This is a genomic window from Micromonospora sp. NPDC049301, assembly GCF_040678715.1.
In the GTDB taxonomy this organism is placed as follows: domain Bacteria; phylum Actinomycetota; class Actinomycetes; order Mycobacteriales; family Micromonosporaceae; genus Micromonospora.
In genome coordinates, this window is sequence record NZ_JBFAQO010000002.1 from 114,256 (window position 1) to 171,217 (window position 56,962).

The 56,962-nt window shown below is 72.6% G+C and carries 51 protein-coding genes (2 of these 51 running past the window's edge); 30 read left to right on the forward strand and 21 right to left on the reverse strand.

Going from position 1 to position 56,962, the window contains the following annotated elements:
• The 5 genes from AB0K07_RS06695 to rny form a co-directional block, all read left to right on the forward strand.
• A protein-coding gene (locus AB0K07_RS06695) for an MFS transporter (protein ID WP_363751570.1) crosses the window boundary here: on the forward strand, positions 1–555 show its end. Its footprint begins 831 nt before the window's first position; only the last 555 of its 1,386 coding nucleotides appear in the window; its start codon lies beyond the left edge, outside the window; it ends in the stop codon at positions 553–555.
• Positions 556–559: 4 nt separating this feature from the next.
• Positions 560–760 carry a DUF3046 domain-containing protein gene (locus tag AB0K07_RS06700; protein ID WP_074318010.1) on the forward strand — a complete coding sequence of 67 codons (201 nt, stop codon included), beginning with the start codon at positions 560–562 and terminating at the stop codon, positions 758–760.
• Between the two features lie 184 nt (positions 761–944).
• Positions 945–1,991: a recombinase RecA gene (recA, locus tag AB0K07_RS06705; RefSeq protein WP_139583061.1), complete on the forward strand. Its 1,047-nt coding sequence runs from the start codon at positions 945–947 to the stop codon at positions 1,989–1,991.
• A gap of 14 nt (positions 1,992–2,005) precedes the next feature.
• Positions 2,006–2,704 carry a regulatory protein RecX gene (locus tag AB0K07_RS06710; protein ID WP_363751571.1) on the forward strand — a complete coding sequence of 233 codons (699 nt, stop codon included), beginning with the start codon at positions 2,006–2,008 and terminating at the stop codon, positions 2,702–2,704.
• A gap of 727 nt (positions 2,705–3,431) precedes the next feature.
• Complete coding sequence (gene rny, locus AB0K07_RS06715; protein ID WP_363751572.1) at positions 3,432–5,198, forward strand: ribonuclease Y; 1,767 nt, start codon at positions 3,432–3,434, stop codon at positions 5,196–5,198.
• 244 nt (positions 5,199–5,442) lie between these two features.
• Here rny and AB0K07_RS06720 read toward each other — a convergent pair whose 3' ends face one another.
• The 4 genes from AB0K07_RS06720 to AB0K07_RS06735 are packed head-to-tail and all read right to left on the reverse strand — an operon-like array spanning position 5,443 to position 8,852.
• Positions 5,443–6,414, reverse strand: a complete 972-nt coding sequence (locus tag AB0K07_RS06720; protein ID WP_363751573.1) for an amino acid ABC transporter permease — start codon at positions 6,412–6,414, stop codon at positions 5,443–5,445.
• Positions 6,411–7,118 carry an amino acid ABC transporter permease gene (locus AB0K07_RS06725; protein ID WP_363751574.1) on the reverse strand — a complete coding sequence of 236 codons (708 nt, stop codon included), beginning with the start codon at positions 7,116–7,118 and terminating at the stop codon, positions 6,411–6,413. Before AB0K07_RS06725 ends, AB0K07_RS06720 begins: the two co-directional genes overlap by 4 nt.
• A gap of 42 nt (positions 7,119–7,160) precedes the next feature.
• Positions 7,161–8,039, reverse strand: coding sequence for a glutamate ABC transporter substrate-binding protein (locus tag AB0K07_RS06730; protein ID WP_363751575.1), 879 nt, complete (start codon positions 8,037–8,039; stop codon positions 7,161–7,163).
• A gap of 57 nt (positions 8,040–8,096) precedes the next feature.
• Complete coding sequence (locus AB0K07_RS06735) at positions 8,097–8,852, reverse strand: amino acid ABC transporter ATP-binding protein (protein ID WP_363751576.1); 756 nt, start codon at positions 8,850–8,852, stop codon at positions 8,097–8,099.
• A gap of 194 nt (positions 8,853–9,046) precedes the next feature.
• Here AB0K07_RS06735 and selD point away from each other — a divergent pair, with 194 nt between their 5' ends.
• On the forward strand, positions 9,047–10,036 hold the full coding sequence (gene selD / locus AB0K07_RS06740; protein ID WP_363751578.1) for a selenide, water dikinase SelD: 990 nt from the start codon (positions 9,047–9,049) through the stop codon (positions 10,034–10,036).
• Between the two features lie 234 nt (positions 10,037–10,270).
• Positions 10,271–10,750 carry a hypothetical protein gene (locus AB0K07_RS06745; protein ID WP_363751580.1) on the forward strand — a complete coding sequence of 160 codons (480 nt, stop codon included), beginning with the start codon at positions 10,271–10,273 and terminating at the stop codon, positions 10,748–10,750.
• 46 nt (positions 10,751–10,796) lie between these two features.
• On the opposite strand, the gene AB0K07_RS06750 is transcribed toward AB0K07_RS06745, so the two are convergent.
• The gene (locus AB0K07_RS06750) at positions 10,797–11,039 is read right to left on the reverse strand and encodes a DUF2277 family protein (RefSeq protein ID WP_363751582.1); all 243 of its coding nucleotides are present in this window, start codon (positions 11,037–11,039) and stop codon (positions 10,797–10,799) included.
• A gap of 169 nt (positions 11,040–11,208) precedes the next feature.
• On the opposite strand from AB0K07_RS06750, the gene AB0K07_RS06755 reads away from it, so the two are divergent.
• The 6 genes from AB0K07_RS06755 to fxsT all read left to right on the forward strand — a co-directional run bounded on the left by AB0K07_RS06755 (position 11,209) and on the right by fxsT (position 20,403).
• On the forward strand, positions 11,209–11,397 hold the full coding sequence (locus tag AB0K07_RS06755) for a hypothetical protein (protein WP_363751584.1): 189 nt from the start codon (positions 11,209–11,211) through the stop codon (positions 11,395–11,397).
• A gap of 63 nt (positions 11,398–11,460) precedes the next feature.
• The gene (locus AB0K07_RS06760; protein ID WP_363751586.1) at positions 11,461–13,755 is read left to right on the forward strand and encodes an FxsB family cyclophane-forming radical SAM/SPASM peptide maturase; all 2,295 of its coding nucleotides are present in this window, start codon (positions 11,461–11,463) and stop codon (positions 13,753–13,755) included.
• Positions 13,739–14,566, forward strand: coding sequence for an AAC(3) family N-acetyltransferase (locus AB0K07_RS06765; RefSeq protein ID WP_363751588.1), 828 nt, complete (start codon positions 13,739–13,741; stop codon positions 14,564–14,566). The genes AB0K07_RS06760 and AB0K07_RS06765 overlap by 17 nt, the downstream gene beginning before the upstream one ends.
• A gap of 52 nt (positions 14,567–14,618) precedes the next feature.
• The gene (locus tag AB0K07_RS06770) at positions 14,619–15,278 is read left to right on the forward strand and encodes a TIR-like protein FxsC (protein WP_363751590.1); all 660 of its coding nucleotides are present in this window, start codon (positions 14,619–14,621) and stop codon (positions 15,276–15,278) included.
• On the forward strand, positions 15,275–16,537 hold the full coding sequence (locus AB0K07_RS06775) for a TIR-like protein FxsC (RefSeq protein WP_363751592.1): 1,263 nt from the start codon (positions 15,275–15,277) through the stop codon (positions 16,535–16,537). The genes AB0K07_RS06770 and AB0K07_RS06775 overlap by 4 nt, the downstream gene beginning before the upstream one ends.
• Entirely contained in the window at positions 16,534–20,403 is a 3,870-nt protein-coding gene (fxsT, locus tag AB0K07_RS06780; protein WP_363751594.1) for an FxSxx-COOH system tetratricopeptide repeat protein, read from the forward strand. Before AB0K07_RS06775 ends, fxsT begins: the two co-directional genes overlap by 4 nt.
• Before the next feature lie 69 nt (positions 20,404–20,472).
• On the opposite strand, the gene AB0K07_RS06785 is transcribed toward fxsT, so the two are convergent.
• A complete protein-coding gene (locus AB0K07_RS06785) occupies positions 20,473–21,381 on the reverse strand; it encodes an alpha/beta hydrolase (protein WP_363751596.1) in 909 nt (302 codons plus the stop codon).
• Between the two features lie 219 nt (positions 21,382–21,600).
• Here AB0K07_RS06785 and miaB point away from each other — a divergent pair, with 219 nt between their 5' ends.
• A complete protein-coding gene (miaB, locus tag AB0K07_RS06790; protein ID WP_363751598.1) occupies positions 21,601–23,079 on the forward strand; it encodes a tRNA (N6-isopentenyl adenosine(37)-C2)-methylthiotransferase MiaB in 1,479 nt (492 codons plus the stop codon).
• 121 nt (positions 23,080–23,200) lie between these two features.
• Here the strand turns inward: miaB and AB0K07_RS06795 are convergent, their stop codons facing one another.
• Positions 23,201–23,458: a hypothetical protein gene (locus AB0K07_RS06795; protein WP_363751600.1), complete on the reverse strand. Its 258-nt coding sequence runs from the start codon at positions 23,456–23,458 to the stop codon at positions 23,201–23,203.
• Between the two features lie 273 nt (positions 23,459–23,731).
• On the reverse strand, positions 23,732–24,940 hold the full coding sequence (locus AB0K07_RS06800) for a DUF349 domain-containing protein (protein ID WP_363751601.1): 1,209 nt from the start codon (positions 24,938–24,940) through the stop codon (positions 23,732–23,734).
• 201 nt (positions 24,941–25,141) lie between these two features.
• On the opposite strand from AB0K07_RS06800, the gene AB0K07_RS06805 reads away from it, so the two are divergent.
• The 5 genes from AB0K07_RS06805 (at position 25,142) to AB0K07_RS06825 (ending at position 30,916) form a co-directional block, all read left to right on the forward strand.
• Complete coding sequence (locus AB0K07_RS06805) at positions 25,142–25,858, forward strand: class III extradiol dioxygenase subunit B-like domain-containing protein (RefSeq protein ID WP_363751602.1); 717 nt, start codon at positions 25,142–25,144, stop codon at positions 25,856–25,858.
• 11 nt (positions 25,859–25,869) lie between these two features.
• On the forward strand, positions 25,870–26,829 hold the full coding sequence (gene miaA / locus AB0K07_RS06810) for a tRNA (adenosine(37)-N6)-dimethylallyltransferase MiaA (RefSeq protein WP_363752738.1): 960 nt from the start codon (positions 25,870–25,872) through the stop codon (positions 26,827–26,829).
• Between the two features lie 7 nt (positions 26,830–26,836).
• A complete protein-coding gene (gene dapF / locus AB0K07_RS06815; RefSeq protein WP_363751603.1) occupies positions 26,837–27,682 on the forward strand; it encodes a diaminopimelate epimerase in 846 nt (281 codons plus the stop codon).
• A gap of 292 nt (positions 27,683–27,974) precedes the next feature.
• The gene (locus AB0K07_RS06820) at positions 27,975–29,567 is read left to right on the forward strand and encodes an ATP-binding protein (RefSeq protein ID WP_363751604.1); all 1,593 of its coding nucleotides are present in this window, start codon (positions 27,975–27,977) and stop codon (positions 29,565–29,567) included.
• Entirely contained in the window at positions 29,564–30,916 is a 1,353-nt protein-coding gene (locus AB0K07_RS06825; protein ID WP_363751606.1) for a hypothetical protein, read from the forward strand. Before AB0K07_RS06820 ends, AB0K07_RS06825 begins: the two co-directional genes overlap by 4 nt.
• Before the next feature lie 75 nt (positions 30,917–30,991).
• Here AB0K07_RS06825 and AB0K07_RS06830 read toward each other — a convergent pair whose 3' ends face one another.
• A complete protein-coding gene (locus AB0K07_RS06830) occupies positions 30,992–32,506 on the reverse strand; it encodes an NAD-dependent malic enzyme (RefSeq protein ID WP_363751607.1) in 1,515 nt (504 codons plus the stop codon).
• Positions 32,507–32,642: 136 nt separating this feature from the next.
• On the opposite strand from AB0K07_RS06830, the gene hflX reads away from it, so the two are divergent.
• Entirely contained in the window at positions 32,643–34,097 is a 1,455-nt protein-coding gene (gene hflX, locus AB0K07_RS06835; protein ID WP_363751609.1) for a GTPase HflX, read from the forward strand.
• Positions 34,098–34,147: 50 nt separating this feature from the next.
• Positions 34,148–35,803: a hypothetical protein gene (locus AB0K07_RS06840; protein WP_363751610.1), complete on the forward strand. Its 1,656-nt coding sequence runs from the start codon at positions 34,148–34,150 to the stop codon at positions 35,801–35,803.
• Between the two features lie 93 nt (positions 35,804–35,896).
• On the opposite strand, the gene lexA is transcribed toward AB0K07_RS06840, so the two are convergent.
• Positions 35,897–36,682, reverse strand: a complete 786-nt coding sequence (gene lexA, locus AB0K07_RS06845) for a transcriptional repressor LexA (protein WP_121654997.1) — start codon at positions 36,680–36,682, stop codon at positions 35,897–35,899.
• A 591-nt stretch (positions 36,683–37,273) separates the two neighbouring features.
• On the opposite strand from lexA, the gene nrdR reads away from it, so the two are divergent.
• The 3 genes from nrdR (at position 37,274) to AB0K07_RS06860 (ending at position 41,920) form a co-directional block, all read left to right on the forward strand.
• Positions 37,274–37,777, forward strand: coding sequence for a transcriptional regulator NrdR (gene nrdR / locus AB0K07_RS06850; protein ID WP_363751613.1), 504 nt, complete (start codon positions 37,274–37,276; stop codon positions 37,775–37,777).
• 62 nt (positions 37,778–37,839) lie between these two features.
• Complete coding sequence (locus tag AB0K07_RS06855; RefSeq protein WP_363752742.1) at positions 37,840–40,722, forward strand: vitamin B12-dependent ribonucleotide reductase; 2,883 nt, start codon at positions 37,840–37,842, stop codon at positions 40,720–40,722.
• A gap of 262 nt (positions 40,723–40,984) precedes the next feature.
• Complete coding sequence (locus AB0K07_RS06860) at positions 40,985–41,920, forward strand: DUF2332 domain-containing protein (protein WP_363751615.1); 936 nt, start codon at positions 40,985–40,987, stop codon at positions 41,918–41,920.
• Here AB0K07_RS06860 and AB0K07_RS06865 read toward each other — a convergent pair.
• The 4 genes from AB0K07_RS06865 to AB0K07_RS06880 are packed head-to-tail and all read right to left on the reverse strand — an operon-like array spanning position 41,904 to position 45,695.
• Positions 41,904–42,836, reverse strand: a complete 933-nt coding sequence (locus AB0K07_RS06865) for a MerR family transcriptional regulator (protein ID WP_363751617.1) — start codon at positions 42,834–42,836, stop codon at positions 41,904–41,906. The two genes, AB0K07_RS06860 and AB0K07_RS06865, sit on opposite strands and share 17 nt — an antisense overlap.
• A gap of 33 nt (positions 42,837–42,869) precedes the next feature.
• Positions 42,870–43,730, reverse strand: coding sequence for an alpha/beta hydrolase (locus AB0K07_RS06870; RefSeq protein ID WP_363751618.1), 861 nt, complete (start codon positions 43,728–43,730; stop codon positions 42,870–42,872).
• 54 nt (positions 43,731–43,784) lie between these two features.
• Positions 43,785–44,348, reverse strand: coding sequence for a dihydrofolate reductase family protein (locus AB0K07_RS06875; protein ID WP_363751619.1), 564 nt, complete (start codon positions 44,346–44,348; stop codon positions 43,785–43,787).
• Between the two features lie 51 nt (positions 44,349–44,399).
• Entirely contained in the window at positions 44,400–45,695 is a 1,296-nt protein-coding gene (locus AB0K07_RS06880) for an MFS transporter (RefSeq protein WP_363751620.1), read from the reverse strand.
• A 173-nt stretch (positions 45,696–45,868) separates the two neighbouring features.
• Here AB0K07_RS06880 and AB0K07_RS06885 point away from each other — a divergent pair, with 173 nt between their 5' ends.
• Both AB0K07_RS06885 and AB0K07_RS06890 read left to right on the forward strand, forming a co-directional pair.
• Positions 45,869–46,123, forward strand: a complete 255-nt coding sequence (locus AB0K07_RS06885) for a DUF5522 domain-containing protein (protein WP_363751621.1) — start codon at positions 45,869–45,871, stop codon at positions 46,121–46,123.
• Positions 46,124–46,245: 122 nt separating this feature from the next.
• Complete coding sequence (locus AB0K07_RS06890; protein ID WP_363751622.1) at positions 46,246–46,794, forward strand: hypothetical protein; 549 nt, start codon at positions 46,246–46,248, stop codon at positions 46,792–46,794.
• 33 nt (positions 46,795–46,827) lie between these two features.
• Here the strand turns inward: AB0K07_RS06890 and AB0K07_RS06895 are convergent, their stop codons facing one another.
• Positions 46,828–47,517 (reverse strand): metal-dependent transcriptional regulator, encoded by a 690-nt coding sequence (locus AB0K07_RS06895; RefSeq protein ID WP_363751623.1) that lies wholly within the window; start codon positions 47,515–47,517, stop codon positions 46,828–46,830.
• A gap of 101 nt (positions 47,518–47,618) precedes the next feature.
• On the opposite strand from AB0K07_RS06895, the gene AB0K07_RS06900 reads away from it, so the two are divergent.
• The 3 genes from AB0K07_RS06900 to AB0K07_RS06910 are packed head-to-tail and all read left to right on the forward strand — an operon-like array spanning position 47,619 to position 52,280.
• Positions 47,619–48,479 carry a sulfurtransferase gene (locus tag AB0K07_RS06900; RefSeq protein WP_363751624.1) on the forward strand — a complete coding sequence of 287 codons (861 nt, stop codon included), beginning with the start codon at positions 47,619–47,621 and terminating at the stop codon, positions 48,477–48,479.
• Positions 48,480–48,517: 38 nt separating this feature from the next.
• On the forward strand, positions 48,518–49,699 hold the full coding sequence (locus AB0K07_RS06905; protein ID WP_363751626.1) for an acetoin utilization protein AcuC: 1,182 nt from the start codon (positions 48,518–48,520) through the stop codon (positions 49,697–49,699).
• 25 nt (positions 49,700–49,724) lie between these two features.
• Complete coding sequence (locus AB0K07_RS06910; protein WP_363751627.1) at positions 49,725–52,280, forward strand: GNAT family N-acetyltransferase; 2,556 nt, start codon at positions 49,725–49,727, stop codon at positions 52,278–52,280.
• A 23-nt stretch (positions 52,281–52,303) separates the two neighbouring features.
• Here AB0K07_RS06910 and AB0K07_RS06915 read toward each other — a convergent pair whose 3' ends face one another.
• The 4 genes from AB0K07_RS06915 to sigB form a co-directional block, all read right to left on the reverse strand.
• On the reverse strand, positions 52,304–52,711 hold the full coding sequence (locus AB0K07_RS06915) for a VOC family protein (RefSeq protein ID WP_363751629.1): 408 nt from the start codon (positions 52,709–52,711) through the stop codon (positions 52,304–52,306).
• Positions 52,708–53,214, reverse strand: coding sequence for an SRPBCC family protein (locus tag AB0K07_RS06920; protein WP_363751631.1), 507 nt, complete (start codon positions 53,212–53,214; stop codon positions 52,708–52,710). Before AB0K07_RS06920 ends, AB0K07_RS06915 begins: the two co-directional genes overlap by 4 nt.
• Positions 53,211–53,588, reverse strand: a complete 378-nt coding sequence (locus tag AB0K07_RS06925; RefSeq protein ID WP_363751633.1) for a metalloregulator ArsR/SmtB family transcription factor — start codon at positions 53,586–53,588, stop codon at positions 53,211–53,213. Before AB0K07_RS06925 ends, AB0K07_RS06920 begins: the two co-directional genes overlap by 4 nt.
• A 124-nt stretch (positions 53,589–53,712) precedes the next feature.
• Positions 53,713–54,717 (reverse strand): RNA polymerase sigma factor SigB, encoded by a 1,005-nt coding sequence (gene sigB / locus AB0K07_RS06930; protein WP_363751635.1) that lies wholly within the window; start codon positions 54,715–54,717, stop codon positions 53,713–53,715.
• Between the two features lie 244 nt (positions 54,718–54,961).
• Between sigB and AB0K07_RS06935 the strand changes: the two genes are divergently transcribed.
• Positions 54,962–55,750: a sporulation protein gene (locus AB0K07_RS06935; protein ID WP_363751636.1), complete on the forward strand. Its 789-nt coding sequence runs from the start codon at positions 54,962–54,964 to the stop codon at positions 55,748–55,750.
• Between the two features lie 44 nt (positions 55,751–55,794).
• Here AB0K07_RS06935 and dtd read toward each other — a convergent pair whose 3' ends face one another.
• A complete protein-coding gene (gene dtd, locus AB0K07_RS06940) occupies positions 55,795–56,217 on the reverse strand; it encodes a D-aminoacyl-tRNA deacylase (protein WP_363751637.1) in 423 nt (140 codons plus the stop codon).
• Positions 56,217–56,962, reverse strand: partial view of a methyltransferase gene (locus tag AB0K07_RS06945; protein WP_363751638.1) — the 3' portion only. 739 nt of this gene lie beyond the right edge of the window; the window shows 746 of its 1,485 coding nt (coding positions 740–1,485); its start codon lies off the right edge, out of view; its stop codon occupies positions 56,217–56,219. Before AB0K07_RS06945 ends, dtd begins: the two co-directional genes overlap by 1 nt.

The following is a 56,962-nucleotide window of genomic DNA, read 5'->3' on the forward strand; positions in this document are numbered from 1 at the left end:
GGCATCGCGGCGGTGGCGGTCGGCCACCTGGTGATGGTGGCGGTGATGTCGATGACCCCGGTCCGGCTCGGGGAGTCACACGCCGACGCGGACGTGCTGCGGCTGGTCGGCATCGTGCTGAGCCTGCACATCGCGGGCATGTACGCGTTCTCGCCGCTGGTCGGCTGGCTCACCGACCGGCTCGGCCGGCGTGCGGTGATCCTCGGTGGGGTCGGCTTGCTGCTGGCCGCCTGCGCGGTCGCCGGCACCGCCGGGCACCACACGCCCCGGCTCTCGGTGGGTCTGGTCCTGCTCGGGCTGGGCTGGTCGGGGACGATGGTGGCCGGTTCGACGCTGCTCTCCGAGTCGGTGTCGGCCGGCGTGCGGCCGAGCGTCCAGGGGCTGTCCGACCTGACCATGGGGCTGGCCGGGGCCGGTGCCGCCGTGGTCAGCGGGTTTGTCATGGAGTTCGCCGGTTATCCGGTGCTCACCCTGCTCGCGGCGGTCGCGACGGTGCCCCTGGTGGCGCTAGCGTTGCGCCCGGTGCCGACCGGGGCACCGGACGAGGAGGGCTGAACACGTGCGGCTGACCGACTTCTGGGCGCGGCTGGAGGAGGCGTTCGGGCCCGGCTACGCGGCCAGCATCGCCCGCGACCAGGTGCTGTCGCAGCTCGATGGACGGACCATCGAGCAGGCACTGGCGTCGGGGGAGCAGACGCACGTGGTCTGGCGGGCGGTCTGCGCCGCGTATCCCGACCGCGTGCCCGCTCGACTACGCTGAGCAGCCTTTTCGCCGCTTCCGCGTGTCGCTTGTCGAGTCGTACACCTGTTCGGCTATTGTCCACAGCGGGGTGCTCGTCCACAGCTCGCGGCCCGTCGGCTGGTTTTCTGTCGGACCCAGCGCCTAGCGTGTCCGCGTGACGCGAAGCTCAGCAAAGACGCCGGCGAAGGCAGGGGTGGCAACCATGGCAGCAGGGCCTGACCGGGAGAAGGCACTCGACCTTGCTCTCGCTCAGATCGACAAGCAATTCGGCAAGGGCTCGGTGATGCGGCTGGGGGAGCGGCCGGTCATCCAGACCGCCGTGATCCCGACCGGGTCCATCGCGCTCGACGTCGCGCTCGGCGTGGGCGGCCTGCCGCGCGGCCGGGTGGTCGAGGTCTACGGTCCCGAGTCCAGCGGTAAGACCACGGTGGCGCTGCACGCGGTGGCCAACGCCCAGCGGGCCGGTGGCATCGCCGCCTTCATCGACGCCGAGCACGCGCTCGACCCGGAGTACGCGAAGGCCCTCGGCGTCGACACCGACGCGATGCTGGTCTCCCAGCCGGACACCGGCGAGCAGGCGCTGGAGATCGCGGACATGCTGATCCGCTCCGGCGCACTCGACATCATCGTGATCGACTCGGTGGCGGCCCTGGTGCCGCGTGCCGAGATCGAGGGTGAGATGGGCGACAGCCACGTGGGTCTCCAGGCCCGGCTGATGAGCCAGGCGCTGCGGAAGATCACCGGTGTGCTCAGCAACACCGGCACCACGGCGATCTTCATCAACCAGCTCCGGGAAAAGATCGGCGTGATGTTCGGCAGCCCGGAGACCACCACCGGTGGTCGGGCGCTGAAGTTCTACGCGTCGGTCCGGCTCGACGTGCGACGCATCGAGAGCCTCAAGGACGGCACCGACGTGGTCGGTAACCGCACCCGGGTCAAGGTCGTGAAGAACAAGGTCGCGGCGCCGTTCAAGCAGGCCGAGTTCGACATCATGTACGGCAAGGGCATCTCGCGCGAGGGCTCGCTGATCGACGTCGGCGTGGAGCAGGCGATCATCCGCAAGTCCGGCGCCTGGTACACCTACGACGGTGACCAGCTCGGCCAGGGCAAGGAGAAGGCCCGGGAGTTCCTGAAGGAGAACCCGGACGTGGCGGCCGAGATCGAGAAGAAGATCCTGGAGAAGCTCGGCGTCGGGGTCGGCGCGAGTGACGCCGCCGGTGGCCCGGAGCTGCCGCCGGTCGACTTCTGACCGGTCGCTGACCCATGGCAGGACGACGCGCCCGTACGGGGCGGGGCTGGGATGCCAGCCCGCCCCGTACGGGCGACGCCAGCGATCCGCCCCGTCCCCGGCGGGGGCGCCGTGGCCGGTCCGAGGAGGCCGACGCGGCCGAGTCCCCGGCGCCACCTCGTGACGAGTCCGAGGTGGCCCGCGAGATCTGCCTGCGGCAGCTCGCCGTTCGGCCACGCACCCGTGCCGAGCTGGCCGGGGCGTTGGCCAAGCGGGGCATCTCCGAGCAGGTCTCGGCCGAGGTGCTCGACCGGTACGACGAGGTCGGCATCATCGACGACGCCGCGTTCGCCCGGGCCTGGGTCTCCAGTCGGCACGCCGGGCGTGGCCTGGCTCGCCGTGCGCTCGCCAACGAGCTGCGCCAGAAGGGCGTGGACGGCGAGGTGGCCACCGAGGCGCTGGGCGAGTTGGACGAGGAGACCGAGGCGGAGACCGCCCGTGCCCTCGTGGAGCGAAAGCTGCGCACCGCCCGGGGTGAGCCCGACGCGGTCTTCCGCCGGCTGGTGGGCGTGCTGGCCCGCAAGGGCTACCCACCCGGCGTGGCGATCCGGGCGGTGAAGGACGCGATCGCCGCGCAGAGCGCCGAGGCGGCCGAGTTCGCGGAGCAGATCGACGCCGACGCGCTCGCCGACGCCGAGGGCGAGCTGGACCGCGACAACCGCACGGCCGAGTGAGCGGCCCGGTGGGTGGTCCGGGGCGGATCGGTCCGGGAGCGCGAGCCCGCTGCTGAAGGCGTGCCTGAACGGTGGACGCGACCCGGCCGCCCACCCAGCTGTGCCGGTCACCCCGGCGGAGTTGGCAGCCGACGCGGCCCGCTGCGCGGCGCGGTGAGCCTGCGGGTGTCCGCAACTGGACGGATGCGTCACACCCGGCTCAGCGGCCGATCGTCGCCCCCGTCACCGACGGTGGCGGGCTGAGCAGGCCCGACACGCCCGGCGAGCCCGGCACCTCGCGGAGTTTGTCCGCTGCTGTCCGGCGCGACATCAGCGTTCGGTGATGTCACCGCTTCTCTCCGTTCGGGGGGTTTGATCATGAGTTCTTGACCAGACCGCCCCCGGCGACCTAGCCTCGCCATACAGGCTCACATTGCCCGACCAAGCGCAGGCTAAGCGCACAACATAGATCGCGTAACAAGACAGCATCACTTTGGCCAGCGCAACCGGCCATTCATCGCAGCTCCGGGCAGGCCGGTCCGGAGCCGGCGCGACAACTGCACCCGGCCGCCGACGATGCCCGCGGGCACCGCCGGCGGAGAGAGCTATCCACGGCCAGTCGCTCCGGTCGGGCGTCCAGAGCCGCAGGAGCGTGCCCTTGGCACGGTCGCTGCGGCGCAGACGTATCAGGGGAGGCGGCCATGGCGGGGCGGCACAGGTTCACCGGCGGTCCGCACGAGGTCCCGGCATGAGCACCTTCGACGTGGTGCTCCTCGCCGCCGTCCTGATCCTGACCGTGGTGGTGGTCGGCGCGGTGCTCTTCGGCGTCCGGACGCTGCGCCAGGTCGGCGCGGCCCCCGCGCCGGAGGATCCGGCCTTCATCGCCGAGAAGGACCGTCAGGAGCAGTCCCTCGCCGCCCTGCGCAGCGCGGCCGACCAGGCGAACAGCACGATCGACGTGGCGAAGTCCGCGGCGTCCGCGGCCCGCGCCGAGGCCGCGGCGGCGAAGGCGGAGGCGAAGGCCGCCCGGGCCGAGGCCCGCCGGGTGCTCGACGACGCCCGCGCCGAGGCCGACACGGTGCTGGAGCGGGCCCACAAGCAGGCCGAGGCGGACGCCGAGCAGTTGCGCACCACGGCCCGGCGCAGCGGCGAGCGGGAGGTCGCGGTGCTGGCCGCCACCACCCGGGAGCAGGCGGCCGAGGTGGAGCGCCGGGCGGCCCGGATGGACGAGCGCGAGCGGCTGCACACCGAGGAGGTGGAGCGGTTCGCCGAGCGGGAGCGGCAGCTCACCGCCGCCCGCGCCGCACTCGCGGCCCGGGAGGCCGAGCTCACCCGGCGGGAGGCCGAGCTGGCCGAGGCGGAGGAGCTGCGTCGCCGGGAGTTGGAGCGGGTGGCCGGGCTCACCGCCGAGACGGCCCGGCTGGAGCTGATCGAGGCGATCGAGACGCAGGCCAAGCGGGAGGCGGCGCTGCTGGTGCGGGACATCGAGTCCGACGCGCGCAACACCGCCGAGCAGCGGGCCCGGCACATCGTGGTGGACGCGATCCAGCGGGTGGCCAGCGAGCAGACCGCGGAGAGCGTGGTCAGCGTCCTGCACCTGCCCGGCGACGAGATGAAGGGGCGCATCATCGGCCGGGAGGGCCGCAACATCCGCGCCTTCGAGTCGGTGACCGGGGTCAACCTGATCATCGACGACACCCCGGAGGCGGTGCTGCTCTCCTGCTTCGACCCGGTACGCCGGGAGGTCGGCCGCCTCACCCTGGAGAAGCTGGTGCTGGACGGGCGGATCCACCCGCACCGGATCGAGGAGGTCTACGACCTGGCCCGGCACGAGGTGGAGGAGCTCTGCCACCGGGCCGCCGAGGACGCCCTGGTCGAGGTCGGCATCACCGAGATCCACCCGGAGTTGGTCGACCTGCTGGGCCGGCTGCGTTACCGCACCTCGTACGGGCAGAACGTGCTCAAGCACCTGGTCGAGACCGCGCACATCGCCGGCATCATGGCCGCCGAGCTGCGCCTGGACGTGCCCACCATCAAGCGGTCGGCGTTCCTGCACGACATCGGCAAGGCGCTCACCCACGAGGTGGAGGGCAGCCACGCCATCATCGGCGCCGACCTGGCCCGCAAGTACGGCGAGCACGAGGACGTGGTGCACGCCATCGAGGCGCACCACAACGAGGTGCCGCCGCAGACCATCGAGGCCGTGCTCACCCAGGCGTCCGACGCCTGCTCCGGCGGCCGGCCGGGCGCGCGCCGGGAGAGCCTGGAGGCGTACGTCAAGCGACTGGAGCGGATCGAGGAGATCGCGGCCAGCAAGCTCGGCGTGGACAAGGTCTTCGCCATGCAGGCCGGTCGGGAGATCCGGGTGATGGTCAAGCCGGACGACGTGGACGACATCGGGGCGGCCGTGCTGGCCCGGGACGTGGCCAAGCAGATCGAGGAGGAGCTGACCTACCCGGGTCAGATCAGGGTCACCGTGGTCCGCGAGTCCCGGGTCACCGAGATCGCCCGCTAGTCCGGCACACCCGCCTGGTCGACGGCGTGGGCCTGACGATCTGATGCCGTCGGGTCTGTTCTGCCGGGGCTGCGGGCGGCTCGTACGGCCAGTGCCGTGCACGCCACTCCGGCGGCCCGGCAGAGGAGCACAGCCGGGTTGACGTACGCCCGCACGAGATCGCTGGTGGTGCCGTCGGCGTAGCGTGTTCAGCGGAAAGGGCCAGCCCGGACACCGGGCTGGCCCTTTCCTTGCGAGCTGATTCTCAGACGCCGACTCCGCCGGCACCCTCGGACTGCGACATGAGCGCGGCCGGGGGTGCGGTCTGCCCCGCAGTGCCGGCGGTCTTGCGGCCCCGGGAGAGCCGGCGCTGGACGTACTGGGCCAGCTTCGACAGCGAGTAGTTGACCGCGATGAACAGGACGGCGATCACCACGTAAACCTGGATCGGGTTGCCCAGCGCGCCGATGATCTGCTTGCCGATGTTCAGGGTTTCCTCGTAGCTGATGATGAAGCCGAGCGAGGTGTCCTTGAGCACCACCACGAGCTGGCTGATCAGCGCCGGCAGCATGATCCGGAACGCCTGCGGCAGCAGGATCATCCGGGTGGTCTGTGCGGGGGAGAGGCCGATCGCGGCCGCCGCCTCGCCCTGCCCGCCGGGCAGGCCCTCCATGCCGGAGCGGAGGATCTCGGCGATCACGACCGAGTTGTAGATGGTGAGGCCGATGACCAGGTACCAGAGCGTGTCGAAGGTGACGCCGAACTCGGGAAAGCCGCGGGCCACGAAGAAGATCGTGATGACCACGGGCAGGCCGCGGAACACCTCGACGCAGACCCGGGTGACCGCCGACAGCAGGACGCTCAGCCCGCGCAGCAGGTACGACACCGGGGTGGCAAGGCCGGTGAACCGGCGCCGGGTCAGGCTCTTGAGCTGGATCCGCAGCACCGCCAGCGCGGTGCCGATCACCAGCGAGGAGATGATCGCCAGCACCGCCGCGGTGAGGGTGTTCTTGAGGCCGAGCCCGATCCGGTCCCAGACCTGTGAGAAGTTCTCGTTGGAGGGGTCGATCAGCGGCCCCCACAGCTCCATCGAGAACTGGCCCTTGGCATCGAGCGGCCGGTAGATCAGGAAGTACGCGCCGATCAGCAGCAGCACGGTGGCCACGAGGCTGCTGACGAGGGTGATCCGGCGCTGCCGGGGCCCGGGTACGTCGTAGAGGACGGTCTGCTGGCTCATCGGGCCACCGCCTGTCGCTTCTCGATCCGGTCCAGGAGGGCGCCGAGCGGCACGGTCATGATCAGGTAGCCGATCGAGATGCCGATGGCGACCGGGATGAAGGCGTAGCCCTCGGCCCCGGTGAGCTGGTCGGCCGTGGCCGACAAATCGCCGACCACCCCGAAGAAGCCGATCAGCGCCGAGTTCTTGATCATGGCGATGATCACCGACCCGAGCGGCACGATCGAGGCCTTCCAGGACTGCGGCAGCACCACGTACCGCAGGTTCTGGCCGAAGGTCAGCCCCAGCGACCGGGCTGCCTCGGCCTGCCCGGCCGGCACCGCGTTGACGCCCGAGCGCAGCGCCTCGCAGACGAACGCCGCGGTGTAGAGCACCAGGGCGATGAGCGCGAAGCGGAAGTACGGCAGGTCGGTGTCGAGCCGGCTGAAGACCGCCTCGAGGCCGGGGACGCGGAGGAAGTCCGCGTTCGAACCGAGCGCCGGCAGGCCGAACGCGGCGAAGAACATCACCACGGTCAGCGGCATGTTCCGGAAGACGTTCACGTAGCCGGTGCCGACCGCCCGTAGCGGCGGGATCGGCGAGATCCGGAGCACCGCCACGACGGCGCCCAGGATCAGGGCGCCGATCGCGGCGAGCACGCAGATCTGGAGGGTGAGCCAGAAACCACCCGCGAAGACGTCGAACTTGTCGATGAGAACATTCACGGGCCGGTCTTCCTCCCCACCCTCCAGATTGACGCGATCAGATCAGTAGCGGTTGACGGCCGGGGCGCTGCCCAGCTCGGCACCGAACTTGCCGGCGGTGTCGTCCCAGGCCTTCTTCCAGCTGCCGTCGGAGAAGGCCTTGTCCAGCGTGTCGTTGATGAAGGTGCGGAAGGCCGCGTCCTCCTTCTTCACGCCGATGCCGTACGGCTCCTTGGTGAAGTTGTCGCCGGCGAGCTTGAAGGACGCCTCGTCCTTGGCGATGTAACCGAGCAGGATCACGTTGTCCGTGGTGACCGCGTCAACCTGGCCGCCCTTGAGGGCGTCGCGGCACTTGTCGTACGTGTCGAAGAGCACCAGCTGGGTGCCGACGTCCTTGACGTACTGCTTGATCGTCTCGGCGGGCGTCGAGCCGGTCACCGAGCAGACCTTCTTGGTGCCGTCCTTGAAGGAGTCCGGACCGGTGATGGTCGCGTCGTCCTTCTTGACCATGATGTTCTGGCCGGCCTCGTAGTACGGCCCGGCGAAGGCGATCCGCTCCTTGCGCTTGTCGTTGATCGTGTAGGTCGCGGCGACGAAGTCCACCGTGCCGTTGACGATCACGTCCTCGCGGACCTTCGAGGGGGCCTCGACCCACTCGATCTTGTCCTCGGGGATGCCGAGCTCCTTGACGATGATCTTCGCGACCTCGACGTCGAAGCCCTCGGGCTTGCCCGACAGGCCCTTCTGGCCGAAGCCGGGCTGGTCGAACTTCGTGCCGATCTTGATCTTCTGGGCCTTGTTCAGCTTCTCCATGGTGCTGCCGGCGGCGAAGGACTTGCTGCCGGAGCCGGTGCCCTCCCCGCCGTCGTCGCCACCACAGGCGGTGAGGCCGAGCGCCAGAGCGGCGACCGCGGCGACCGCGGCAACGCGCTTGATACGCATACTCTTCTCCTTCTTCAACGGGGCCCGCCGGTGGCCGGCGCGCTCCACTACGGACGCCTAGTGCGTGAGGATCTTGGAGAGGAAGTCCCGGGCCCGCTCGCTGCGCGGGTTGGCGAAGAACTCCGCCGGCGGGGCGTCCTCGACCAGTTGGCCGTCGGCCATGAAGATGACCCGGTTCGCGGCGTGCCGCGCGAAGCCCATCTCGTGGGTGACCACAACCATCGTCATGCCGTCGCGGGCCAGCGAGGTCATCACGTCCAGCACCTCGCCGACCATCTCCGGGTCCAGCGCGCTGGTCGGCTCGTCGAAGAGCATCGCCTTGGGCTGCATGGCCAGGGCCCGGGCGATGGCCGCCCGCTGCTGCTGGCCGCCGGAGAGCTGGGCCGGGAACTTGTCCGCCTGGTTGGCGATGCCGACCCGGTCGAGCAGGGCCAGGCCGCGCTCGCGGGCAGCGGCCGGCTTCTCCTTGCGGACCTTGATCGGGCCGAGGGTGACGTTCTCGAGGATGGTCTTGTGGGCGAAGAGGTTGAAGGACTGGAAGACCATCCCGACCTCGCTGCGCAGCTTGGCGAGCGACTTGCCCTCGGCCGGCAGCGGCTGGCCGTCGAAGGTGATGGTGCCGGAGTTGATCGGTTCCAGTCGGTTGATGGCGCGGCACAGCGTCGACTTGCCGGAGCCAGACGGGCCGATGACCACGACCACCTCGCCCCGGCCCACCGACAGCGAGACGTCGTCCAGCACGTGCAGCGGCCCGAACCACTTGTTGACCGCGTCCAGCACGATGAGCGGTTCGCCCGTCGTCACGTCGTCCACCGTCCCTGTCGTCTCCCGGATAGGGGTCGGTTGACCCCCGGTGCGGCCACTGTAGGCGGCGTGATGTGGCGGAACGCAACTCGGCGGGTCACGGAGCGGTAACACCGGTCACGATCGTTGCGGCGAGTCCGATTCCGGTCACCACGCGGGCCGCAGCGGTGGCGTCGGCGGCGCGTTGCCGAGATCATAGGGGGATGACCGAACCGGTACGCCTGACCCGGTACGCGCGCGGCGGCGGCTGTGCCTGCAAGATCCCTCCGGGCGAGTTGGAGATCATGGTGGCCGGTCTCGGCCCGGCCACCGGCACCGCGGAGTTGCTGGTCGGGTTGGACCACGGCGACGACGCGGCGGTGGTCCGTCTGGATGAGCGGACCGGTCTGGTGAGCACCGCCGACTTCTTCACCCCGGTGGTCGACGACGCGTACGACTGGGGGCGGATCGCCGCGGCCAACGCGCTCTCCGACGTGTACGCGATGGGCGGCGTCCCGCTGGTCGCGCTCAACCTGCTCTGCTGGCCGCGCGACGTGCTGCCGCTGGAGCTGGCCCGCGAGGTGCTGCGGGGAGGCCAGGACGTGGCCCGGGAGGCCGGCTGCCATCTGGCCGGCGGGCACAGCGTGGACGACGACGGCCCGAAGTACGGCCTCGCGGTCACCGGCACCGTCCGGCCGGAGGAGCTGATCACCCTCGACGCGGGCCGGGCCGGGATGCCGCTGTCGTTGACCAAGCCGCTCGGGGTGGGTGTCCTGAACACCCGGCACAAGGCCACCGGCGAGGTCTTCCCGGAGGCGGTCGCCACGATGAGCGCGCTCAACCGGGACGCCGCCCGGGCGGCGGTCGCGGCCGGCGTCCGTTGCGGCACCGACGTGACCGGGTTCGGCCTGCTCGGGCACGCCTCGAAGCTGGCTCGGGCCAGCCGGCTGACGGTGGCCATCGACACGGCGCGGGTGCCCTACCTGACCGGTGCGCGGGAGGCGCTGCGCGACGGGTACGTCAGCGGCGGCAGCCGGCGCAACCTGGACTGGGTCACCCCGTGGACCGACTTCGGCGCCGCGGACGAGGGCGAGCGGCTGCTGCTGGCCGACGCGCAGACCTCCGGCGGCCTGCTCGTCGCCGGTGAGGTGCCGGGAGCGCCCGTGGTGGGTGAGCTGCTGCCGCGCGGCGAGCACCTGGTCGTTCTGCGCTGACCGGCTCTCGACCCGCGCCGCCGCCGCCGGAACACGCGTCGCCGAACGTGCGGACGGCGCACCATACCCGATAAACTGTCACCTTCCCGCTACTCCGAGCATTGGTGCTCAGGAAATTTTGCCCGGAATGGTCACAGACCGGTAACTTGCCCCCGGCTGAGGTCATATGCCCCCCACCATCGTCAGTAAGGCCCGATCCGGAGGCCGGTGGGACGAACGCAGCGAGGAGGCGGAATGACCGAGCTGTGGAACTGGAGAATCGAACGGGTGCGACCCGTGGAGGTCTACCCGGCGCTGGCCGAGGCGCTCGGCCGGGTGGTGATGCCGCTGGCGGTGGCCGACCCGGCCCGGCTGCCGGCGTACGCGGTGGTCTGCGACGTCTGGCAGGCGCCGGGGGAGTTCGCGACGATCGTGGACTGTTACGGGGTGCCGGAGCGGCTCTCCGAGCACGCCAGCATCGCCGCGTTGGCCCGGCTGCTGGACCGCAACTGCCTGCTGCGCGACGACACGCTCGACGCCGGCCGGCACCTGCTGGTCACCCCGGACGGCACGGTCCGCCCGGTGCACTTCGACATCCGGGACACCGACGACGGCGAGGTGCTCAGCAGGCAGCGGCTCTGCACCCTGGCCGACCCGGGCTGCCGGGGCTGGTCGCAGTGCCACCGCTCGCGCTGGGCGCCCGACACGGTCGCTCCGGCGCTGGCCGCGGCCTGACCCCGGTCAGGCCCGGCCGGCCCGGTCTGCGGTGGCCCGCCGCCGGTCAGTTGGCGGCGGTGGCGGCCCGGTCCGCGGCCCCGGCGCCCCGGACCACGAGCTGGTCGAGCAGGGTGCGGGTGGCCTCGGTCACGGCGGCCACCGCGGCGTCGAACGCGGCGGCGTTGTGCGCGGCGGGCGCCCGGAAGCCCGAGATCTTCCGGACGTACTGCAACGCCGCCGCCTCGATGTCCGCGTCGGTCACCTGAGGGGTGAACGGCTCACGCAACGTCTTGATGCTCCGGCACATGTGGCACTCCTCGTCTTCTCTGTCGACGCCCCGGCTGCCACCGCAGGTGCCGGCGGCTGTACCGACGGTGACACTTGGTCGATATTTGTCTATCCTGGTCACGGACCAGAGCCTTTCGAGCCATTGTCGCCGCTCGCGCTCCCGCGCCCCGGGCCCCCGGAGACTCATTGTGGACCACGCCCCCACCCGCCCATCCCGTCCCGCGCTCGACGATCTGACGCGTAGCCTGCACACCCCGCTGGAGCGGATCTCCGTCGAGCACGCCGACCTGGTCGCGACGGTTCGGCAGCGCGTCCTCGCCGGTGAGTCGACGCCCTCCGGCGCCGTTCCCGTCGCAGCGTTCAACTCGTCCATCTGATCGATGGTCTGCCGGTGCGGTTCGTCCGGTTCGGGCGGATCCTGCCGGCGGATCAGCCAGTTCGTGCTGAAGGTGCACAGCAGGTGTGACCTCAGCTGCGACCACTGCTACGTCTACCAGCACGCCGACCAGACCTGGCGTGGCCGCCCGGTCCGGATGTCACCGGCCACCGTCCGGGCCGCGGGAAAGCGGATCGCCGAGCACGCCCGCGAGCACGAGCTGCCGGTCGTGCACGTGGTGCTGCACGGCGGCGAGCCGCTGCTGCTCGGTGCTGCCGGGCTGCGCGAGGTGGTGGCCGCGTTGCGGGCCGAGATCGCGCCCTGGACGCAGCTCGACCTGCGGATGCAGACCAACGGCGTGCTGCTCGACGAGGAGCTGTGCGGCGTGCTGGTCGACCACGACGTGAAGGTGGGCGTGTCGTTCGACGGCGACCGCGCCGCCAACGACCGGCACCGGGTGTTCGCCCACGGCGGCAGCAGTCACGACCACGTCCGGCGGGCTCTGGCCCTGCTCCGTCACCCGGCTCATCGCGCCAGCTACGCCGGCATCCTCTGCACGGTCGACGTCCGCAACGATCCCGACCGGGTCTACGAGGCGCTGCTGGCCGAACACCCGCCCCGGGTCGACCTGTTGCTGCCGCACGCCACCTGGGACCGCCCCCCGGACCGCCCCGGCGACACGGCCACCCCGTACGCGGACTGGCTGGGGCGGATCCACCGCCGGTGGGTGGACGACGGGCGGCCGGTGTCGATCCGGCTGTTCGAGGCCCTGCGCCCGGGTGGGGGCGGCACCGAGGCGTTCGGCCTCGCCCCGGCCGACGTGCTCGTGGTCGAGGCCGACGGCACCTGGGAACAGGTCGATTCGCTGAAGACCGCGTACCACGGCGCGGCCGGCACCGGATTCGACGTGTTCGGTCACTCGGTGGATGAGGCCGCCCGGCATCCGGGGGTCGCCGTCCGGCAGGCCGGCGTGGCTGGGCTCAGTGCCATCTGCCAGGCCTGCCCGGTCGTCGACCGGTGCGGCGGCGGCCTGTACGCCCATCGTTGGCGGACCGGCTCCGGTTTCGACAACCCCTCGGTGTACTGCGCCGATCTGCGCCGCCTGATCGACACGGTGGCCGCGTACCCGCCATCGGGCCACGCCACCCACCGCGCACCACCCGAGCGGGACGACTCGCCGGTCGACGAGCTGCTGGACGAGCTGGCGGCCGGGCACGAGTCGGAGCAGGTCCTCTCTCTGCTCGCCGCCACCCAGCTCTCCATCACCCGGGCGCTGCTGGCGGCCTGGCGGGAGAGGACCGGGCCGACCGCCGCCTGGGAGCTGCTCGCTCACCTCGACGGCACGGCACCGGACGCGGTACGGGCGGTCCTGACGCACTCCTTCGTCCGCCCGTGGCTGGTGCACTGCCTGGGCCCGTCCACCCGGTCCGGGCCGGCCCGGGCGGTCGACCCGCTACCGGCCCTCGCCACCGTCGCCGCCCTCCGGGCCGGCGTTGCGACAGCGCTGAGCGTCCCGGTGCGGGCCGGCACGATCACGCTGCCCACGCTCGGCAGCCTGGTGGTGCCGAGCGGCAGCGGCGAGAGTGCCGACGTGACCGTCCTCCCGGGAGGGTTCCGGGTCGGTGGCGGGCCGGCGGAGCAGGTGGTGGCCCTCGATCCGGCCGGGCCGGCACCGACCGGCTGGCGGCCCACGCGCCGTGTGCCGGTGCCCGATCGCCACCTGCTCGTCGAGGACGGCGACCCGTACCGGGACTGCTACGGCCAACCGGTCGCCTCCCGCCTGGACGAAGCGGCGACGGGGGCGTTGGGCCGTGTCCTGGCCGACGCCTGGCGCGTCGTGCACCGTGACGTGCCGGCCCACGCGGCGGCGCTCGACGCCGGTCTGCGTACCGTCGTGCCGCTGGCCCCCGACCCGGCGAGACCGCTGCGGAGCGCCACCGCCCGGGGCGCCTTCGGTGCGGTCGCCGTCACCCCCATCCCGGACCCGGAGACGATGGCGGTGCTGCTCGTGCACGAGTGGCAGCACGCGAAGCTCGGTGCGGTGCTCGACCTGTACGACCTCGTCGAGTCGAGCGCGGCCCCCCGGATCCGGGTGCCCTGGCGCCCCGACCCCCGGCCGCCGGAGGGAGTGCTCCAGGGCGTGTACGCGCACCTGGCGGTCACCCGGGTGTGGCGGTCCCGGGCGGACGCCGACCGGCCCGAGCACCGGGACGCGTCGGCGCACGCGGCCCGTTACCTGTCCTGGACCCGGGACGGCGCCGACGCTCTGCTGGCGAGCCGCACGCTCACCCCGGCCGGGGAACGGTTCGTCGGCCGGATGCGGCACGCCCTGGAGGAGATCCGTGTCGGGCCCGGATGAGACGCCCCGCCTGCCCGCGCTGGGTCGGTCCCGCCTCGCCGCGGACCTGCGCGCGTTGGGCGTCCGCGCGGGGGCGTGCCTCCTCGTGCACTGTGGCCTACGCCGGCTGGGCCCGCTGGAGCACGGTCCCGCGACGCTCGCCGGCGCGCTGCGCGACGTCCTCGGCCCGGCCGGCACACTGCTGGTGCCCACCCAGACCGACGGCAACTCGACCACCTCCCGCACCTACCTGGCGGCCACCGCCGGCCTGGACGCGGCGCAGCTCGCCCGGTACGAGGCGGCCCTGCCGGGCTGGGACCGCCGGACCACCCCGTCGCAACGGATGGGCGCGCTCGCCGAGTTCGTCCGGTGTGCCCCCGGCGCCGAGCGCAGCGATCATCCGCAGACCTCGTTCGCCGCGCTCGGTCCCCGGGCGCGGCAGCTCACCGACGGCCACGACCTCGACTGCCACCTGGGCGAACGCTCACCGGTGGGCGCCCTGTACGCGGCGGACGGGCAGATCCTGCTGCTCGGCCTCGGCTACGAGGCGTGCAGCGCGCTGCACCTGGCCGAGTACCGCCTGCCGGTGCCGCCGCCGGAACGGGACTACCACTGTTTCCGGCTCGTCGACGGCCGTCGGGTCCGCCTCGACTTCCGCGCCCTCGATCTCGACGACAGCGACTTCCCGAACGTCGGGGCCGCGCTCGACGGCGAGCCGTTCGTCCGGCAGGGCCGCGTCGGCGGGGCGCCAGCACGACTGCTGCCGCTGCGCGCCACTGTGGACTTCGCGGTCGGTTGGTTCGCCGCGAACCGCCTGACGGTCGGACGTTGACGTGGGGTCTACGCTGATGGTCCGGCCGCGTGGGGAGGGCGGAGGGCCTGCGGTGACCACAGTGGACCTGCCCTCCGGCACGCGTGCCCCGCTGTTCTTCGTTAGCTACTCCCGGGCGCCGGTCCGCCGGGCCACCGGAAACCCCGCCGAGTACGTCTCCCGTTTCTACGAGGACCTGTCGGTTCACGTCAGCGAACTGGTCGGCCCGGTGACCGGGGTGGACCCCGGCTTCCTGGACAGCTCCATCGCGGGCGGGGAACGCTGGAGCCCGGAGCTGCTCCAGGCCGCCGGCACCTGCCAGGTCTTCGTTCCGCTCGTGTCCAGCGCGCTGCTCGGCAGCGACTGGTGTGGCCGGGAGTGGGATGCCTTCTCCCGCCGCCGGATCGTCCCGCGACCCGGTGCCGCCTCGGCGCACGAGACGGCGATCGTGCCGGTCACCTGGTCGCCGACGAACGGCACGCCACTGCCACGGGTGCTCCGCGACATCCAACGGTTCTCCCCGACCGCGATGCCGGATCCGGACATCGCGGCGCACTACCAGCGGGATGGGGTCTACGGATTGCTGACCATGCAGTGGGAGAACGCCTATCGGGCGGTGGTCTGGCGGCTCGCGCAGCGGATCGTGGCCATCCACCGGTCGTACCTGGTGGAGCCGTGGGTGCCGTCGAGCGTGGACGAGCTGTGCAACCGGTTCGCCGAGGAACCGGGATGAGCCCGCCGGCCGGCCGACGCCGGGCGGCGGCCCGGGGGACGTACTTCTTCCTCAGCTACGCCCACTCGGCGCCGCGGCAGGGCGCGCGGGCCGACTCCGACGTCTGGGTCGGCCAGTTCTTCGCCGACCTCGCCGCGGAGGTGACCCGCCAGGCGCGGCCGGTGGCCGGGATGCGGATCGGGTTCTTCGACCAGCACATCCCGTTGGGCGCCGACTGGAAGGCGGCCCTCGCGGAGGCGCTCGGTGACGCGGAGGTCTTCGTCCCGCTCTACTCGCCCGGCTACTTCAGCCGGCCGTGGGCGCTGGGGGAGCAGGAGTCCTTCCGGGCGCGGCTGGCCGCCGCCGGGCCGGCCAGGGCCGCCGCCGGCCACCTCACCCCGGTGCTGTGGATCCCCTTCCCTCCGTGGGAGACCCATCCGGAGCTGGACGGCGCCCTGGACCTGGGCCGGGACGTCCCGGAGTACGCCGAGAACGGCCTGCGCGCGCTCTGCATGCTGGCCTCCTACCGGGCACAGTACGAACTCCTGCTGAGTCGGTTGGCCGGCCGGATCGTGCACACCGCCGAGCGGCGGCCGCTCGGCCCGTCCCGGGCACCCGGCCTGGACGAGGTCACCCGCCCGGCGCCGACCGACCCGGACTTCGTCGTCGCCGTCCTGGCCCCCACCCGGGACCGCCTGCCGGTCGACCGTGATCCCGCCGGCTACGACGCCAGCGGCCGGCTCTGGCGGCCGTACGGCAGCCGGCAGGAGCTGCCCGCCGCCGAGTACGCGGCCAGCACGGCCGAGCGGCTCGGGCTGTCGGCCCGCACGGCGGATCTCGCGCAGGCCGCCGGGCTCCTCGATCGCCGACCGGCCGTGCTGCTCGTCGACCCGTGGATCATGGCGGCGCCGGATGCGCTCGGCACCCTCGAAGGCCTGCTGCACGGCCTGCGGGAGTGGGTCGTCCCGCTCGTGGTCACCGACGACGAAGCGCCCGACGGCGCCCGGTGGGCCACCGAGGTGACCGAGCTGCTCCACGACGCCGGCCTGCCCCAGGTGAAGCGGGCGTGCACCATGCGGGAGTTCGTCGACCTGATGCCGGCGCTGGTGACCGAGGCCCGCCGCCAGTTCCTCAAGCACGCCCCGGTCGTCGCCTTCCCTCCGCCGCCGGAGCCGGTGCCCAGCCTGCGCGACGTGCCGCCCGGCCCGGCGAACCCGGCCGACCCCGCGTCCCCGACCGATGATCCGGTGACACCGCGTCCCCACGGAGAGAACCAATGAGCAACGATCGTGAAGGTCAGGTCGTCACCTTCTACTCGTTCAAGGGTGGAACGGGCCGGACGATGGCTCTGGCCAACGTGGCCTGGATCCTGGCGGCCAGCGGACGGCGGGTACTGGTCGCCGACTGGGACCTCGAGTCACCCGGCCTGCACCGCTTCTTCCACCCCTTTCTCGACGCCGAGGCGATCCAGGGCACCAGCGGCGTCATCGACCTGATCCGCGACTACGAGTGGGAGACCACCCGGGCCGACGACCGCCCGGAGCGGTGGATGGAGCAGTACGCCCGCGTCGGCCGCCACGCGTTCTCGCTGCGGTGGACCTTCCCGGACGGCGGCGGTCTCGACTTCCTCTCCGCCGGCCGGCAGAACAGCGACTACGCCGTCTCGGTGAGCGGGCTGGACTGGGACAACTTCTACAACCGGCTGGGCGGGGCGCAGTTCTTCGAGGCGCTGCGGGCGGACATGAAGCGGCAGTACGACTTCACCCTGATCGACAGCCGGACGGGGCTGAGCGACGTCGCCGACATCTGCACCCTGCACCTGCCGGACACCCTGGTCGACTGCTTCACCCTCAGCGACCAGGGCATCGACGGCGCGGCCCGGGTCGCCCACTCGGTGCGGGACCGCTACCGGCGGCGGGACATCCGGGTCCTGCCGGTGCCGATGCGGGTGGATCAGGCGGAGAAGGAGCGGGCCGAGGCGGGCCGCCTGCTGGCCATGCGCCGGTTCGCCGGGCTGCCGACCGGCATGACCGAGGCGGAGCGACGCCGGTACTGGGCGGCCGTGGAGGTCCCGTACCGGCCGTTCTACGCGTACGAGGAGACGTTGGCGACGTTCGGCGACCCGCCCGGCTCCCCGACGTCGCTGCTGTCCGCGTTCGAGACGCTGACCGGGATCCTCACCGACGGTGCGGTGACCGCGCTGCCGGTGATGGACGAGTCGGTGCGGGAACGGGGCAAGGCCCGCTTCCGCCGGCGCACCGAGGCGATCGACGACCAGATCGTGCTCCGCTGCGCCCCGGAGGACGCCATCTGGGCCGAGTGGCTGGAGCGGGTGCTCAGCTCGGCCGGGATGCGGGTGGTGGATCCGGCGTCCGCCGTCGGGTCCGCCGGTACGCCCGCCCCGCGCACGCTGACGGTGGTCTCGCCGGCCTACGTGGCGACGCCGTCCGGCGGCCTGCCGGCCCGCGACACCAGCACCGGCTCCACGGCCCTCGCCGTGTACGTCGCCGATCTGCGCCCGCTGGCGGAGTTCCCGGCCCAGAGCTCGACCAACCTGGTCAACGTGAGCGCCGCGACGGCGGTGGAGCGGGTGTTGCGGCTGGTCGGCCGGCCGGTGCCGTCGCCCGCGGACGGCCCGGCGGGCGGGGGTGCCCGTTACCCCGGCGCCGAGCCGCTGATCTTCAACGCGCCCAACCGGAACGCCCGGTTCACCGGCCGCGAGGACGACCTGGCGCAACTGCGCGCCCAGTTGCAGAGCGGGGGCAGCGCGGTGGTCCTGCCGGTCGCGCTGCAGGGCATGGGCGGCGTGGGCAAGACGCAGGTCGCCCTGGAGTACGTGCACCGGTTCAAGGCCGCCTACGACGTGGTCTGGTGGATCGTCGCGGACCCGCCGCAGTTCGTCGACACCGCCCTGGCCGACCTGGCCACCCGGCTCGGCATCGCCACCGGGCCGACCCTGCCCGACACCGTCCGGTCGGTGCTCCAGGTGCTCGGCCGGGGCGAGCCGTACGAGCGGTGGCTCGTGGTGCTCGACAACGCCGAGGAACTCGACCAGATCGAGCCGTTCCTGCCCCAGGGGCCCGGGCACGTCCTGCTGACCTCCCGCAACCGCGCCTGGGGTGACCGGGCGAACCCGATCCAGGTCGACGTCTTCGACCGGACGGAGAGCGTCGCCCACCTCGCTCAGCGGGTGCCCACGATCAGCGCCGAGGAGGCCGACCGGGTGGCCGAGGCGCTCGGCGACCTGCCGATCGCGGTGGCCGCCGCGGGCGCCTGGCTCGCCGACACCGGCACGTCGGTCGCCGACTACCTGCGGCAGATCGAGCGGCACGGCCCCAGCGCGCTCTCCGTGGAGGCCACCTGGGACCTGTCGTTGAACCGGCTGCACGACCAGGCGCCCGCCGCGTACCGCCTGTTGCAGCTCTGCTCGGTGCTGGCTCCGGAGATCGCCCTCGACCTGATCTACAGCGACGAGATGGCGTCCGCCCTCGTGCCGTTCGACCCGTCGGTGTCGGAACGGCTCGTGCGCGGCGCCCTGATCCAGCAGATCAACCGGCTGGCGCTGCTCAAACTGGACGTGCAGGGTGGTCGGGTCCAGGTGCACCGGCTGTTGCAGGCGGTGGTCCGGGACCGGATGACCGACGACGAGATCGTCACCGCTCGGCACCAGGTGCACCTGGTGCTGGCCGCGTCCCGACCGCGCGGCGACGTGGACGATCCGACCACCTGGCCCCGCCTGCGCATGCTCTGGCCGCACCTGGAGGTCTCCGAGGCGGTGACCTGCCCCGACGAGTCGGTGTGCCAGCTGCTGATCGACCGCGTCCGCTACCTGTGGCAGCGCGGCGGCCTTGAGCAGGCCGACGCGTTCAGCCAGCAGGTGGACGACACCTGGTCGGCGCGGCTGCGGGATCTCGACGACGAGGGTGAGGCCACGGCGCTGGGCCGACAACTGCTGCACCTGCGGTTCAACCGGGCGAACATCCTGCGCAGCCTGGGCCGGTTCGACGAGTCCCGCGACCTGGACGAGGCGGTGCTGGCCGAGCAGCGCCGGCTGCTGGGCCAGTTGCACCCGCACAGTCTGATGACCGCCGGCAGTCTCGCCGGTGACCTGCGCGCCCTCGGCCGGTACGCCGAGGCGCTGGAGCGGGACCGGTCCACCTACGCCTCCTGGCTGCAGGTGTTCGGCGAGGACCACCCCCGGACGTTGAGCGCGGCCAACAACCTCGCCGTCTCGTACCGGCTGGTCGGTGACTACCGGTCGGCCCGCCGGTGGGACGACGAGGTGCACCAGCGGCGGCGACTGGTGCTCGGCCCCACCAACCCGTACACCCTGGTCTCCGCTGTCCGCCTGGGCAGCGACCTGCGCGAGGCCGGCGAGTACGAGCGGTCGGCCAGCCTGCTGCGCACCATCTACGACGCGTACTGCGAGGTGCTGGGGCCCGACGACGGACTCTCCCTCAATGCCCAGGTCAACCTGGCGGTGTCGCTGCGCAGCGCCGGTCGGGCGGGTGAGGCCGCGCCGATGTTCGAGGCCGCCTACCGGAAGCTCGACGAACGCTTTGGGCCGGACAACCCGGACACGGTGGCGTGCCGGTCGAGCCGGGCGGCGAACCTGCTGGCCGTCGGCGACGCGGCTCGGGCGCTGACCGAGATGACCGCGGTCGTCCAGGCGTACGAGGAGGATCTGCGCCTCGGCGCCACGCACCCGCACACCCTGGCGACGTTGAGCAACATCTCCGCCGCCGAACGTGCGGTCGGTCGCCGGTCGGCGGCGCGCGCGTCGGCCGGGCGGGCGGCCGGCGAGCTGCGTAAGGTGCTCGGCCCCGATCACCCGCACACCCTGGCGGCGGAGGTGAACCAGGCGGTGTGCCTCGCCGAGGAGGGCGAGTGGGTGCCGGCGCGGGACCGGCTGCGGGAGACCGCCGACCGGCTGTCCCAGGTGATCGGCGCGGATCATCCCGACACGCTGCGCTGCCTCGGTGATCTCGCCCTGGTGTCCAGGCGCGTCGACGACGGCACTCCCGCGGAGGCCGTCGCCGCGGTGGCCGACCGGCTGGCCGAGGTGATCGGCCAGGAGCATCCGACCGTGCAGACCCTGCGCGAGCGGCGGTTCGTCGTCCGGGTGATCGACCCGCACTCGTTCTGACCGGGGGCGGGAGGCGGCTCGGTGGGCGGTCCGGCCGTCCGGGCCGCCGCCGTGGCCGTCGGCTCGGGGTCAGAGCTGCGGGCTGGCCGCCAGCTCCGGCGTGGCCAGCCAGGCCAAGGTCTGCGGCAGGATCTCCACCGCGCCGAAGTGCGCGGCGCCGGCCTGCACCTGGACCTCGGCGCGCGGGATCTGCGCGGCGAGCCACCGGGAGTGCTCCACCGGGGAGAAGCGGTCCTGCTCGCCGTGCCACAGCCGGACCGGCGCCCGGATGGCGCCGAGGTCGAACCCCCAGCCCCGCCGCATCGCCAGCACGTCGTCGATCCAGCCCTCCGGGCCGTGCCGCACCGCTTCGGCGTACATGTCGGTCAGCAGCCGGCGGATCGCGACGTCGTCGACCACCCGGATGTCCGCCTCGGGCAACTGGGGGCGGAGGAACTCCAGCAGCGTCATCGGGTCCCGCCGGGCCTGATCCGCGCGGACCTTCAGGTTGAGCGTGAGTTCGGCCAGGTCCTCGTCGGCCCGCCCGTAGTCCTCGACGTTCGTCTCGGACATGCCGGCGTACCAGTCCAGGTCGGGTGCGCCGGCCGGGGCGAGCCCCACCAGCACGGCGGCCCGGGTGACCCGGTCCGGCAGCAGCGCGGCGCAGGCCAGCGCGTGCGGTCCGCCGCCGGAGCGGCCCACCACCGCGAACCGCTCGATGCCGAGGTCGTCGGCGATCGCCGCCACGTCGGCCGCCGCGTCGGCCACCCGGCGACCCTCGTGCCGGCAGGAGTCGCCGTAACCGGGTCGGTCGTAGCAGACGAGTTGCACGCCGAGGCGGTAGAGGACGATGCCGCGCGGGCGGGGGCCGCTGCGGCTGCCCGGTGTGCCGTGCAGCAGGAAGACCGCGGGCCCGTCCGGCGAGCCGGACGTCTCCACCGCGAGGCGCCGGCCGTCCGGAGTGGCGACGGAGCGCTGTGCCGCATGTTGTCGCGTCACGGTTGCCTCCCGCGGGTCGTCATGTGCTCCCCGGAGTACGGAGCCGCGCATCGGCGGCGCCGAGTGCAAAGCCCCCGAAATCGCCCAGAACACATTCTTGTTGTGCAGCGTACTGCCCGCCGTGGGCCCCCGCCATGGGCCACCGGGTCAATGCCGGTCGGCTGGGCCCGCCGACCGGGCCGCTACCCTGGTAGCCCGAGGGGAAGGGGCACCAAGAGGGTGGCTAGGACCTACAACGTCGTGACGTACGGCTGCCAGATGAACGTGCACGACTCCGAGCGCATCTCCGGCCTGCTCGAACAGGCCGGCTACGTGCGCGTGGCACCGGCCGACGACACCCCCGACATCGTCGTCTTCAACACCTGCGCGGTGCGGGAGAACGCCGACAACCGGCTCTACGGCAACCTCGGTCGCCTGCGCCCGGTCAAGGACAAGCACCCGGGGATGCAGATCGCGGTCGGTGGCTGCCTGGCCCAGAAGGACCGCGGCGAGATCGTCCGCAAGGCGCCCTGGGTGGACGTGGTCTTCGGCACGCACAACATCGGTGCACTGCCGGTGCTGCTGGAGCGGGCCCGGCACAACGCCGCCGCCGAGGTGGAGATCCTCGAGTCGCTGGACGTCTTCCCGTCCACGCTGCCCACCCGGCGCGAGTCCACGTACGCCGGCTGGGTGTCGATCTCGGTGGGCTGCAACAACACGTGCACGTTCTGCATCGTGCCGGCCCTGCGGGGCAAGGAGAAGGACCGCCGTCCCGGCGACATCCTCTCCGAGGTGCGTGCCCTGGTCGACGAGGGCGTGCTGGAGGTGACCCTGCTCGGGCAGAACGTCAACTCCTACGGTGTCGAGTTCGGTGACCGGTACGCGTTCGGCAAGCTGCTGCGCGCCTGCGGTGACATCGACGGGCTGGAGCGGGTCCGGTTCACCAGCCCGCACCCGAAGGACTTCACGGACGACGTGATCGCCGCGATGGCCGAGACGCCGAACGTCTGCCACTCGCTGCACATGCCGTTGCAGTCCGGCTCCGACGACGTGCTCCGGGCGATGCGCCGGTCCTACCGGTCCGACCGCTACCTGGGGATCATCGAGAAGGTCCGGGCGGCGATGCCGGACGCGGCGATCACCACCGACATCATCGTCGGCTTCCCCGGCGAGACCGAGGCCGACTTCCAGCGCACCCTGGACGTGGTCCGCGAAGCCCGGTTCTCCTCGGCCTTCACCTTCCAGTACTCCAAGCGCCCCGGCACCCCGGCGGCGACGATGGACGGGCAGCTGCCCAAGCAGGTCGTGCAGGAGCGCTACGAGCGGCTCATCGCCACGGTGGAGGAGATCACCTGGGCGGAGAACAAGCGCCTGGTGGGGGAGACCGTCGAGGTGCTGGTCGCGGTCGGCGAGGGTCGCAAGGACGAGCAGACCGGTCGGATGTCCGGCCGGGCCCGCGACGGCCGGCTGGTGCACTTCGACGCCGGCAGCTTCGCCGGGTCGATCCGGCCCGGTGACATCGTGCACACCGCCGTCACGTACGCCGCCCCGCACCACCTCAACGCCGACGGGGCGCCGCTGTCGCACCGCCGGACCCGCGCCGGGGACGCCGCCGAGGCGGGCCGCTCCCCGCGTACCCCCGGGGTGTTGCTCGGCCTGCCCACCATCGGCGCCCCGGCGGTCGCGCCCGCACCCACCGGCGGCTGCGCCGCCCACTGAGGTCGCGCTCGGACACCTGGCCGCCGCTCCGCGAGACGGTTTGGCGCGCCCCACCCGGTCGACCGTGTCTCCGGGCCGGGACGGCCGGCGCCGCGATGGCGGCGCCGGTCGTCCCGGTGGCTCAGCAGCCGGTGCCGTTGAGTTTCACCGTGCCCGGGGAGCTGGCGGTGCCGTTGGCGGTGAAGCTCACGGTGACCGACCCCCCCGACGGCAGGGACGGGGCGTCGCTCGCCGCCCGCCCGCGCCGCCCGCCCGCGCCGCCCGCCCGCGCCGCCCGCCCGCGCCGCCCGCCCGCGCCGCCCGCGCCGCCCGCGCCGCCCGCCCGCCCGGGCCGCGCGTCCACCCGCATGATCACGCTCGAACATGGATGTAGTGGCATCCGGGCGCCTCGTGGCCACTACATCCTGGATCGGGCATGACCTTGACCGGCGCGGGCGCCGAAATCCGCTCCCGGTCGGTCGCACACACCGCCCGTCGCCAAGATCCCCACAAGATCAGGGATGTTGCTGTCTCCCGCGCGTCGGAGGCAGCAACATCCGTGAAGTTGCGTAGATCTTGGCGCGGGGCGCGGGGCGCGGGGCGCGGGGCGCGGACATGCGGGAGCCCCCGGTCCCGTCAGGGGACCGGGGGCTCCGGACGATGTCAGGTCAGGTCAGCCGGCCTGCTCGGCGAGCTGGAGGAACTGCCGCTTGGCGGCGAGGGCCTGCTCGGCCTCCTTGATCCGGCGGGCGTCCCCGGCGCTCTGCGCCCGGGCCAGCCGGTCCTCGGCCTCCGCCACCTGCGACCGCATCTGGGCGAGCAGCGGGTTGTCCTCCTTGGTGGTGCGGCGCCACGCCGAGTCCATCACCTCGCGGACCTTGTCGTCGATGACGCGCAGCCGGCGCTCCAGCCCGGCGGCGGCCTCCCGGGGCACCCGGCCGGCCTCGTGCCACTGGGCCTGGATGTCCCGCAGCTTGGCCTGGGCGCCCTTCGGGTCGGCGTCGATGTCCAGTGCCTCGGCCTCGGCCAGCAGAGCCTGCTTGCGCTCGAGGTTGGCGCGCTGCTCGTTGTCCCGAGCCGAGAAGACCTCGCTGCGCCTGCTGAAGAAGGCGTCCTGCGCCGCCCGGAACCGTTCCCAGAGCTTCTGCTCGGCCTCCTTGGAGGCGCGCGGGGCGGCCTTCCACTGGGTCATCAGGTCCTTGAGCTGGTTGGCGGTGGCCGCCCAGTCGGTGGAGTCCTTGAGCTTCTCCGCCTCGGCGACCAGCTCCTCCTTGGCCGTCTGCGCCTGCTTGCGCTGCGCGTCCAGGGAGGCGAAGTGGGCGCCCCGGCGCCGGGTGAAGCCGTCGCGGGCGGCGGCGAACCGCTTCCACAGCTCACCGTCGGCCTTCTTGTCGACCCCGCGGATGGTCTTCCACTCGTCGAGGATCTCCTTGAGTCGATCCCCGGCGGTCTTCCAGCCGGTGGATTCGGCGGCGAGCTTCTCGGCCTCCTCCACCAGCGCGGTCTTGCGGGCCAGGGCCTCGCCGCGAGCGGCGTCCCGTGCCGCGCGCGCCTCGCCGGCCTTCTCCTCGGCGAGGGTGGCCAGCTTGTCCAGCCGCGCGGCGAGCGCGTCGATGTCGCCGACCACGTGGGCCTCGGGCAGCGTGGCGCGGATCCGTCGGATCGTGCTCAGCGAGTGCCCGGCGTCCGCCGCACCCGAGTTGAGCCGCGCTTCGGTCAGGTCCACCTCGGTCACCAGATCGGCGAAGCGGCGTGCGAAGTGCGCGAGGCCCTCCTCCGGTGCTCCCGCCTGCCAGGATCCGACCACCCGCTCGCCCTCGGCGGTCTTGACGTACACGGTGCCGTCCGCGTCCACCCGTCCGAAGGCAGTCCAGTCGCTCATGTGCCCATCCTCGATCTCCCGGCGTCGAGGGAACCGTCCCCCGTCGCCGCCACGGCGCAGCCAAGTTGCTTCCGGCATTGTCACAGGTCCGACCCGGTCCGCGTCGAGCGCCTATCGCCGACCGTGACCATACGGTGTCCTAGGGCCCGATTGACCGGATCAGCGCGGAGACGCACCGGGGATTCCCGCTACGGTGAACGGGTGCCCCTGGTCGCCGCCGCAGTCTGCCCGCATCCGCCCCTGCTCGTGCCCGACGTGGCCGGCGCCGCCGCGCCGGAGTTGGACGACCTGCGCGCGGCGTGCGACACCGCCGTCGGCGGGCTGCTGGCCGCCGACCCGGACGCCGTGGTGCTGCTCGGTGCCGGCCCGGTGACCAGCCCGATTCCGGCCCCGGCCACCGGCTCGCTGCAACCCTGGGGCGTCGACCTGGACGTGCCGCTGGCCCCCGGCCAGCCCGGCCGGGGCGCGGTGCTGCCGTTGAGCCTGACCATCGGTGCGTGGCTGCTGGCCCGGCACGGCGTACGCCCGCCGGTGGCCGCCGTGCAGGTGGCCGCCGACGCCGGCCCCGCCGAGCTGGCCGCGCTCGCCGACGAGGTCGGCGCCGGGAGCGCCCGGATCGCGCTGCTGGTGCTCGGGGACGGGTCGGCGTGCCGGGGGGAGAAGTCCCCGGGGTACGACGATCCGCGCGCCCTCGCGTACGACCAGGGGGTCGCCAGAGCCCTGGCCGAGGCGGACATGGACGCCCTGCTCGACCTCGACCCCGGCCTGTCGGCGGAGCTGAAGGCCGCCGGCCGGGCGCCCTGGCAGGTGCTGGCCGGCGCGGTCCGGTCGAGCGGCGGCGCGTGGCGCGGCGAGCTGCGGTACGACCGGGCCCCCTACGGTGTCGCCTACTTCGTGGCGTCCTGGGAGCCGGTGTGAGCGAGCGGAGCGTGCGAACTAGCAGGCACGGCGGCGGCGCGAGTGGCGACGAGGGTCGCCCGGTGGGCACGGTCGTCGCGGTGGTCGGCCCGACGGCGGCCGGCAAGTCGGCGTTGAGCATCGCGCTGGCGCACGCCCTGAACGGCGAGGTGGTCAACGCCGACTCGATGCAGCTCTACCGGGGTCTCGACATCGGCACCGCCAAGCTGACGCCCGCCGAGCGGGAGGGGGTGCCGCACCACCTCCTGGACATCTGGGACGTCACGGAGCCGGCCAGCGTGGCGGAGTACCAGCGGTTGGCCCGCGCGGCGGTGGACGACATCCTGTCCCGGGGCCGGGTGCCGCTGCTGGTGGGTGGCTCGGGGCTGTACGTGCGGGCGGTGCTGGAGCGCTTCGACTTCCCCGGCACGGACCCGGCGCTGCGGGAGCGGCTGGAACGGGAGCTGGCCGAGGTCGGCCCGGCCCCGCTGTACGCGCGGCTGCGCGCCGCCGACCCGGCCGCCGCCGAGGGCATCCTGCCCGGCAACGGCCGCCGGATCGTCCGGGCCCTGGAGGTGATCGAGCTCACCGGCGCCCCGTTCACGGCCTCGCTGCCCGAGCCGGTGCCGTACTACCAGTCCGTGCAGGTGGGGGTCGACCTGGACACGGGGCTGCTGGACGAGCGGATCGCGCTGCGGGTCGACCGGATGTGGGCCGACGGCCTGGTGGCCGAGACGCGCGAACTGGTGGGGCAGGGGTTGCCGGAGGGGCGCACGGCGAGCCGTGCGCTCGGCTACCAGCAGGTGTTGCGCCTGCTCACCGGTGAGCTGACCGAGGCGCAGGCGCGCGACGAGACGGTCCGGGCGACCCGGCGGTTCGTCCGCCGGCAGCGGTCCTGGTTCCGGCGTGACCCGCGGATCCACTGGCTGGATTCGGCGTCGCCGGGGCTGATCGAGGCCGCCCTGCGTCTGGTGCCCGCCGCTGCGCGATGATGGGGGAGTGGAGTTCACCAAGGGCCACGGCACCCGCAACGACTTCGTCCTCCTTCCCGACCCGGACGGTCAGCTCGACCTGACTCCGGAGCTGGTCGCGGCACTCTGTGACCGGCGGCAGGGCATCGGTGCGGACGGGGTGCTGCGGGTGGTCCGCGCGGCCAAGCACCCGGACGGCGCCGGGCTGGCCGGCGAAGCCGAGTGGTTCATGGACTACTGGAACGCCGACGGCTCGTTCGCCGAGATGTGCGGCAACGGGGCCCGTGTCTTCGTCCGCTACCTGATCGACACCGGGCTCGCCACGCCGACCGGCGCGGCGCTGCCCGTGGCCACGAGGGCCGGCATCGTGCGCGCGCGGGTCGAGGGGGACACCGTCGCCATCGAGATGCGGCGCCCACGGCTGCACGCCGACTCCGCCGCCACGCTCGACGGGTTGACTCTGCCCGGCACTGCCGTGGACCTCGGCAACCCGCATCTGGTCTGCGTCCTGCCGGCCGGCGTGGAGCTGTCCGCGCTGGACCTGAGCACCGCGCCCGGCTTCGACCCGGCGCTCTTCCCGGCCGGGGTCAACGTGGAGTTCATCGTGGCGGGCGAGCCGGTCGACGGCGCCGACGAACACAGCCTCATGCGGGTGTACGAGCGCGGCAGCGCAGAGACCCTCTCCTGCGGCACCGGCGCCTGCGCGGTGGCCGCGGTGGCGCTGCGCGACGCCGACCTGGACACCGGCACGGTCGCCGTCGACGTTCCCGGCGGTCGGCTGACGGTCACCGTCACCGAGGACTCCTGCTGGCTCTCCGGCCCGGCCCTCCTGGTGGCCACCGGCGAGGTCGATCTCGCCGCGGTGCTGGGCTGACGTCTTTTCGGCTCGAATCCGAGAACGTATTCCGGAATTGCACCGCACCCTCGGTGTCGCTTATCGGACAACGGCGAATGAGGGTTGACAGCGCCTAACGGGCCTCTTCGGAGGTGCGGTTTCGCCGTCCCTTCGTCGTCACTCGACCTTTCGTCCGAGCGATCCGAACGGGAAGAGCGGTGATCGGTACTTCCGTCCTCCTTTCGTGACGCGGCCCGGCGGTATCGTCGGCTCAGGTCGACGAACTGGCGATGTGATCGAAGGTCACATTCTGCTGGCCGCAGGAGGAGTCATGGTCGGATTCGATCCCACCGCTTTCCTGAACAAGGCGGTGACGTCCCGCGACGCGCGACTTCTTCGCCATCTCAAACGGCTGACGGAAGTCTTTCCGGTGGCGGCACTACACCGCGAGGCGCTGCAAATGCTCGGCTCCGACTTCATCGACGCCCGGGAGCGCAAGGCGCCCAGTGAGCGTGGGTGCTGGACGGCGTTGGTCCGGTTCGGCGAGGTGATCGAACGGAGGTTCGGTCTGACACGGGAGGTGATGGTCTACTACAGCCCGTACGACGACCTGCAGCTACGCACCTTCGAGCGGCTCCCGCGGGTGCAGGAGGACCAGCCCCGGCGCCCCACCCAGGACCTGTTCATGATCTACGCGCCCGATCCGCTCGCGGAGCGCAAGCTGGACGACTGGACCGTACGGGAGCCGTTCGCCGTCGTCGGCCTGCCGCTGGCCGGGGTGACGCCCGCCGAGGCCGCCTCCCGGCTTCTCGCCGCCCTCACCGACCGTCTCGCCGCCCGGAACCTGTACGAGGAGACGCTCCCGGTGACGGGTCGGGACTTCTTCGGCCGCAAGGATCTGTTGATCAGCCTGGCCGAGGAGCTTCGACGGGGCCGGGTCTGCGGTGTCTTCGGTCTGCGGAAGACGGGCAAGACGTCGCTGGTGAAGGAACTCGGCCGGCGCTTCGAATCGGCCAACTCGACCAAGCGGATTTTCATTCTCCGGGATCTCGAAGACCTGCCCACCGAGCCGGAGCGACACGTGCCCAGCCTGCTCGCCGATCTGACGACCAGTCTCCTTCCGAGGCTGCGCGAGCACGGGCTACGCACGCACGAACTGCGCCATTTGCCGAAGGAACCGGAGTTCGGCGAGTTCCGGCGCGCGTTGCAGGCCACCCTGGGCGACAAGAGTTCCGCGGACGTGCAATTCGTCATCGCGTTCGACGAGATCGAGTCGTTCGTCGGTCCGGAGACGGCGCACGCCAATCAACGGCCCCACGTCCCCGAGTTGCTGGGTGCCCTCCGGTCACTCGTGCAGGAGAACGACAACTTCAACGTGCTCATCTCGGGCCTGACCAGTGCGGTGCTCGAAGCCGGCCTGCTGTACGGGCGGGAGAATCCGCTGTTCGCCTGGGCCAAGCCGTTCTTCATGCCGCCGCTGAGCATGGAGTCCGCCCGCGACCTGGTCGAGGAGTTGGGCCGGCGGATGGCGGTGGAGTGGAAGCCGGAGGCGTTGGACGTCGTCTACTCCCTCACCGAGGGGCACGTCTTCCTGCACCGCACCCTGTGCGCCCGGATCGCCGGGGCGTTGCCGAAGGATCTGAGTGGACGCACGGTGACCGAGGACCTGGTGCTCCAGTGCGCCCGGCCGTGGCGGCGCGGCATCGCCGAGCAGGTGCACCAGATGATGCTCAGCATGCGGCGCTTCTATCCCGAGGAGGCGGACGTGCTCGGCCTCATCCGGGAGGAGGTGCTCAGCAGCGACGAGGTGGAGGAGGCGTACCCGGCCGCGATGAACCACCTCATCAACCTCGGTCTCATCGCCGAGGAGGGCGGAGGGTTCCAGTTGACGGCGTTCAGTCGCCTGGCTCTGGGGAAGAAGTGACCGCGGGCTGGTACGCCGACGTCGCGGAGAGGATCTCGTCGGCCAACTACACGTTCTTCCACGCGGCTGCCCTGCGTCGGTCCGCGAACTTCGTCGACGACCTCCTCGGGGACCTGCGCGACCGGGGCTTCGACGCGCTTCTGGTCGACTGCGCGGAGGTGCTGCGGAACGGGTGGCGCTCGGCCCTGCCGGTCGGCCAGTCCGGGAACCTGTACGTCATCTGGCGTCCCGAGGCGCTTCTGAGAAGGAGTGACTTCGAGGATCTGATCAGGCAGGCGCGTCCACCCGTGCACTCGGCGCTCATGGAGGGCAACCGGGTGGTCATCGTCTCCACGATGCCGCAGATGATGTTCCCCGTACCGGTCGGCTCGTCCGTCATCGCCGACGCCGCCAAGGTCCACCCGCAGCCCGTGTCCGCGACACTGCTCCGACGGGTCGTGCCGTCCCTGTCGTCTGACACCGCCGAGCGGATCGTCCTGCGGGCGCGGGGCTGCGTCGCTCTCGCCGAGGGGTACGCCCTTGTCGACCGGTCCACGGCCTCGGGTAACCAGAAGAGCCGGGAGGCGGAGGCGCTCCTGCTGGCGACGCTGCGGGAGGCGTTCGCGGAGCTGGGCCCGGAGATCCTCGCGCTGCTGGAACACCTCGTGCTCGAGTGCGGTGTGGTCGACGTGCCGCAGATGGACCTGCGTGACCACTGGATCGCCGCGCTGGAGGACGCGGGGCTCGCCACCATCGACGACTCCACGGAGCTGGTCCGCCTCTTCCACCCGTCCTGGCGGGACACCGCGCGGCTCGCCCTCTCGCAGGCGTTGCGGGCCGTGTTGCAGCCCCCGAGCGCGTGGCAGAAGATCGCGACCAGCCTGTTCGAGTTGGAACGGACGGTCCGGTCGGTCGTGTCGCAGGGGTTGGAGGCCCGGTACGGGGAGGGCTGGCGGCAGGCCGGCCTGGGCCCGCTCGCGCCGAAGGTCGTGGCGTTGGCCCGCGCGGAGACGCAGAGCGACGTCGGCAGCGTCGCGGACCTGCACTCACCACTCGACTGGCTGGTGCTCGACCAGTTGTTCGCGCTGGCCGCCGAGACCGCACAGCACGTCCGGCTCGGCGGGATCTCGAGCCGGGAGTGGCGACAGTTCTCGGAGCGGGTCGTGCCCGTCCGGAACCGCATGTCACACATGCGCCTGCCGCGACCGGGCGACCTCGACGAGGTACGCAGGACCCTGCGCATCCTCGGTGCGCGGATCCGCACCACGTCGGTCCCGTCCGCCGGCCGGCAGCCCGGCCCGGCCGACCGCGACCTGAACAGCGTGAGCGCGGGAGCCCCGAGGGCCACCCACCCACCCGGAGCCTCTTGATCAAGAGGTCCGCGTCGGCCTGGTCGGCAATCCTGACGCAGACCTCTTGATCAACGGCGCGGGGCCCGGGGTCGGTCAGGGGGTGGCGCTGGCGTTGGCGGCGATCTCGGGGAGGTCGGCGGGGCCGGGGTCGGCGGCCGGCCGCGGGCTGGGGTTCTGGGCGGCGGCGCGCACGGCGGCGGCGACCGCCGGGGCGACCCGCGAGTCGAAGACGCTGGGCACGATCACCGTCGGATTGATCTTCTCCTCGCCGACCACGTCGGCGATGGCCCGGGCGGCGGCGATCGCCATCTCCTCGGTGAACTCCTCGGCGTGCGCGTCCAGCATGCCCCGGAACACCCCGGGGAAGGCCAGCACGTTGTTGATCTGGTTCGGCTGGTCCGAGCGGCCGGTGGCCACCACGGCGGCGTGCTTGCGCGCCTCCCGCGGGTCGACCTCCGGGTCCGGGTTGGCCAGCGCGAAGACGATCGAGTCCTTGGCCATCTGGGCGATGTCGTCCCCGGTGAGCAGATTCGGCGCGCTGACGCCGATGAAGACGTCCGCGCCCCGGATCGCGCCCGGCAGGTCGCCGGCGTAGTTCTCCTTGTTGGTGTTGTCCGCGAGCCACTGCCAGGCCGGGTTGAGGCCGGTCAGCCCACGGTGCAGGGCGCCCTGCCGGTCGTACGCGATGATGTCGCCGACGCCCTGGCGCAGCAGCAGCTTCATGATCGCCGTGCCGGCCGCGCCGGCACCGGAGACCACCACCCGGACGTCCGCGAGCTGCTTGCCCACGACCCGCAGCGCGTTGGTGAGCGCGGCCAGCACGCAGATCGCCGTGCCGTGCTGGTCGTCGTGGAAGACCGGGATGTCCAGCAGCTCACGCAGCCGGGCCTCGATCTCGAAGCAGCGCGGCGCGGCGATGTCCTCCAGGTTGATCCCGCCGTACGCCGGCGCGATCGCCTTGACGATGGCCACGATCTCGTCGGTGTCCTGGGTGTCGAGGACCACCGGCCACGCGTCCACCCCGCCGAAGCGCTTGAACAGCGCCGCCTTGCCCTCCATCACCGGCAGCGACGCGGCCGGTCCCAGGTTGCCCAGGCCGAGCACCGCCGAGCCGTCGCTGACCACGGCGACGGTGTTGCGCTTGATGGTCAGCCGGCGGGCGTCCGCCGGGTTCTCGGCGATCGCCATGCAGACCCGGGCCACCCCCGGGGTGTACGCCCGGGACAGCTCGTCGCGGTTGCGCAGCGCGACCTTCGAGGTCACCTCGATCTTGCCGCCGAGGTGCAGCAGGAACGTCCGGTCCGACACCTTGCGCACGTCCACGCCGTCCAGCGCGGTCAGCGCGTCGACCACCTGGTCGGCGTGGCCGGCGTCGGCGGTGTCGCAGGTCAGGTCGACGATCACGTGGGTCGGGTCGGAGTCCACCACGTCCAGCGCGGTGACGATCGCTCCAGCTTCGCCGACCGAGGTGGTGAGCCGGCCGATCGAGGAGGCGTCCGCGGTCACGGCGATCCGAATGGTGATCGAGAATCCGGCGCTCGGCAGTCGGGTGATGGCCACGGGGTCCCTCCGTAACGGCTGTGCGGCCGCTCGGCCGCCGCCCAGCATTTCTACCGGGTTGTCGAGGTCGACCGGTATTCGGCCCCGCTTTTGGCGACCTTCGGCACGGGCATATAGCAGGTGCGTTCGGCGTTGCAACATGTCAGGATTGCGTTCTACTTATCAAAACGGACAGGAGAACCGCTTGCGAGACCAGGAGAGCTTTGTCCCCGTCGAGGACGAGCTCGACGACGTCACCACGGGCGAGATGGACCTGTCGGAGCGGCAGTCGCTCCGACGCGTACCGGGCCTCTCCACCGAGCTCACCGACGTCACCGAGGTGGAATACCGGCAGCTGCGGCTGGAGCGGGTCGTCCTGGTGGGCGTCTGGACCGAGGGCACGGTGACCGACGCGGAGAATTCCCTCACCGAGCTGGCCGCGCTCGCCGAGACCGCCGGCTCGCAGGTGCTCGAGGGGCTGATCCAGCGCCGTACGCGGCCCGACCCGGCGACCTACATCGGCCGCGGCAAGGTCGACGACCTCGGCGCGGTGGTGCTCTCCACCGGCGCCGACACGGTGATCTGTGACGGTGAGCTGTCGCCGTCGCAGCTGCGCAACCTGGAGCAGCGCACCAAGGTCAAGGTCGTCGACCGGACGGCGCTGATCCTCGACATCTTCGCCCAGCACGCCAAGAGCAAGGAAGGTAAGGCTCAGGTCGAGCTGGCCCAGCTGGAATACCTCCTGCCCCGGCTGCGTGGTTGGGGCGAGACGCTCTCCCGGCAGACCGGTGGTAGCGGTCGCGGCGGTGGCGCCGGTGGCGGCGTGGGTGTGCGTGGTCCCGGTGAGACCAAGCTGGAGACCGACCGGCGGCGCATCCGTCACCGCATCTCCCGGCTGCGCCGCGAGATCAAGAGCATGAAGACGGTACGGGTGACCAAGCGCGCCCGGCGTTCCCGTAACGCCGTTCCCGCGGTGGCCATCGCCGGCTACACCAACGCCGGCAAGTCCAGCCTGCTCAACCGGCTGACCGGCGCGGGCGTTCTGGTGGAGAACGCGCTCTTCGCGACGTTGGACCCGACCACCCGTAAGGCCACCGCCAGCGACGGGCGCCTCTACACCCTCTCGGACACGGTCGGCTTCGTCCGGCACCTTCCGCACCAGATCGTCGAGGCGTTCCGCTCGACGCTCGAGGAGGTCGCCGAGGCGGATCTGGTGGTGCACGTCGTCGACGGCACCCACCCGGATCCGGAGGAGCAGGTGCGGGCGGTCCACGAGGTGCTCGCCGAGGTCGGCGCGGACCGGCTCCCCGAGCTGCTGGTGGTCAACAAGACCGACACGGCCGACGAGGACACGCTGCTGCGGCTCAAGCGGCTCTGGCCGGACGCGATCTTCGTCTCCGCCCACACCGGGCGGGGCATCGACGGGCTGCGCGAGGCGATCGAGGAGCGTCTGCCCCGGCCGGCCGTGGAGGTCCGGGCCGTCCTGCCGTACGAACGGGGTGACCTGGTGGCACGGGTGCACCGCACCGGCGAGGTGCTCAGCACGTCGCACCTGCCGGAAGGCACCCTGCTGCACGTCCGGGTCAGTACGGCGCTCGCCGCCGAGTTGGCGCCGTTCGACGTCGAGCGGCAGGGTCAGGCGGCCGTCAGCCGGCGCTGAGCCGCCCCGGCGTCATCCATCGGAAACGCGTGGCATGCGACACTGGCCGAATGCGCCGCGTTGTTTCCTCGGTCACGGTTGCCCTCGGCCTGCTCGGGGCAACCGTGGCGCTCGCCGGAGTCGCTGTCGCCGCTCCCGCCCCCGCGTCCTCTGAAGCACCCGCCGCAACTTCCGGCAAGAAGCGGTGCACGATCGTCGACGAGCGCCTGCGGGAGCTGTCCGGGCTGGTGGCGACCAAGAGTGGCTACATCGTCATCAACGACGGCACCGAGATCCCGGCACGCAAGCGTGTCTTCTTTCTGGACAGCAAGTGCAAGATCTCCAAGGACCCGGTGCAGTACTCGGGGCAGGGCCCGTTCGACACCGAGGACCTCGCTCTCTCGCCGAACGGCGCGACCCTCTGGATCGCGGACACCGGCGACAACGCCACCTCCAAGGAACGCCGTAAGCGGGTCGCGCTCTGGTCGATGCCGGTCACCGGCAGCAAGCAGCCGGTGCTGCACCGGCTCTCCTACCCGGAGGGCAAGCCGCACGACGCCGAGGCGCTGCTCATCGGCAACGACGGCAAGCCGCTGATCATCACGAAGGTGACCAGCGGAAAGGCCGAGATCTACACCCCGGCGGCCGCGCTGAAGAACGGCGACACCGACCCGGTGCCGATGCGCAAGGTCGGCGACATCGCGCTGCCCCGGACGGAGACGGAAAACCCCCTCAACACGTTCGGCCGGGTCGCGATCACCGGAGCGGCGCGTTCACCGGACGGCGCCCGGGTGGTCCTGCGCACCTACGCGGACGCCTTCGAGTTCGACGTGGCCGGCGGCGACATCGTCGGTGCGCTCACCACCGGCAAGCCCCGGGTGACGCCACTCAAGGACCCGTTCGGTGAGGCCATCAGCTACACCACGGACGGCAAGACCTTCGTTACCGTCTCCGACGGCGGCCAGTTCAGTGAGGATGACCCGGTGGACATCCTGAGCTACACGCCGTCCACCTCCACCGCGCAACCGCTGGCGGACGACGCGGGTGCCCCCAAGGCCGCCGCCTCGCAGTCCTGGTTCGACGGGCTGAGCTTCGACGACATCACCTACCTGGTCGGCGCGGTGGGCGTGATCGGCCTGCTGCTGGTCGCCGCCGGGATCATCGGCATCGTCCGGGCCCGTGGCCGACCGCAGACCGCCGACGGGTCCGACCTCTCCGACCCGGACGACGATCCTCTCGGCCCGCGCGGCGGCCGTGCCGACGACGGGTTCCCGGCCGGTGACCGTCCGGGTGGCGTCTACGGCGGCGGCGCTCCGGCCGGTGGGGCCGTCTACGGCGGCGGCGCGGGCCGTGGCGGTCCCGCCCCGGCGGGCGGCGCGGTGTACGGCGGTGGCCGTCCGGCGGCAGCCGGCGGTGGCTACGGCCCAGGGCCGGCGGGTGGCGGCGGAGCCGGCGGTGGCGTCTACGGCGGCGGTCGTCCCCCGGCGGGTGGCGGCCGGCCGGCAGGTGGTGGCGGTCGTCCTCCGGCTGGCGGTCGTCCCGGCGCCGGTGTGTACGGCGGCGGTGGCCAGCCCGGCGGCGGTCGGGCGGAGCCGCCCCGGCGTGGTGGGCCCGAGCCGGACTACCGGGGTCAGCGGCCCGGCCGCCGGCGTGACGAGGACGCGCCCGTCGACCCGTACGGGCAGTATCCCGGGGGCGGTCGTGGCCACCGGGGTGACCGCTACTGACGTCCCCGGGACCGGGGACCGTAACGCGCCGGACGATCGGACCGCCGTCGGGCGGGTGTGGGTGAGTGCCGTGGGCGCTCACCCGCCCACCGGTCAGATGCGGCGCAGCACCGCCACGACCCGGCCCATGATGGTGGCGTCGTCACCGGGGATCGGGTCGAAGGCTGGGTTCTGTGGCATCAGCCAGACATGCCCGTCGCGCCGCCGGTAGGTCTTGACCGTCGCCTCGCCGTCGAGCATGGCGGCCACGATCTCGCCCGAGTCGGCGGTGGGCTGCTGCCGCACGACCACCCAGTCGCCGTCGCAGATCGCCGCGTCGAGCATCGAGTCGCCCTTGACCTGGAGCATGAAGACCTCGCCCTCGCCCACCAGCTCGCGGGGGAGCGGGAAGATGTCCTCCACGGCCTGCTCGGCGAGGATCGGCCCACCGGCGGCGATCCGGCCGAGCATCGGCACGTACGCCGGGGTCGGCCGTTGCGCGCGGGACAGCTCGTCGTCGATGGCCTCGCTCGGGGCGCGGACGTCCACCGCGCGCGGCCGGTTGGGGTCGCGGCGCAGGAAGCCCTTCTTCTCCAGCTCTTTGAGCTGGTAGGCGACGCTGGACGGCGACACCAGGCCGACCGCCTCGCCGATCTCCCGGACGCTCGGCGGGTAGCCGTGGCGCTCCACCCAGGTGCGGATGAACTCCAGGATGCGGCGCTGGCGGGCGGTCAGATCGACCGTCGCCGGGTCGGGGAAGGTGCTGACCACCGGAGTGACCGGGCGCACGGCGGGCTGACCCGTCCGGCTGCGCGCGGCGCTGCGGCGTCGGGTGGCCGGCGGGCCCGCCTCGGTGATCTGCTGCGGGCTCTTCGGCCGGCTGGCCCGGTCCTCGGTCACGTCCGTCCTCCCTGGTCGGCGCTGGGTGCCTCGTCGGCTCGTGGTGCGTGCGGTGGTGCCACGACGGTGCTGAGGGTGGTGCGTCGCCGGGTGTGGCGAAGATCCACCGCGCCCGGTTGTTCCTGACCGTATAGGTGAGATCGGTCATTTTCAAACATCTGTACGACCTCTTGCCGGCGTGTCGGGGTGAAAAACCACTCCTGTCGTACGGATGTTCTGATAAATGGTACGTCGGATAGCACGCGTGTTCGATCCTCGGTCGTTTTCCGGGCCATTCGGGCCCGCCGGCCGGTAACCCGGGCAGGCTCCCGGCGTTGGGCCTTCCGGCGGAGCGGTGGGTGCGGATGACCGGATGGTCCGTGACGCGCCGGACACGCCCGCCAACTTGACCCGGGTTCGCCAGCGACATACGGTCAACCCCTAGATGTAGTAGTGACACGGGCGTAAGTTGCCTACAGGTTGGGTCCGACTACCGACCGCACTCTCGTAACGTCGACCACGGCGGGCGCCATCGCAGATGGCACCGTCGTGGCGAGCCGTGCCCGGGAGTGCCCGGCGCGACCGTGGTTGATCATGATTAGGAGGTAGGCGATGCGGTGTCCGTACTGCCGGCACGCCGACTCCCGGGTGGTCGACTCGCGGGAAGCCGACGACGGTCAGCTCATCCGGCGGCGACGGTCCTGCCCGGAGTGCGGCAAGCGGTTCACCACCGTCGAGGAGGCGGTCCTCGCGGTCGTCAAGCGCAGCGGGGTGACCGAGCCGTTCAGCCGCACGAAGATCATCGGCGGGGTGCGCAAGGCGTGCCAGGGCCGGCCGGTCGACGAGGACTCGATCGCGCTGCTGGCCCAGAAGGTCGAGGAGACGGTGCGGGCCAAGGGCGCGGCCGAGATCCCCAGCCACGACGTGGGGCTGGCGATCCTGGGCCCCCTGCGGGACCTGGACGAGGTGGCGTACCTGCGGTTCGCCAGCGTCTACCGGTCCTTCGACTCGCTCGCCGACTTCGAGCAGGAGATCGAGACACTGCGGGCCGCCGCCCGCGCCCGGGAGGGCGTGGCGGAGGCCGGGGCGGCGGGGACCGCCGGCCGTACCAACTGAATTGTGTGTTGCTGACAGGTGGAAGCGCGGCGGGTGGCCGCGTGGACGAGGGGGCGGATGAGATGTCGGGGGATGGTGTGACGACAAGCAGGTCACGGAGCAAGGCCAGCGCGAGCGCAGGGCTGAAGATCGAGCGGGTGTGGACGACCGAGGGGGTCCACCCGTACGACGAGGTCACCTGGGAGCGCCGCGACGTCGTGATGACGAACTGGCGGGACGGCTCGATCAACTTCGAGCAGCGCGGGGTGGAGTTCCCGGAGTCGTGGAGCGTCAACGCCGCGAACATCGTGACCACCAAGTACTTCCGGGGCGCGGTGGGGACCCCGGAGCGGGAGTGGTCGCTCCGGCAGCTGATCGACCGGGTCGTCAGCACCTACCGCACCGCCGGTGAGGAGTACGGCTACTTCGCCAGCCCGGCCGACGCCGAGATCTTCGGGCACGAGCTGACCTGGATGCTGCTGCACCAGGTGTTCAGCTTCAACTCGCCGGTCTGGTTCAACGTCGGCACGCCGTCGCCGCAGCAGGTCAGCGCCTGCTTCATCCTGGCCGTCGACGACTCGATGGACTCGATCCTGGACTGGTACAAGGAGGAGGGGCTGATCTTCAAGGGCGGCTCCGGCTCCGGGGTCAACCTGTCGCGGATCCGCTCGTCCCGTGAGCTGCTCTCCTCCGGCGGCAACGCCTCCGGCCCGGTCAGCTTCATGCGCGGCGCGGACGCCTCGGCCGGCACCATCAAGTCCGGCGGCGCGACCCGGCGGGCGGCCAAGATGGTCATCCTCGACGTGGACCACCCGGACATCCAGGAGTTCGTGGTCACCAAGGCGCGCGAGGAGGACAAGATCCGTGCGCTGCGCGACGCCGGGTTCGACATGGACCTCGGCGGCTCCGACATCGTCAGCGTGCAGTACCAGAACGCCAACAACTCGGTCCGCGTCTCCGACGAGTTCATGACGGCGGTGGAGAACGGCGGCGGCTTCGACCTGCGCGGCCGGCTGGACGGCTCGGTGATCGAGACCGTCGACGCCAAGAAGCTGTTCCGCTCCATCTCCCAGGCCGCCTGGGAGTGCGCCGACCCGGGCCTGCAGTACGACGACACCATCAACGACTGGCACACCTGCCCGGAGACCGGCCGGATCACCGCGTCGAACCCGTGCTCGGAGTACCTGCACCTGGACAACTCCTCGTGCAACCTGGCCTCGCTCAACCTGATGAAGTTCCTCCGCGCCGACGGTGGCTTCGAGGTGGAGAAGTTCGTCAAGTCCGTCGAGTTCGTCATCACCGCGATGGACATCTCGATCTCCTTCGCCGACTTCCCGACCGAGAAGATCGGTGAGACCTCCCGCGCCTACCGGCAGCTCGGCATCGGCTACGCCAACCTCGGCGCCCTGCTGATGGCCACCGGCCTGCCGTACGACTCGGAGCAGGGCCGCTCGGTCGCCGCGGCGATCACGTCCCTGATGACCGGCACCGCCTACCGCCGCTCGGCCGAGCTGGCCGGCGTGGTCGGCCCGTACGACGGCTACGCCCGCAACGCGGAGCCGCACAAGCGGGTCATGCGCAAGCACGCGGCGGCCAACGACGAGATCAAGCCGACCAGCCCGGTGGCCACCGCGATCGTCCGCGAGGCGACCCGGCAGTGGACCCAGGGCAACAAGATCGGCGACAAGTTCGGCTGGCGCAACTCGCAGGCCAGCGTCCTCGCGCCGACCGGCACCATCGGCTTCATGATGGACTGCGACACGACCGGCGTGGAGCCGGACCTGGCGCTGGTCAAGTTCAAGAAGCTGGTCGGCGGCGGCTCGATGCAGATCGTCAACCAGACGGTCCCGCGTGCCCTGCGCAGCCTCGGCTACCCCGAGGAGCAGGTCGAGGCGATCGTCGAGCACATCGCCGACCACGGCCACGTGGTGGACGCCCCGGGCCTCAAGCCGGAGCACTATCCGGTCTTCGACTGCGCGATGGGTGAGCGGTCGATCGCCCCGATGGGCCACGTGCGGATGATGGCGGCCATCCAGCCGTTCGTCTCCGGCGCCATCTCCAAGACGGTCAACATGCCGGAGGCGGCCACCGTCGAGGACGTCGAGAAGATCTACTTCGAGGGCTGGAAGCTCGGCCTCAAGGCGCTGGCGATCTACCGGGACAACTGCAAGGTCGGCCAGCCGCTCTCGGTGGCCAAGTCCAACAAGGCCACCGAGCCGGCCGCCGTCGAGGCCGCGCCGGTCGTCGAGAAGGTCGTCGAGTACCGGCCGGTGCGCAATCGTCTGCCGAAGAAGCGCCCGTCCGAGACGGTCTCCTTCTCCGTCGGCGGCGCCGAGGGCTACCTCACCGCGTCGTCCTACCCGGACGACGGCCTCGGCGAGGTCTTCCTCAAGATGTCCAAGCAGGGCTCCACCCTGGCCGGTGTGATGGACGCCTTCTCGGTGGCCATCAGCATCGGTCTGCAGTACGGGGTGCCGCTGGAGACGTTCGTCAGCAAGTTCACCAACATGCGCTTCGAGCCGGCCGGGATGACCGACGACCCGGACGTGCGCATGGCGGCCTCGGTGATGGACTACATCTTCCGTCGCCTGGCACTGGACTTCCTGCCGTACGAGCGCCGCGCCGAGCTGGGCATCTTCACCGCCAGCGAGCGGGCCGCCCAGCTGCGGGCCGAGGCCGACGCGGAGGCCGCCGCCGTGACCGGTGCGGAGCTCACCGCGATGGCGTCCTCGGCGCCGGTGGAGGCCCCGGCCAAGCCGGAGGCCGTCGCCCAGCCGGCGCAGGAGGTGGCCGAGGTGGCCGCCGCCAAGCCGGCCCCGAACGTGGGTTCCAGCACCGAACTGCTGGAGGCCGTGATCGGCAAGGCCGCCGACGCGCCGCTCTGCTTCACCTGCGGTACGAAGATGCGCCCGGCCGGTAGCTGCTACGTCTGCGAGGGCTGCGGCTCCACCAGCGGCTGCAGCTGACGTACGAGAAGCACGCCTGCCCCGGCCTCCTCATGGGAGGTCGGGGCAGCGGCGTTTCGGCCCGTGCTGAGCCTGGACGATGGACATGTGCCGCGAGCCGCGTATACCTCAGAGGCATATTCATGACTCTGAGGTATACGGCTCACCGGGGTAAATGCTCCCCGTGCGCGCACCGCCTCCCGGAAGGCCGGCCCGGAAGTCGCGGCCCCGGCGGCCGGAGACGGGGGCTGAACCGGCGGGTAATGGCTGCGACGATCAGGGCATGACGACGGCTGAGGCGTACTCCAGATTTGCCGGCCGCGAGGTGCGCGGGATCTCACCCGCGTACGAGCGGCTGTCCCTGGCGGTTTCGCGCGACGACGAACTGCTCGCCCTGCTCGACGGGCTCCCGCCGGTCAAGCGGCAGCCGAACCTGCTCTTCGGTGTCGTCCGGTGGCTGGGCGGCCCGGTCGAGGACCCGGCCGCGTTCCACGACTACGCGGTGGCGAACTGGCCGGCCATCGAGGCGCAGGTGCGTGTCCGGGCCACCCAGACGAACGAGGCCGGGCGGTGCGCGGTCCTGCTGCCGGTGCTCGCCGCGCTGCCGCAGCCGCTCGCCCTGCTGGAGGTCGGCGCCTCCGCCGGGCTCTGCCTCTACCCCGACCGGTACGGCTACCGCTACGGCGAGCACCGGGTCGGCTCCGGGGAGCCGGTCCTGGAGTGCGCGGCCAGCGGGTTGGTGCCGCCGGCACGCGTACCCCAGGTGGTGTGGCGGGCCGGCCTCGACCTCAACCCACTCGACGTGACCGACCCCGACGACGTGTCCTGGTTGGACGCGCTGATCTGGCCGGAGCACGACCACCGGCGGGCCCGGCTGCGGGCCGCGGCGGCGATCGCGGCGGCCGATCCGCCGCTGCTGGTGCGCGGTGATCTGGTGGACGACCTGCCGGCGCTGGCCGCGCGGGCGCCGGCCGGCGCGACGCTCGTGGTGTTCCACACCTCCGTGCTCTACCAGGTGCCCGGGCCACGCCGGGAGGAGTTCGTCCGGCTGGTCCGTGGCCTGCCCGGACACTGGGTCGCCAACGAGGCCCCGGAGGTGCTGCCGTACGAGGGGCTGCCGGAGTCGCCGCAGGAGGGGCTCTACAACGTCCTCGCGTTGGACGGCACGCCGCTGGCCTGGACCCGGGGCCACGGCCAGGCGATCACCTGGTTCGGCTGACGCGCAGGGCACGGGTGAACCAGTCCAGCGCCGGTGCCACCGCCCCGCCCGTCGACCAGCCGTTGATCATCGCGAGCAGGTCGAGGTACCGGTCCCGGCGGGGGTCGTTCGCGGCGTCCAGCCGGTCCAGCAGCCGCTGCCGCAGGTCGGCGTCGTCCGGGCTGGCGGTCAGGTCCGCGTAGCGGGCGGTGACGGCCCTGACCACCGGGTCGGCCTCGGGTGCGGCCGGATCGAGCCCGGCAGCCAGGGCGGGGGCCACCGCGTCCCGCACCACCGCGACGGCGTCCGGGCGGGGCAGCCCCGGGACGTCGTGGTCGGCGGCGTACTCCCGCACCAGACGTCGCATGCTGGCCCGGAACCCCGGGTCCTGGGCCAGCTCGGCCAGCTCCACCCACGCCTGCACCTGCTCGGTGCGGGGATCGTCGGGCAGTTCCGGGGTCAGCGACCGCATGACCCCCGGGTACGCCGGCGCGGTGGCCAGGCCGTCGAAGACCGCGTCGAGGAAGTCGGCGACCAGCCGATGACGCTCCTGCCCGGAGAGCCGGGACAGGGTGTGGAACAGCTCCAGCTCCTCGGCTCCTCCGCCGCGCCGGCTCACCATGGTGAGCACCGCCTGGCGCAACCGCAGGACGCGGATCTGCACCGCCACCGCCTCGGCGTGCGCGGCGGCCACCTCTGCCAACGGCACCTCGCGGTCGACCACCCGCCGGATGGCGGCGAGGTCCACGCCGAGGTCGCGCAGCGTCCGGACCAGCTCCAGCCGGGCGACCGCGTCCGGGCCGTAGCGGCGGTAGCCGGCCGGACTCCGGTCGGTGGGCGGCACGATTCCCCGGTCGGCGTAGTACCGGATGGTCTTGACGCTGAGGCCGGTCCGCCGGGCCAGTTCGCCGATCGTGTAACGCGTCTCCCCGTTCATGCCCCCACCCTGCTGTCTCCCCCTGCTGGAGACTCAAGCCAACACCAGCGGCGGGCGGCCCAGGAACGTCGAGACCGTGGCGGTGAACCGGTCGGCGTCATCGAGCCACGGGTAGTGCCCCGCGCCCGGCTGCACGACCAACTCGGCGCCCGGTGCCAGCTCCGCGAGTTGGGCGACCAGGCCCGGCGGGGCGCCGAGGTCGACCTCACCGGCGAGCACCAGCACCGGACCCCGGTGTGCGGCGAGCGCGGCGCGGGTCGCCGGCGGATCGAAGGCGCCCTCGGCGCCGAAGACCCGAGCCGCCTCCTGGTTGCGCTGGCCCGGCTCCGCCGCCTGGTGCGCGCGGGCGGCCGCGTCCCACCGGCCGTAGAAGAACGGCGCGATCTCCTGCCAGGCGTCCGGGGTCGCCCGACCGGACACCATCGAGTCCAACGCGGCTGCTGCCGCCGGATACCACGGCTCGCCGGATCGGACCCGGGTGACCTCCCGGCGCAGCGTGGCGGTCGCCTCCAGCCCGACAGCCCGGGTGCTTGGTGTGATCAGCGCGAGCCGGCCGACCCGCTCGGGGTGCCGGGTCGCGTACCGCAACGCCACGTTCGCTCCGGCGGAGTGCCCGAGCAGGTCCAGGCGATCGAGGCCCAGGTGCCGGCGCAGTGCCTCCACGTCGTCGACCAGGCGGTCGCAACGGTAGGTGGAGACGTCGGCCGGCGCGGCCGACCGACCGGTGCCCCGCAGATCGGGGACGACCAGCGTCCGGTACGCGCCCAGACCGCCGAGATCACCGAGGTACGCCGAGTCTCGCATCGGCCCGCCCGGCAGGCAGACCAGCGGGTCACCCCCGCCGATGATCCGGTACGCGAGTGTGGTGCCGTCGGGCGCGGCGAAGGTGGCCATGAGTACACCCTCCCAGGGCGGTTGGCACGTGCGGAACCGTCCGGGCGACGTGGGTCAGCGGGCCCGTTCGTGGCGCAGCAGGACGACGCCGTTGCCGAACGTCCGGCTCTCCACCAGCCGCAGGCCGGTCGGGGCGTTGGCGTCGGGGAAGAGCCGGCGGCCCCGGCCGAGCAACACGGGATGGACGTAGATGCGGTACTCGTCGATCAGGTCGTGCCGGGCGAACGTGGCGGCCAGGTCGGCCCCGCCGAGAGCCAGGTCGCCGCCGGGCTCGGCGGTGAGTTTGCGGACCTGCTCGACGTCGACCTCGCGCACCACGGTGGCGTTCCAGTCCGCGCGGTCGAGGGTGCGGGAGTAGACGATTTTCGGCATGTCCCGCCAGATGCGGGCGTACTCGCGCACGGGGCCGCTGCTGGCCGGGTCCTGGTCGGCGGTCGGCCAGAAGGCGGCCATCAGCTCGTAGCTGACCCGCCCGTTGAGGAACCCGCCCATCGGGGCGATCACCTCGTTGAAGTGCTCGTGCAGCTCGTTGTCGACCTGATGCCAGCCGAGGTCGCCGCCCGGGCCCTCGAAGAACCCGTCCAGTGACAGGCTCATGTGCACGACAATCTTCCGCATCGTGTCCCCTCCGTACTCGTCGATGGGTGCCGAGCCGAGCATCATCGGACCCTACGACGAAACCGGCGCACCCTCCGACGACACCGGCGGCATGTCCCGCAGTCGGCGCAGCGGCGAGCAGACCACGAAGAGGCACGCGGCCCAGGTGCCCAGCACACATACCCAGAGGGCGGCGCGCAGCCCCAGCGCGGTGCCGAGCGCACCGCCGGTCAACGCCCCGAGCGGGATCACGCCGAGGCAGATCCAGAGGAACGCCGCGTTGACCCGACCGAGGATCGCCGGTGGGGTGATCCGCTGCCGGTACGACATCGCCGCCACGTTGAACAGCACCGCGTTGGCCGAGAACGCGGCCAGCCCGACCCCGTAGAGCAGCAGCCCCCAGCCGGGCTGCGCCAGCGGCATGAGCAGGTAGAACGGGCCCGGTGCGGCCATCGCCACCCAGATCACCCGGGCCGAGCCGAGCCAGGCGGTCAGCCGGGCGGCCAGCACCCCCACCACCAGCCCGCCGACCGCGCTGACCGAGAAGACCAGCCCCACCTGCACCGGGTCGGCGTGCAGCTCGCGGACCAGGAAGGTCACCTCGATCGAGCCGGACGCCATCACCCAGAAGTTCGACCAGGTGGTGCAGGCCAGGATGCTGACGAGGATCGGTTGCCGCCGGATGAAGCGGAGCCCGTCGGTCAGCTCCACCCGCAGCGGCACCCGGGGAGCCGGCTCGCGGCGTACCGGCGCTTCACGGATGAGGATCAGCGTCAGCGCGCTGACCAGGAAGGCGAACCCGTTGGTCAGGAAGGTCCGGGCGGCGCCGACCAGCCCGATCAGCACGCCGCTGACCGTCGGGCCGACCAGCTCGGCGGCATCCTCGCTGATGGTGAGCTTGGCGTTGCCGTCCACCAGCAGGTCCGCCGGCACCAGCCGGGGCAGCAGGCTCTTGTACGCCACGGTGAACAGCACGGTCAGCACCCCGCCGAGCCCGACCACCGCGTACAGGAAGGGGAGGGTGAGCTGGCCGACCAGAGCGGCCACCGGCAGCGACAGCATGAGCGCGGCCCGACCCAGGTCACACGCGATCATCAGCCGCCGCTGGTCGAGCCGGTCGGCGACGATGCCCGCCGGCAGCGAGAAGAGCAGGTACGGCAGCCAGGCCAGGACGGTCAGCAGGGAGATCTGGAACACACTGGCGTCGAGGACGTTGGCGGCGAGCAGCGGCACCGCCACGTTGGCGATCCGGGTGCCCAGTTCGCTGACCGTCTGACCGCCCCACAGCAGGAGGAAGTTCCTGCTGCGCCAGAGCGACGGGACGGCGCTGGTCGCGCTCGCCGGGGCCTGGGTCACCTGCTGGGTCACGATCACAGCCTGTCTGTGCGGTCACGTGGGCCGCCGGCCGGCGGCCCGGGGACCCTATCGGGGCGGCGCTCGCACACGACACCGCATTTCGCGCCCCGGTCGGGTCGCCGGCCCGCTCGACGGGGCGGGTACCGTCCCTCGGCCAGCCCGGACGCCGTCCCTAGACTGCTGCGGTGACCGGAGAGCGACGACCGCTGGCGGACCGGCCGCTCACCGAGCCGCACCCGTCCCGGCTGCCGCCCGAGCACCCCGACCGGTCCCGGATTCTCGCCGCGCACGCGGCCGCGCTGGCCGCCGGGGAGGCCGGCTACCTCGACCCGGCGACCGGGTTGTTCGTGCTCAGCGCCGGCTTCCTGGCCCGCCGTGGCACGTGCTGCGGGCGCGGCTGCCGGCACTGCCCGTACGTGGATGACCCGCCGGCCGGATGAGCGTCGGCCGGGTCGCGGCGGACCCGCCGAACGAGGGGTTCCGCCCGGCCCGGACACCCCGTACGGTGTCCGACGGACATCCGGCGGGCGCCTTCCGCCGTCGGTCGGCGAGAGGGTGGAGTGTGCGCGGGCGGATCGTGGTCGCCGGGCTGGCGGGGCTGCTGGTGAGTGGCTGCGGGGCCGAGGCCGAGCCGGTGGCGGTGCCACCGCCGGCGCCGATCGCGGCGGACGTGGCGGCGGCGTCGTCGGGCGGTGCCTGCCGCCTGCTGGACTTCACCGTCATCGAGCGACTGGTCAAGGTGCGCTTCGACGTGGCGGCGGCCAGCGAACGGGGCGACACGTACACGTGCGTCGTCCGGGCCGAGCGCGCGACGCTGCCGGAGCTGACGCTGAGCGTGACCGACGCCAAGATCGACAAGACCACCTACGGCGCGGACGTGGTGCCCGACAAGGCGGCGAAGGTCACCGGGCTGGGTCAGCAGGCGTACCGGCGGACCGTCGCTGCGGCGAGCGGGCAGGGGCCGGTGGCCGAGGTCGGGTGGCTGACCGCCGAGGGGCGACTGGCCACGCTGAGCTGGACGGCGGCACGCGGCGCCGAGCGCGCGGCGGCCGAGAAGCTGGCCGGCGACCTGATCGCGCTGGCCAAGAAGGTGGACACCCGGGCGTTGTGACGCCCGGGGCCAGCCCTCCTGGCCCGCGGTTGGTCAGTTGGCGGCGACGAACACCCGGGACGCGACCTCACGGGGCAGCCGCACCCGGTCACCGGAGCGGTCGATCGACACCCCGTCGCGCTCCTGGGCCACGGTCACCGTGGCACCCGGGTCGACACCGGCGGCGTGCAGCTGGCGCAGCACGTCGGCGTTGGTCTGCACGCTCTCGCAGATCCGGCGGACCACGACCGGCCCGGACAGGCCGGGGAAGGCCAGGTTGCGCTCACCCTCGCCGGCATCGGTGGTCTCCGCCTCCGGAGAGCCCAGCTCTTCCAGACCCGGGATGGGGTTGCCGTACGGCGAGCGGGTCGGCCGGTTGAGCAGGTCGTACACCCGCTTCTCCACGGCGTCGCTCATCACGTGCTCCCAGCGGCAGGCCTCCTCGTGGGCCTCCTCGTAGGGCATCCCGATGACGTTGACCAGCAGCAGCTCGGCGAGGCGGTGCTTGCGCATCACGGACACCGCAGTGCCGCGACCCTGCGCGGTGAGCATCAGGTGCCGGTCGCCCTCGACGGTGAGCAGGCCGTCGCGCTCCATCCGAGCCACGGTCTGGCTCACGGTGGGACCGCTCTGCTTGAGTCGCTCGGCGATCCGGGCGCGCAGCGGCGGCACCCCCTCCTCCTCCAACTCGAGGATGGTGCGCAGGTACATTTCGGTCGTGTCGACCAGGTCGTGAGACTTCATGACGTCAGCGGCCCTCCGGTGCACGATGCTACCTCGCGGAAAGGGCGATCGACCTCCGCCGACCCGCGAGCCGACGACCGGGATGGTGTTGGATGGTCGCCATGTCCGGTACCCAGGAGCCGCTGGTCGAGGTCGACCGGCTCGCCGTCGAGCTCGACCGCGCCGACCCGCCCACCCTGCTCGACGTCCGCTGGCGGCTCACCGGCCCGCCCGGCCGCGACGACTACCTGACCGGCCACCTGCCCGGCGCGGTCTTCGTCGACCTGGACACCGCGCTCTGCGGGCCGCCCGGCGCCGGTGGCCGTCATCCGCTGCCCGACCCGGCGGCGTTGCAGGCCGCGCTGCGGGCCGCCGGCGTCCGGGCCGGTCATTCCGTGGTGGTGTACGACGGCGGCGACGGCCTGGCCGCCGCCCGGGCCTGGTGGACGCTGCGCTGGGCGGGGCACCGCCCGGTCCGCCTGCTGCACGGTGGGTACCCGGCCTGGGTCGCCGCCGGTCGACCCGTCTCCACCGCGGCGCCCGCCCCGGCTCCCGGCGACGTCGAGGTGCGCCCCGGCGACCTTCCGGTGCTCGACGCCGGGCAGGCCGCCGCGATGGCGGCCGCGGACGACGCCGTACTGCTCGACGTGCGTGCCGCGCCCCGCTACCGGGGCGAGGTCGAGCCGATCGATCCGGTCGCCGGGCACGTCCCGGGTGCGGCGAACCTGCCCGCCGGGGAGTACGTCGGCCCGGACGGGCGCTTCCCGGCCGCCGACGTGCTGCGGGAGCGGTTCGCCGCCGCCGGGGTGACCGGGGAGCGGTCGGTGGGGGCGTACTGCGGCTCCGGGGTGACCGCCGCGCAGGCCGTGCTGGCACTGCACCTGGCGGGCCGACCGGACGCGGCTCTCTACGTCGGATCGTGGAGCAACTGGGTGGCCGACCCGACCCGGCCGGTCGCCTCCGGGCCGACACCCGACCTCTGACCAGCGCGTGCGGACGGTCCTCGTGCGACGATGGGCTCATGTCCGACGACACGGTGGTGGTGTGGGACGAGTCGCTGCTCGCCTATGACATGGGTGACCATCCGCTCGACCCGGTCCGGGTGGAGTTGACCATCGCGCTCGCCCGTGAGCTGGGCATCCTGGACCGTCCGGGGGTCCGCCTGGTCAAGCCGGAGCCCGCCGACGACGCCCTGCTCACCCGGGTGCACGACCCGTCCTACCTGGCCGCGGTGCGCGCCGCGCCGCGCGACCCCCTGTTCGCCGGGTACGGGCTGGGCACCTCCGACAACCCGGTCTTCGACGGCATGCACGAGTCCAGCGCCCTGATCGCCGGCGCCAGCGTGGCCGCCGCCGAGGCGGTCTGGCGCGGCGACGCCCTGCGGGCGGTGAACGTGGCCGGTGGCCTGCATCACGCGATGCCCGCGCGGGCCTCCGGCTTCTGCGTCTACAACGACCCGGCGGTGGCCATCGCCCGCCTGCTCGACCTGGGCGCGGAGCGGATCGCGTACGTGGACGTGGACGTGCACCACGGCGACGGGGTGCAGCAGATCTTCTGGGACGACCCCCGGGTGCTCACGGTCAGCCTGCACGAGACCCCGCTGGCGCTCTTCCCGGGCACCGGCTTCCCGGACGAGACCGGTGGGCCGGGCGCGCACGGCACCGCGGTCAACATGCCCCTGCCGCCGGGCGTCGACGACACCGGCTGGCAGCGGGCCTTCCACGCGATCGTGCCGTCGGTGCTGCGCGCTTTCCGGCCGCAGGTGCTGGTCAGCCAGTGCGGCGCCGACGGGCACCGGCTGGATCCGCTCGCCGACCTCAACCTCACGGTCGACGGTCAGCGGGCCACCTACCTGGCGCTGCGGGCGCTCGCCGACGAGCTGTGCGGCGGCCGCTGGGTGGCCACCGGCGGTGGCGGGTACGCGCTGGTCGAGGTGGTGCCCCGGGCCTGGAGTCACCTGCTGGCGGTGGCCACCGGGGATCCGGTCGATCCGGCGACGCTCACCCCGCCGGCCTGGCGGGCCCTGGCCGCCGCCCGTCGTCCCGGCCGGGAGGTGCCGCTGCGGATGACCGACGACGCGGACCCGTCGTTCGAGCCGTGGCAGCCGACCGGCGAGCCGAACGCCGTGGACCGGGCGATCGCGGCCACCCGCAAGACGGTCTTCCCGCTGCTCGGGCTCGACCCGCACGATCCGCGGGACTGAGGCGGGCCGGGGGAGGACCACGCCGGTGACCACCGTGGACCAGCCGGTGGACGTGCTGCTCAGCGACGGCAGCACCGTCCAGTTGCGACCAATCGGGCCGGAGGACGCGCCGGCCATCGTGGCGATGCACGGCCGGTTCTCCGAGCGCACCCGCTACCTGCGCTACTTCTCGCCGTACCCGCGCATCCCCGAGCGGGATCTGATCCGCTTCGTCACCGTCGACCACCACGACCGGGAGGCGTTCGTGGTGCTGGCCGGCGACCGGATCGTCGCGGTCGGCCGCTACGAGCGGCTCGGCCCGCAGGCGCCGGAGGCCGAGGTCGCCTTCGTGGTGGAGGACGCCCACCAGGGCCGGGGCATCGGCTCGGTGTTGATGGAGCACCTGGCGGACGCCGCCCGCCGCAACGGCATCATGCGTTTCGTCGCCGAGGTGCTGCCGGCCAACGGACCGATGCTGCGGGTCTTCGCCGACTTCGGCTACCAGGTCCAGCGCGAGTTCGCCGACGGCGTGGTGCACCTGAGCTTCCCGATCGCGCCCACCGAGGCCACCCTCGAGGTGCAGCGCGGGCGGGAGCACCGCACGGAGGCCCGCTCGATCGCCCGGCTGCTCGCGCCGCGCGGCATCGCCGTCTACGGCGCGAGCGCGACCGGGCAGGGCGTCGGCGCGGCGGTGCTCGGTCACCTGCGCGACGGCGGCTTCACCGGGGCGGTGGTGCCGGTGCATCCGAGCGCGTCGACCGTGGCGGGGCTGCCCGCGTACCCGTCGGCGGTCGACGCCGGGGCGCCGGTGGACCTGGCGGTGGTGGCGGTGCCACCGGAGGCGGCGACCGCGGTGGTGGCCGACGCGGCGGCCGCCGGCGTGCACGGCCTGGTGGTGATCTCCGCCGGTTTCGCCGAGGCCGGCGCCGAGGGCGCCGCGGCACAGCGTGCGCTGGTCCGCGCGGCACACGCCGCCGGGATGCGGGTGGTCGGCCCGAACTGTCTCGGCGTGGCCAACACCGACCCGGCGGTACGCCTCAACGCCACCCTCGCCCCGGCGCTCCCGCCGGCCGGCCGGGTCGGCATCTTCAGCCAGTCCGGCGCGTTCGGGGTGGCGCTGCTCGCCGAGGCCGACCGGCGCGGCCTGGGGCTGTCGAGCTTCGTCTCGGCCGGCAACCGGGCCGACGTCTCCGGCAACGACCTGCTCCAGTACTGGCAGGACGACCCCGGCACGGACGTGATCATGTTGTACCTGGAGACCTTCGGCAATCCGCGCAAGTTCGCCCGGCTGGCCCGGCGGATCGGTCGGGCCAAGCCGGTCGTGGCGCTCGCCTCACCGGCCCGCCCGGCCGGGGTGGGCGACACCGCCGGGCCGGACGAGGTGGCGGTGGCCGCCCTCTTCGCCCAGTCCGGGGTGATCCGGGTGGACACCGTGCCGGAGCTGCTGGACGTGGGGGTGCTGCTGGCCAACCAGCCGCTGCCCGCCGGTGGCCGGGTCGGCGTGGTCGGCAACTCCTCGGCGCTCACCGGGCTGGCCGCCACCGCCTGCGCCGGGCAGGGCCTCACCGTCGTCGACGGCTACCCCCGCGACGTCGGGCCGCGCGCCGGCGCCGCCGAGTTCGCGACCGCGCTGGCCGAGACGGCCGGCGACGACCAGGTGGACGCCCTGGTGGTGGTCTTCGCCCCGCCGCTGCCCGGTCAGCTGACCGATGTGGACGCCGACGTCACCGCCGCGCTGCCGGCCGTCCTCGCGTTGGGCAAGCCGACCGTGGCGACCGTCCTGGTGGGCCGGCTGCCGGCGGGGGTGCCGGCGTACGGCGGCGTGGAGGAGGCGGTGCGGGCCCTCGCCCGGGTGCACCGGTACGCCGAGTGGCTGCGCCGGCCGCCCGGGGTGGCACCCGAGCTGCCCCGGATCGACCGGGCCGCCGCGCAGGCCGCCCTGCGCGCCGACACCATCGACCCGACCGCGCTGCTGGCCGCGTACGGCATCGACGTGGTGGCGTCGGTGCCGGTCGACTCGGTCGACGGCGCGGCCGACGCGGCGGCGCGGTTGGGTTTCCCGGTGGCACTCAAGGCCGCCGCTCCCGGGCTGCGGCACCGGCTCGACCTCGGCGCGGTCCGGCTGGACCTGCCCGACGAGCCGACGGTCCGCCGGGCGTACGCGGAGCTGGCGGCGGTCTTCGGAGCGGACGTCCTGGTGCAGCCGATGGTTCCGCCCGGCGTGGCCTGCGTGGTGGAGCTGGTCGAGGACCCGGCGTTCGGGCCGGTGGTCGGCTTCGGTCTCGGTGGCGTCGCCACCGAGCTGCTCGGCGATCGGGCCTGGCGCGCGGTGCCGTTGACCGATCGGGACGCCGCCGAGCTGGTCGACGAGCCCCGGGCGGCGCCGCTGCTGCGCGGGCACCGGGGCGCGGCCCCGGTCGACCGGGCGGCCCTGGCGGACCTGCTGCTGCGGGTCGGTCAGCTCGCGGACGAGCAGCCCCGGGTGCGGTCGCTGACCCTCAACCCGGTGCTCGCCCGCCCGGACGGCATCTCCGTCCTGCACGCGCAGGTACGGATCGGCGGCGTGGCCGCCCGCCCCGACACCGGCCCGCGCCGCCTGTGAATCCCCTCCTTCGTCGCGTCCCGTCAGGCGCGGCTGGAGATCTGCTGCACCGCCCAGGCGTTGCCGTCCGGGTCGGTGAAGAAGACGAAGCCGACGTTGTCCAGCGGGTGCGGCGTGGGGCTCGGGTTGGCGCCCAGCACCTGGATCTCGCTGACGTCCACACCCCGTTCGACCAGCTCGGCGCGCGCCCGCTCCAGGTCGGGCACCACCAGTTGCAGGCCCTTGAGCGAGCCCGGCGGCATGTCCGGGACGGCGCCCTTGCCGATCACGACCGAGCAGCCCGAGCCGGGCGGGGTCAGCTGGACGAGGCGCGCGTCGTCGCCGATGACCGTGTCGTGGTCCACGACGAAGCCGAGCCGGTCGGCGTAGAACGTCTTCGCCCGGTCCACGTCGGAGACCGGCACGATCACGACTTCCAACGTCCAGTTCACGGTGTCTCTCCTCGCATCGTCGTTGTCGGGTGCAGCAGCTCGGCGAGCCGCGTGTAGCTCTGCCCCACGCCCCGGGCCATCGGGTAGCGCAGCACGGTGTCCCGCCCCTCGGGGGTGGCGTACCGCAGCGTGGTGGTGACCGTCGTTCGGCCGGCCAGCTCGGTGAACTCGTGGCTGACCAGCGTCTCGCCCGGGTAGGACTGGTCGTCGAAGAGTTCGGTGCAGACCAGCCGGTGTGGTGGCTCGATCCGCCGGTAGACCCCGGCCTGGACCATCCGGGCCCCTTCCGGGCCTCGTGACACGAACCGCCACCGCCCGCCGACCCGCAGGTCGACGTCGCACTCCGCCAGCCGCCAGCCCCGCGCGCCGTACCACCGGACCAGCAGCCTCGGTTCGGTGAAGGCGGCGAACACCAGGTGCGCCGGTGCGTCGAACAGTCGACTCAGCACGATCTCCCGGTCGCCCGGGGTGTGTACGACGAGCGGGTCGTCGACGCCGGTCATCCGCTGGCCCCGTCCACCTGGGCGCCCTGGCGCTCGGCGTCGGTCTGCTCGACTGCCTGGAGTTCGTCGAGCAGGGCGTCGAGACGCTGGTAGCTCTCCGCCCAGTAGTCGCGGTAGTCGGCGAGCCAGGCCGTGGCCTCCCGCAGCGGGCGGGCCTCCAGCCGGCACGGCCGGCGCTGGGCGTCCCGGCCCCGGCTGACCAGGCCGGCGCGTTCCAGCACCTTGAGGTGCTTGGAGATCGCAGGCTGGCTCATCGCGAAGGGCGCTGCCAGCTCCGTCACGGTCGCCTCACCGGCCGCGAGCCGGGCGAGGATGGCTCGCCGGGTCGGGTCGGCCAGTGCCGCGAAGGTCGCGTCCAACAGTTCGGTGCCCACCGCTTTATAACCTCCTGGTTTTATAACCGTGTGGTTTCTATCGCGGATCCGTGCCCCAGTCAAGCACCGCGACAGCATGGAAGGCCCCGGCGAACCGCCGGGGCCTTCCATGGGAACCGGTGCGTCAGCAGGCGTACGCCTCCAGGCGCTGGGCCCGCTCCGGCGCGCGCAGCTTCAGCAGCGTCACCTTCTCGATCTGCCGGATCCGCTCCCGCGACAGGCCGAACTCCCGGCCGACCTCGTCCAGGGTGCGCTGCCGGCCGTCGTCCAGGCCGAACCGGAGCCGGATGACCGCCTGCTCCCGCTGGGACAGGGTGGCCAGCACGATGCTCACCTCGTTGCGCAGCTCGCCCTGCGCGGCCGCGTCGCCCGGCTCGGCACGCGGGTCCACCGCGGCCACGAAGTCACCGAGCGCGCTCTCGCCGTCGTCGCCGACGGCCTGGTCCAGGCTGACCGGCTCGCGGTCGTACGAGATCAGCTCGATGACCTGGAACTCGGGGATCTCCAGCGCCCGGGCGACCTCGGCGACCGTGGGCTCACGGCCCAGCGTCACCGCCAGCTCGCGGCGGGCCCGGACCATCCGGTTGACCTGCTCGACCATGTGCACAGGGATGCGGATGGTGCGGGCCTGGTCGGCCATCGCGCGGGTGATCGCCTGCCGGATCCACCAGGTGGCGTACGTGGAGAACTTGTAGCCCTTGGCGTAGTCGAACTTCTCCACCGCCCGGATCAGGCCGAGGTTGCCCTCCTGGATCAGGTCGAGGAACGCCATTCCGCGTCCGGTGTAACGCTTGGCGATGCTGACCACCAGCCGCAGGTTCGCCTCCAGCAGGTGGTCCTTGGCCGCCCGGCCCTCCGCGACGATCAGCTCGAGATCGGCTCGCAGCTCGGGCGAGACGGGGGTGCAGGTGGCCAGCTTCTCGTCGGCGAACAGGCCGGCCTCGATCCGCCGGGCCAGGTCGACCTCCTGCGCCGCGGTCAGCAGCTTCGTCCGGCCGATCCCGTTGAGGTAGGCCCGGACCAGGTCGGTGGAGATGCCGCGCTCGTCGGTGGCGTCCAGGTCGGCGAGGACCTCGATGCTCCCGTCGGTGTCGGTGCTGGCGGCCGGTCGCGTCCGGTTTTCCGTCATCTGCAGGACCATCTCTGTCTCTCCCCGTGTCCACGTCTGTGCCGTGTCTCCGGCCCAGTGGTGCCGGTGTGACACACAGCTTGGCGGGCGGGGCGTAAAACGGGAGTGAGGCGATCGGCCACCCGACAGGAATCCGGTCGGGTCGCGGGCGCGGTGTGTCGCCCCGGTGGGTCGTTGCCCGCCCCGGCTACCGTGCCGACGGTCGGCCACCCACGGCTGGCGGCGACAGGAGAGGGAGGACGGCATGGTCTTCAAGCGGCTCATGAAGGCGATGGGGGTCGGCGGCCCGTCGGTGGAGACGGTGCTGGCCAACCCGAACTGCCGCCCAGGCGGCCCGTTGGAGGGCCGCATCCAGGTGGTCGGCGGTGACCACCAGGTCGACATCGACCACGTGACGCTCGGCCTGGTCACCCGGGTCGAGGTGGAGAGCGGCGACAACGACTACGACACCACCCAGGAGTTCCACCGCCAGCGGGTCACCGGCGCGTTCCGGCTGGATCCCGGGCAGCGCCACGACATCCCGTTCCGCTTCGACGTGCCGTGGGAGACGCCGGTCACCGAGCTGTACGGGCAGCACCTGCACGGCATGACGATGGGGCTGCGTACGGAGCTGGAGGTGGCCCGCGCGGTCGACAAGAGCGACCTGGACGCGGTGTCGGTGCACCCGCTGCCGGCGCAGGAGCGGCTGCTGGACGCGTTGCTGCGGCTGGGTTTCCGGTTCGCCCGCGCCGATGTGGAGCGCGGTCACATCTACGGCGTCCGGCAGACGCTGCCGTTCTACCAGGAGATCGAGTTCAGCCCGGCGCCGCAGTACGCCCGCTCGATCAACCAGTTGGAGGTCACCTTCATCGCCGACTCTCAGCAGATGCAGGTGGTGCTGGAGGTCGACAAGCGCGGCGGCGTGTTCACCGAGGGCCGGGACGCCTTCGGCCGCTTCACCGTCGACCACGCCACCGCCGACCGCACCGACTGGGCCGCCGAACTCGACGGCTGGCTCCGCCAGTCCCTCCAACGCCGAGGCCTCTTCTCCTGACCCCCGCCCCGGCCCCGGCGTCCGGAGGTGGGGGTGGCGGCGGGTCAGAGGTCCAGGAGGATCGTGCGGGGGCCGACGTTGACGCTCTCGACCAGCATGTGGGCCCGGAAGCGGCCCGTCTCGACCTTGGCGCCCCGCTCGCGCAGCGCCTCCACGACCGCCGTCACCAACGGCTCGGCCACCTCGGCTGGGGCGGCGGCGGTCCAGGTCGGACGGCGGCCCTTGCGGGCGTCGCCGTAGAGGGTGAACTGGCTGACCACCAGGACCGGCGCACCGGTGTCGGCCGCGGACCGCTCGTCGTCGAGGATCCGCAGCTCGTGAACCTTGCGGGCCATGGTCGCGGCGGTCTGGGCCGTGTCGGTGTGGGTCACACCGAGCAGCACCAGCAGCCCGTCCTCGATCGCGCCGACCACCGCGCCGTCGACCGTCACGCTGGCCCGGCCGACCGTCTGCACCACCGCCCGCATCAGCCGGTCACCGGCTCGATGAGGCCCCGCTCCACCAGGTGCGCGACGATCGGTCCGGCAGCCTCGGCCAGCTCGTCCGGCTCGACGTCGTGCGCCGCGGCCAGCAGGGCGAGCTGGTCGCGGAGCGGCAGCCGACCGTCGGCCCCGCCGACCAGCGCCAGCACCAGCGGGTCGACCTCCTCGGTCCACCGCAGGCCGTGCGGCATAGCGAGGACCTGCCGGTCCACCGCCCAGCCCTCGTCGCCCATGGTGGCCTCCTGGCGGAGCTGGAGGCCGTCGGCGGCCCGGTAGCGCTCGGCGAGCAGCGCGTCGGTGTCGCGTACCCGCAGGAAGTCCTGACGGTCGAACCAGGCGGCGACCTGGTCGCCCAGCGGCGGCTGCACCCGCTGGCGCAGGTCCTCCACCCGGACCACCGGGTCGGCGCGCCCGCTGCGGCGCAGCGACACGATGCCGAAGCCGATCGCCTCCACCTTGTGCGCGTCGAACCAGTCCAGCCAGGCGGCCATCCGCTCCGGGTCCGCGCTCTCGCCGACGTCGGTGAGCCACAGGTTGACGTACGCCATCGGGTCGGCCACCTCGCGCTGGATCACCCAGGCGTCCAGGCCGGTGCCGGCGAACCAGCCGGCCACCCGCTCGTCCCATTCCTCACCGGCGACGTGCACCCAGTTCGCCAGGTACTGCATGGTGCCGCCCTCAGTGAGCAGGCCGGGGGCGGCGGCGGCCAGCTCGGCGCCGATCGCGTCAC

Excerpts from the sequence above, each read along its gene's own strand:
- recA (WP_139583061.1), top strand. The coding sequence starts at position 945 with ATGGCAGCAGGGCCTGACCGGGAGAAGGCACTCGACCTTGCTCTCGCT.
- AB0K07_RS06710 (WP_363751571.1), top strand. The coding sequence starts at position 2,006 with ATGGCAGGACGACGCGCCCGTACGGGGCGGGGCTGGGATGCCAGCCCG.
- rny (WP_363751572.1), top strand. The coding sequence starts at position 3,432 with ATGAGCACCTTCGACGTGGTGCTCCTCGCCGCCGTCCTGATCCTGACC.
- AB0K07_RS06720 (WP_363751573.1), bottom strand. The coding sequence starts at position 6,414 with ATGAGCCAGCAGACCGTCCTCTACGACGTACCCGGGCCCCGGCAGCGC.
- AB0K07_RS06730 (WP_363751575.1), bottom strand. The coding sequence starts at position 8,039 with ATGCGTATCAAGCGCGTTGCCGCGGTCGCCGCGGTCGCCGCTCTGGCG.
- selD (WP_363751578.1), top strand. The coding sequence starts at position 9,047 with ATGACCGAACCGGTACGCCTGACCCGGTACGCGCGCGGCGGCGGCTGT.
- AB0K07_RS06745 (WP_363751580.1), top strand. The coding sequence starts at position 10,271 with ATGACCGAGCTGTGGAACTGGAGAATCGAACGGGTGCGACCCGTGGAG.
- AB0K07_RS06750 (WP_363751582.1), bottom strand. The coding sequence starts at position 11,039 with ATGTGCCGGAGCATCAAGACGTTGCGTGAGCCGTTCACCCCTCAGGTG.
- AB0K07_RS06775 (WP_363751592.1), top strand. The coding sequence starts at position 15,275 with ATGAGCCCGCCGGCCGGCCGACGCCGGGCGGCGGCCCGGGGGACGTAC.
- fxsT (WP_363751594.1), top strand. The coding sequence starts at position 16,534 with ATGAGCAACGATCGTGAAGGTCAGGTCGTCACCTTCTACTCGTTCAAG.
- AB0K07_RS06795 (WP_363751600.1), bottom strand. The coding sequence starts at position 23,458 with ATGCCACTACATCCATGTTCGAGCGTGATCATGCGGGTGGACGCGCGG.
- AB0K07_RS06800 (WP_363751601.1), bottom strand. The coding sequence starts at position 24,940 with ATGAGCGACTGGACTGCCTTCGGACGGGTGGACGCGGACGGCACCGTG.
- AB0K07_RS06820 (WP_363751604.1), top strand. The coding sequence starts at position 27,975 with ATGGTCGGATTCGATCCCACCGCTTTCCTGAACAAGGCGGTGACGTCC.
- AB0K07_RS06830 (WP_363751607.1), bottom strand. The coding sequence starts at position 32,506 with ATGCTGGGCGGCGGCCGAGCGGCCGCACAGCCGTTACGGAGGGACCCC.
- AB0K07_RS06840 (WP_363751610.1), top strand. The coding sequence starts at position 34,148 with ATGCGCCGCGTTGTTTCCTCGGTCACGGTTGCCCTCGGCCTGCTCGGG.
- nrdR (WP_363751613.1), top strand. The coding sequence starts at position 37,274 with ATGCGGTGTCCGTACTGCCGGCACGCCGACTCCCGGGTGGTCGACTCG.
- AB0K07_RS06855 (WP_363752742.1), top strand. The coding sequence starts at position 37,840 with ATGTCGGGGGATGGTGTGACGACAAGCAGGTCACGGAGCAAGGCCAGC.
- AB0K07_RS06860 (WP_363751615.1), top strand. The coding sequence starts at position 40,985 with ATGACGACGGCTGAGGCGTACTCCAGATTTGCCGGCCGCGAGGTGCGC.
- AB0K07_RS06865 (WP_363751617.1), bottom strand. The coding sequence starts at position 42,836 with ATGAACGGGGAGACGCGTTACACGATCGGCGAACTGGCCCGGCGGACC.
- AB0K07_RS06870 (WP_363751618.1), bottom strand. The coding sequence starts at position 43,730 with ATGGCCACCTTCGCCGCGCCCGACGGCACCACACTCGCGTACCGGATC.
- AB0K07_RS06875 (WP_363751619.1), bottom strand. The coding sequence starts at position 44,348 with ATGCGGAAGATTGTCGTGCACATGAGCCTGTCACTGGACGGGTTCTTC.
- AB0K07_RS06895 (WP_363751623.1), bottom strand. The coding sequence starts at position 47,517 with ATGAAGTCTCACGACCTGGTCGACACGACCGAAATGTACCTGCGCACC.
- AB0K07_RS06900 (WP_363751624.1), top strand. The coding sequence starts at position 47,619 with ATGTCCGGTACCCAGGAGCCGCTGGTCGAGGTCGACCGGCTCGCCGTC.
- AB0K07_RS06905 (WP_363751626.1), top strand. The coding sequence starts at position 48,518 with ATGTCCGACGACACGGTGGTGGTGTGGGACGAGTCGCTGCTCGCCTAT.
- AB0K07_RS06920 (WP_363751631.1), bottom strand. The coding sequence starts at position 53,214 with ATGACCGGCGTCGACGACCCGCTCGTCGTACACACCCCGGGCGACCGG.
- sigB (WP_363751635.1), bottom strand. The coding sequence starts at position 54,717 with ATGACGGAAAACCGGACGCGACCGGCCGCCAGCACCGACACCGACGGG.
- AB0K07_RS06935 (WP_363751636.1), top strand. The coding sequence starts at position 54,962 with ATGGTCTTCAAGCGGCTCATGAAGGCGATGGGGGTCGGCGGCCCGTCG.
- dtd (WP_363751637.1), bottom strand. The coding sequence starts at position 56,217 with ATGCGGGCGGTGGTGCAGACGGTCGGCCGGGCCAGCGTGACGGTCGAC.